The 57671-nt window shown below is 72.1% G+C and carries 46 protein-coding genes (1 of these 46 running past the window's edge); 23 read left to right on the forward strand and 23 right to left on the reverse strand.

Annotated elements, in window-relative coordinates:
• Positions 1-209 precede the first annotated feature (209 nt).
• A complete protein-coding gene (locus tag ABEA43_RS24810; protein ID WP_345565292.1) occupies positions 210-1259 on the forward strand; it encodes a HesA/MoeB/ThiF family protein in 1050 nt (349 codons plus the stop codon).
• Between the two features lie 43 nt (positions 1260-1302).
• Positions 1303-2481 carry a PqqD family protein gene (locus ABEA43_RS24815; protein ID WP_345565293.1) on the forward strand — a complete coding sequence of 393 codons (1179 nt, stop codon included), beginning with the start codon at positions 1303-1305 and terminating at the stop codon, positions 2479-2481.
• Here the strand turns inward: ABEA43_RS24815 and ABEA43_RS24820 are convergent.
• Entirely contained in the window at positions 2455-3267 is an 813-nt protein-coding gene (locus tag ABEA43_RS24820) for an alpha/beta fold hydrolase (protein WP_345565295.1), read from the reverse strand. The two genes, ABEA43_RS24815 and ABEA43_RS24820, sit on opposite strands and share 27 nt — an antisense overlap.
• A gap of 626 nt (positions 3268-3893) precedes the next feature.
• Here ABEA43_RS24820 and ABEA43_RS24825 point away from each other — a divergent pair.
• Positions 3894-7625, forward strand: a complete 3732-nt coding sequence (locus tag ABEA43_RS24825; RefSeq protein ID WP_345565297.1) for a S8 family peptidase — start codon at positions 3894-3896, stop codon at positions 7623-7625.
• Positions 7626-7688: 63 nt separating this feature from the next.
• On the opposite strand, the gene ABEA43_RS24830 is transcribed toward ABEA43_RS24825, so the two are convergent.
• From ABEA43_RS24830 to ABEA43_RS24885, 12 genes are read right to left on the reverse strand one after another with little or no spacing between them, the layout of a single operon-like run.
• Positions 7689-10943, reverse strand: a complete 3255-nt coding sequence (locus tag ABEA43_RS24830) for a helicase HerA domain-containing protein (RefSeq protein WP_345565299.1) — start codon at positions 10941-10943, stop codon at positions 7689-7691.
• Complete coding sequence (locus ABEA43_RS24835; RefSeq protein WP_345565300.1) at positions 10925-11608, reverse strand: hypothetical protein; 684 nt, start codon at positions 11606-11608, stop codon at positions 10925-10927. Before ABEA43_RS24835 ends, ABEA43_RS24830 begins: the two co-directional genes overlap by 19 nt.
• A 3-nt stretch (positions 11609-11611) precedes the next feature.
• The gene (locus tag ABEA43_RS24840; protein ID WP_345565301.1) at positions 11612-12751 is read right to left on the reverse strand and encodes an endonuclease domain-containing protein; all 1140 of its coding nucleotides are present in this window, start codon (positions 12749-12751) and stop codon (positions 11612-11614) included.
• 43 nt (positions 12752-12794) lie between these two features.
• Complete coding sequence (locus ABEA43_RS24845; RefSeq protein ID WP_345565302.1) at positions 12795-13562, reverse strand: carbon-nitrogen hydrolase family protein; 768 nt, start codon at positions 13560-13562, stop codon at positions 12795-12797.
• Positions 13559-13993 (reverse strand): winged helix-turn-helix transcriptional regulator, encoded by a 435-nt coding sequence (locus ABEA43_RS24850; RefSeq protein WP_345565303.1) that lies wholly within the window; start codon positions 13991-13993, stop codon positions 13559-13561. Before ABEA43_RS24850 ends, ABEA43_RS24845 begins: the two co-directional genes overlap by 4 nt.
• A 40-nt stretch (positions 13994-14033) precedes the next feature.
• On the reverse strand, positions 14034-15623 hold the full coding sequence (locus ABEA43_RS24855; protein ID WP_345565304.1) for an ABC transporter ATP-binding protein: 1590 nt from the start codon (positions 15621-15623) through the stop codon (positions 14034-14036).
• Positions 15620-16654, reverse strand: a complete 1035-nt coding sequence (locus ABEA43_RS24860) for a serine hydrolase domain-containing protein (RefSeq protein ID WP_345565305.1) — start codon at positions 16652-16654, stop codon at positions 15620-15622. Before ABEA43_RS24860 ends, ABEA43_RS24855 begins: the two co-directional genes overlap by 4 nt.
• A gap of 52 nt (positions 16655-16706) precedes the next feature.
• Entirely contained in the window at positions 16707-17867 is a 1161-nt protein-coding gene (locus ABEA43_RS24865; RefSeq protein ID WP_345565307.1) for an anhydro-N-acetylmuramic acid kinase, read from the reverse strand.
• A complete protein-coding gene (gene murQ / locus ABEA43_RS24870; RefSeq protein ID WP_345565309.1) occupies positions 17864-18763 on the reverse strand; it encodes an N-acetylmuramic acid 6-phosphate etherase in 900 nt (299 codons plus the stop codon). Before murQ ends, ABEA43_RS24865 begins: the two co-directional genes overlap by 4 nt.
• Positions 18760-19620 (reverse strand): ABC transporter permease, encoded by an 861-nt coding sequence (locus tag ABEA43_RS24875; protein WP_345565311.1) that lies wholly within the window; start codon positions 19618-19620, stop codon positions 18760-18762. The genes murQ and ABEA43_RS24875 overlap by 4 nt, the downstream gene beginning before the upstream one ends.
• Complete coding sequence (locus tag ABEA43_RS24880; RefSeq protein ID WP_345565313.1) at positions 19617-20585, reverse strand: ABC transporter permease; 969 nt, start codon at positions 20583-20585, stop codon at positions 19617-19619. Before ABEA43_RS24880 ends, ABEA43_RS24875 begins: the two co-directional genes overlap by 4 nt.
• Positions 20585-22126 (reverse strand): ABC transporter substrate-binding protein, encoded by a 1542-nt coding sequence (locus ABEA43_RS24885; RefSeq protein ID WP_345565315.1) that lies wholly within the window; start codon positions 22124-22126, stop codon positions 20585-20587. Before ABEA43_RS24885 ends, ABEA43_RS24880 begins: the two co-directional genes overlap by 1 nt.
• 86 nt (positions 22127-22212) lie before the next feature.
• On the opposite strand from ABEA43_RS24885, the gene ABEA43_RS24890 reads away from it, so the two are divergent.
• From ABEA43_RS24890 to ABEA43_RS24900, 3 genes are all read left to right on the forward strand, one after another.
• On the forward strand, positions 22213-23097 hold the full coding sequence (locus ABEA43_RS24890; RefSeq protein ID WP_345565316.1) for a MurR/RpiR family transcriptional regulator: 885 nt from the start codon (positions 22213-22215) through the stop codon (positions 23095-23097).
• A gap of 64 nt (positions 23098-23161) precedes the next feature.
• Positions 23162-24052, forward strand: coding sequence for a sulfotransferase family protein (locus ABEA43_RS24895; RefSeq protein ID WP_345565318.1), 891 nt, complete (start codon positions 23162-23164; stop codon positions 24050-24052).
• A 140-nt stretch (positions 24053-24192) separates the two neighbouring features.
• Entirely contained in the window at positions 24193-25833 is a 1641-nt protein-coding gene (locus ABEA43_RS24900) for an arylsulfatase (protein ID WP_345565320.1), read from the forward strand.
• A 101-nt stretch (positions 25834-25934) separates the two neighbouring features.
• On the opposite strand, the gene ABEA43_RS24905 is transcribed toward ABEA43_RS24900, so the two are convergent.
• The gene (locus tag ABEA43_RS24905) at positions 25935-26531 is read right to left on the reverse strand and encodes a TetR/AcrR family transcriptional regulator (protein WP_345565323.1); all 597 of its coding nucleotides are present in this window, start codon (positions 26529-26531) and stop codon (positions 25935-25937) included.
• A gap of 87 nt (positions 26532-26618) precedes the next feature.
• On the opposite strand from ABEA43_RS24905, the gene ABEA43_RS24910 reads away from it, so the two are divergent.
• The gene (locus ABEA43_RS24910) at positions 26619-27572 is read left to right on the forward strand and encodes an oxidoreductase (protein ID WP_345565325.1); all 954 of its coding nucleotides are present in this window, start codon (positions 26619-26621) and stop codon (positions 27570-27572) included.
• On the opposite strand, the gene ABEA43_RS24915 is transcribed toward ABEA43_RS24910, so the two are convergent.
• On the reverse strand, positions 27530-28096 hold the full coding sequence (locus tag ABEA43_RS24915; RefSeq protein WP_345565327.1) for an Ig-like domain-containing protein: 567 nt from the start codon (positions 28094-28096) through the stop codon (positions 27530-27532). The genes ABEA43_RS24910 and ABEA43_RS24915 overlap by 43 nt on opposite strands.
• A 184-nt stretch (positions 28097-28280) precedes the next feature.
• On the opposite strand from ABEA43_RS24915, the gene ABEA43_RS24920 reads away from it, so the two are divergent.
• Positions 28281-28799: a peptidoglycan recognition protein family protein gene (locus tag ABEA43_RS24920; protein WP_345565329.1), complete on the forward strand. Its 519-nt coding sequence runs from the start codon at positions 28281-28283 to the stop codon at positions 28797-28799.
• A gap of 7 nt (positions 28800-28806) precedes the next feature.
• On the opposite strand, the gene ABEA43_RS24925 is transcribed toward ABEA43_RS24920, so the two are convergent.
• The 7 genes from ABEA43_RS24925 to ABEA43_RS24955 form a co-directional block, all read right to left on the reverse strand.
• Positions 28807-29343, reverse strand: coding sequence for an NUDIX hydrolase family protein (locus ABEA43_RS24925; RefSeq protein ID WP_345565331.1), 537 nt, complete (start codon positions 29341-29343; stop codon positions 28807-28809).
• Between the two features lie 117 nt (positions 29344-29460).
• Positions 29461-29601, reverse strand: a complete 141-nt coding sequence (locus tag ABEA43_RS24930; RefSeq protein WP_345565333.1) for a hypothetical protein — start codon at positions 29599-29601, stop codon at positions 29461-29463.
• Positions 29598-30599 carry an NrfD/PsrC family molybdoenzyme membrane anchor subunit gene (gene nrfD, locus ABEA43_RS24935; RefSeq protein ID WP_345565335.1) on the reverse strand — a complete coding sequence of 334 codons (1002 nt, stop codon included), beginning with the start codon at positions 30597-30599 and terminating at the stop codon, positions 29598-29600. Before nrfD ends, ABEA43_RS24930 begins: the two co-directional genes overlap by 4 nt.
• Positions 30596-31414, reverse strand: coding sequence for a 4Fe-4S dicluster domain-containing protein (locus ABEA43_RS24940; RefSeq protein WP_345565337.1), 819 nt, complete (start codon positions 31412-31414; stop codon positions 30596-30598). The genes nrfD and ABEA43_RS24940 overlap by 4 nt, the downstream gene beginning before the upstream one ends.
• Positions 31415-31417: 3 nt before the next feature.
• Positions 31418-34642, reverse strand: a complete 3225-nt coding sequence (gene fdh / locus ABEA43_RS24945) for a formate dehydrogenase (RefSeq protein ID WP_345565338.1) — start codon at positions 34640-34642, stop codon at positions 31418-31420.
• Between the two features lie 78 nt (positions 34643-34720).
• Positions 34721-36133 (reverse strand): rhamnulokinase, encoded by a 1413-nt coding sequence (locus tag ABEA43_RS24950; RefSeq protein WP_345565339.1) that lies wholly within the window; start codon positions 36131-36133, stop codon positions 34721-34723.
• Positions 36130-37131, reverse strand: a complete 1002-nt coding sequence (locus tag ABEA43_RS24955; RefSeq protein ID WP_345565340.1) for a LacI family DNA-binding transcriptional regulator — start codon at positions 37129-37131, stop codon at positions 36130-36132. Before ABEA43_RS24955 ends, ABEA43_RS24950 begins: the two co-directional genes overlap by 4 nt.
• Positions 37132-37269: 138 nt before the next feature.
• Here ABEA43_RS24955 and ABEA43_RS24960 point away from each other — a divergent pair, with 138 nt between their 5' ends.
• The 7 genes from ABEA43_RS24960 to ABEA43_RS24990 all read left to right on the forward strand — a co-directional run bounded on the left by ABEA43_RS24960 (position 37270) and on the right by ABEA43_RS24990 (position 48588).
• Positions 37270-38331 (forward strand): Gfo/Idh/MocA family protein, encoded by a 1062-nt coding sequence (locus tag ABEA43_RS24960; protein ID WP_345565341.1) that lies wholly within the window; start codon positions 37270-37272, stop codon positions 38329-38331.
• A gap of 198 nt (positions 38332-38529) precedes the next feature.
• Complete coding sequence (locus ABEA43_RS24965; RefSeq protein ID WP_345565343.1) at positions 38530-40458, forward strand: beta-galactosidase; 1929 nt, start codon at positions 38530-38532, stop codon at positions 40456-40458.
• A gap of 204 nt (positions 40459-40662) precedes the next feature.
• Positions 40663-43371: an exo-rhamnogalacturonan lyase family protein gene (locus ABEA43_RS24970; RefSeq protein ID WP_345565345.1), complete on the forward strand. Its 2709-nt coding sequence runs from the start codon at positions 40663-40665 to the stop codon at positions 43369-43371.
• Positions 43372-43499: 128 nt separating this feature from the next.
• On the forward strand, positions 43500-43817 hold the full coding sequence (locus ABEA43_RS24975; RefSeq protein ID WP_345565347.1) for an L-rhamnose mutarotase: 318 nt from the start codon (positions 43500-43502) through the stop codon (positions 43815-43817).
• A gap of 10 nt (positions 43818-43827) precedes the next feature.
• On the forward strand, positions 43828-44985 hold the full coding sequence (gene rhaI, locus ABEA43_RS24980) for an L-rhamnose isomerase (RefSeq protein WP_345565348.1): 1158 nt from the start codon (positions 43828-43830) through the stop codon (positions 44983-44985).
• Positions 44986-44992: 7 nt separating this feature from the next.
• The gene (locus tag ABEA43_RS24985) at positions 44993-47041 is read left to right on the forward strand and encodes a bifunctional aldolase/short-chain dehydrogenase (protein WP_345565349.1); all 2049 of its coding nucleotides are present in this window, start codon (positions 44993-44995) and stop codon (positions 47039-47041) included.
• A gap of 155 nt (positions 47042-47196) precedes the next feature.
• Positions 47197-48588: an alkaline phosphatase PhoX gene (locus tag ABEA43_RS24990; RefSeq protein WP_345565351.1), complete on the forward strand. Its 1392-nt coding sequence runs from the start codon at positions 47197-47199 to the stop codon at positions 48586-48588.
• Between the two features lie 20 nt (positions 48589-48608).
• On the opposite strand, the gene ABEA43_RS24995 is transcribed toward ABEA43_RS24990, so the two are convergent.
• Positions 48609-49151 carry a hypothetical protein gene (locus tag ABEA43_RS24995; RefSeq protein ID WP_345565353.1) on the reverse strand — a complete coding sequence of 181 codons (543 nt, stop codon included), beginning with the start codon at positions 49149-49151 and terminating at the stop codon, positions 48609-48611.
• A gap of 187 nt (positions 49152-49338) precedes the next feature.
• Between ABEA43_RS24995 and argC the strand changes: the two genes are divergently transcribed.
• The 8 genes from argC to argH all read left to right on the forward strand — a co-directional run.
• Positions 49339-50361 carry an N-acetyl-gamma-glutamyl-phosphate reductase gene (gene argC, locus ABEA43_RS25000; RefSeq protein WP_345565355.1) on the forward strand — a complete coding sequence of 341 codons (1023 nt, stop codon included), beginning with the start codon at positions 49339-49341 and terminating at the stop codon, positions 50359-50361.
• 67 nt (positions 50362-50428) lie between these two features.
• Complete coding sequence (argJ, locus tag ABEA43_RS25005) at positions 50429-51580, forward strand: bifunctional glutamate N-acetyltransferase/amino-acid acetyltransferase ArgJ (protein ID WP_345565356.1); 1152 nt, start codon at positions 50429-50431, stop codon at positions 51578-51580.
• A complete protein-coding gene (gene argB / locus ABEA43_RS25010; RefSeq protein ID WP_345565358.1) occupies positions 51577-52449 on the forward strand; it encodes an acetylglutamate kinase in 873 nt (290 codons plus the stop codon). The genes argJ and argB overlap by 4 nt, the downstream gene beginning before the upstream one ends.
• Entirely contained in the window at positions 52449-53615 is a 1167-nt protein-coding gene (locus ABEA43_RS25015) for an acetylornithine transaminase (RefSeq protein WP_345565360.1), read from the forward strand. The genes argB and ABEA43_RS25015 overlap by 1 nt, the downstream gene beginning before the upstream one ends.
• Positions 53612-54535, forward strand: coding sequence for an ornithine carbamoyltransferase (argF, locus tag ABEA43_RS25020; RefSeq protein ID WP_345565362.1), 924 nt, complete (start codon positions 53612-53614; stop codon positions 54533-54535). Before ABEA43_RS25015 ends, argF begins: the two co-directional genes overlap by 4 nt.
• Positions 54532-55038 carry an arginine repressor gene (locus ABEA43_RS25025; protein ID WP_345565364.1) on the forward strand — a complete coding sequence of 169 codons (507 nt, stop codon included), beginning with the start codon at positions 54532-54534 and terminating at the stop codon, positions 55036-55038. The genes argF and ABEA43_RS25025 overlap by 4 nt, the downstream gene beginning before the upstream one ends.
• Positions 55039-55095: 57 nt before the next feature.
• Positions 55096-56295, forward strand: a complete 1200-nt coding sequence (locus ABEA43_RS25030) for an argininosuccinate synthase (protein WP_345565366.1) — start codon at positions 55096-55098, stop codon at positions 56293-56295.
• Between the two features lie 31 nt (positions 56296-56326).
• A protein-coding gene (gene argH / locus ABEA43_RS25035) for an argininosuccinate lyase (protein ID WP_345565369.1) crosses the window boundary here: on the forward strand, positions 56327-57671 show its 5' portion. The gene runs 77 nt beyond the window's last position; the window shows 1345 of its 1422 coding nt (coding positions 1-1345); its start codon is at positions 56327-56329; its stop codon lies off the right edge, out of view.

Consider the following 57671-nt stretch of genomic DNA (forward strand, 5'->3'; position numbering starts at 1 on the left):
TCATTGGGCCTCCCCTTTCTCTCATTTTATCTTTACGATCACAGCGGCCCATCAAGATCGACGAAAGGATCGCTCTATGACGATCGAGATCAAGACGGTCGAAGAAGTCGAGACCACCGGCAACAGCAACAGCTGCTGACCGCGTGCGGCCTCCTGCGGCACCCCCCGTCCGCAGGAGGCTCGCTCCGGACTTCCCGGGAGTCGATTTCATGCCGAGGATTCAGGTGAATCCGGCTTTTCCGCTATTCATCGATGACGAGGGCGAGCGCGTACGGCTCGGTGACTTCCCCCCGACCGGCCGCGTACTCGAACCCGCGCCGCAGCCCCTGCGCCGCCTGATCCGGCTGTGCGCGCAGGCACCCGTCGAGCTGAGCGACCTGTACGCGCTCATCGACGGCGTCGCGCCCCAGGAGATCGACGCGGCCGTCGAACGGCTGCTGGCCGAGCGGATCCTCGTCACCGACGCCGACCTGCACACGCTGGCGGCCGACGCCGGGCGGTCCAGGCTCGCGCTGTGGCTGTCCATGTTCCACCCGGCCGGGCAGGCCGTCGCCGCGCTCGCCGGCCTGGCGGGCAAGCACGTCGCGGTGCTCGGCGCGGGCGCGATCGGCGGCCAGGTCGCCCTGCACCTGGCCACCTCAGGCGTGGGCCGGCTCACCATCCTGGACGACGACCGGGTGGAGCTCAGCAACCTGCACCGCCAGCACCTCTACACGCCGCGCGACCTCGGCGAGCCCAAGACCGCCGCCGCCGCGCGCACGCTGCGCGAGCACTGCCCGGACGTCGAGGTCAGGCAGGCCGGGCGGCGCATCACCGGGCCATGGGACGTGGTCACGGACGCCGACCTGGTGGTCAACACCGTGGACACGCCGCAGCCGCACATCCGCCGCTGGGTCAACCTGGCCTGCGTCCGTGCGGGCACGCCGTTCGTGACCGGCGGCTTCAACCAGCACTTCGGGCTGCTCGGGCCGCTCGTCGTGCCCGGCAGGACCGGCTGCCTGGCCTGCCAGGAACGCAGCCTGGCCGAGCGGTACGGCGCCGCCGAGCTGCCGGTCAGCGACAACCCCGGGCGGACGATCCCGTCGTTCGGGCCCTTGTGCGGGATCGTGTCGGGGATGCTCGCCTCGGAGGTGATCCGCTACCTGACCGGCACCGGCGAGCCCGCGATCGAGGGCAGGAGCGTCTGGCTGGACCTCCTCACGCTCACCACGACCACCAGGGACTTCGACCGGCTGGCCGACTGCGAGGTCTGCGCATGAGAACCGGCGTGCGTGAGCTGAGCGGCCTGTGTGAGGCCGGCGGGTGAAGGCCGACCTGTCGTTTCTCAGTGTCGTCGCCGACGGGCCCGACGACTACGTGATCGGCAACGGCGAGAGGTTCGTCAACGTGCCGGGGGTGGCGGCGGCCGTGATCGCGGCGCTCGACGGCACCAGGACGCTCGCCGAGGCCCAGGCCCGGGTGCTGGCCGAGCAGGGGGTGGACGTGGACGTGGCCGCGTTCGTGACCGGACTCGAAGGCGCCGGCCTGCTCAGCCGTCCCGAGCGCCCGCCGAACCGGTGGGACCGGATCCGGCCGCACCACGTGGCCTGGCTCTTCTCCAGGCCCGCGCACGCCGTGCTGATCCTGCTGACCGTCTGCGCCGTGGCCGCCGCCGTCGCGGACCCCGGCGTCCTGCCCAGCCTGTCCGCGCTGGTGTGGTCCGACAGCCTCACGTTCACCGTCGCGTTCGCGGCGGGCTCGTGGATCCTCGTGCTGGTCCACGAGCTCGGCCACATCGCCGCCGCCCGGTCGCTGGGCGTGCGGGCGGAGCTGTCGCTCGGCACCCGGCTGCAGTTCCTCGTCGTGCAGACCAGGATCACCGGCATCTGGGGGGTGCCGAGGCGGGCGCGGTACCGGGCGTACCTGGCGGGGATGCGATCGGACTGGTTCCTGGTCTGCGCGGGGGCGTGCACGCTCTACGTCGCCGAGATCCCGCTCGTGCGGCTGGTCATGGTCATCTGCTTGTCACAGATCGCCTGGCAGTTCCTGTTCTTCATGCGCACCGACGTCTACTACGCCTTCGCCAACGCCAGTGGGAACAAGAACCTCATGGCGGACGCGCAGGCGTACCTGCGGGCGGCGCTCAAGGGCACTCCGGCCGTGCGGGACCGGCCCGGCCGGAGCGTGCGGGTGTACGCCTGGTTCCTGGCGGCGGGACGGGTGCTCGGGCTGGCCTTCTTCGCGCTCTACACGGTGCCGATCACGGCCGAGGTATGCCGCAGGTCCGTCGCCGAGCTGCCCGGCTGGCAGCCCGTGGCGGCGCTCACCCTGGTGGCCGCCGGCTGGCTGCTCTACCTGGGCCTGCTCGGCCGCCGCCTGCTGAGGTCGGGCCTGCTGAGGTCGGGCCTGCTGAGGTCGGGCACAGTCGGGTCGGGCACGGTCGGGTTGCGCCGGTTCGTTCCTGGCCCGCTCAGGTCACGGCTGCCCGGGTGGCGCCGCTAGCAGGGTGTGCAGCTCGGCGGCGTACTCGGCCGGGCTGCGCAGGTAGCCCACGTAGTCGCCGGGCAGCTCCACGGGGTCGAGGCCGAGATATCCGGCGACGGCGAGCGTGCACCGGTGCATCAGCATGCTGCGCGTCTGCACGCCGCTGGCCAGGGCGAGCGGGGCCGTGCGCAGCGCCGCCGCGTCCGGGACGTACCGGCAGAACGGCAGCATCTCGTACCGCAGGCTGGTCTCCATGTTGGCGTTCATCCTGGTCAGCATGTCCTTGACCCAGGCCGGCAGGTTCGGGTCGGGCTCAGGGGGAGCCGTCACGCCGGTCTCCTCCCCGAACTTGCGCATCGCCGGCCCGACCCCCTCCTCCAGGCAGAGCGCGACCGCCTCGCCCGCCAGCGCGAACCAGTGCGCCGCGTCGGGCAGCAGCGAGAACGCGGGCGGCTCATGCGCGACCAGCCGCCGCACCCGCTCCGGATGGCGGGCCAGCAGGTCGAGGGCGATCAGGGCGCCCGAGTGGGTGCCGAACACGTGGGCCGGCTCCTCCCCGACCGCGCTGAGCAGCCGGAGCGCGTCGTCGGCGTGCTCCTCGATGCCCTGCTCGTACGGCGGGCCGGTGAGCGGGCTGCGGGTGGCGCCGCGCCGGTCGTAGGTGATGACGGTGTAGCGGTCGGCGAGCGCGCCGGCCAGCGGCGCGGCCATCGCGGCGTCGCCGCCGCCGCCGAGGATCGTCAAAAGGACCGGTCCCGCGCCGCGCACCTCGAAATAGAGCCGTGCGCCTGGAACGTCGAGCATGCCAGAGTCCATGGTGCTGTCCATGGTCCGCCTTTCAAGAGTCCGCCTACTTTAGAGCGCCTGCGCCGGACCGCCAAGTCACGATATTTCCGGATTTGAGAGTCGTTCCTTCACCTTCCCCGGATGGCGATTCTCGTGCATGCCGCACACGGTCGTCACGGAGAAACGTACCGGGGCCGGAAAACGCCGGTCGGCGGGCCCCCGTACGCCGCCGGCGCGGCGCGGGTCATCTATTCGGCGAGCGGGCGGCGGGCGCATTTTCGGCCGGGCCGCAGCGGCCTTTCCCGGTGCCGCCAATTCGTCCGGCGGCACCGATCCCGCGGCGGCGACCGCGTACGCGGAATGGCCTTTTCCCGCGAATCCCCTTTCGGGAAGGAGCGGTTTCCGGTACGGCGCGGGGCCCGCCGGCGACCCCGGATCCGGGCCGCGCGGACCCCGCAGGCCGGTTGGCGGATTCACGACAAGTCGGGATCTAGCCACACCAACCTCATAGACAACAGCAGCTCAGATGACTAGGAATTCGGTAGTTGTGCTTACCAATTCTGGAGGTCGTCATGCTGGGGGAGTCAGGGCTGCGTGAGTTAGGACCGCGTGGATGGGGGCGAGCGGGACGATGGCGGCGAGGGATGGTGCCGGCCGTCGCCGTGGCCATGACCGCCTCGCTGCTCTCGATTCCCGGCGCGCACGCGAACACCGCGCCACCCGTGACGTTCACGAGCGGTCCGGAAAACGGCGCTGCGAGCGGTGAGATCACGTTGATCACCGGCGACCAGGTGCAGGTGCGAGCCGTGGACGGCGAGCACAGCGCGGTCACGGTCACCCCCGCGCCCCGGGCGGACGGCTCGGTGCCGACGTTCCAGGTGCTGGAGTCCGGCGGCGACGTGAGCGTGATCCCCGACGACGTCGCCACCCTGGTCCCCGAGCGGCTCGACAGCGCCCTGTTCAACGTGACGGCACTGGCCGGGCAGACGCGCGGCGCCGCGATCCCGCTCATCTTCACGTATGACGGCAACACCACGAAGGCCGCGATCCCGGCCGTCAAGCAGCTCCGCACCCTGGAGAGCATCGGCGGCGCGGGCGTCACGGTGAACGCGGCCGACGCGCCCGCGTTCGGCGCGGAGCTGGCCAAGCTGGCGACGACGGCCCCGCAGGCGCGCGCCGCCGGGCCGCTGGCCGGCGTGTCCAAGATCTGGCTCGACCGCAAGGTGAAGCCGGTGCTGCAGGAGAGCGTCCCGCAGATCGGCGCGCCCGAGGCGTGGGCCGCCGGGTACGACGGCGCCGGCACGACCGTCGCCGTCCTCGACACCGGCGTGGACGGCACGCACCCCGACCTCGCGGGCAAGGTCGCCGGCCAGCGCGACTTCACCGGCGAGAACGCGACGGGCGACCCCCACGGGCACGGCACCCACGTCGCCTCGACCATCGCGGGCGCCGGCTCCGAAGGCGGCGGCAAGGGCGTGGCGCCCGGCGCGAAGCTGCTCAACGGCCGCGTGCTGGACGCGGAGGGCTACGGCCAGCTCTCCTGGATCATCGACGGCATGGAGTGGGCGGCCGGCGAGCAGCACGCCGAGGTGGTGAACATGAGCCTCGGCTCGCCCGAGGCGGGCGGCCCGCTCACCGAGGCGGTCACGCAGCTCACCAAGCAGTACGGGACGCTGTTCGTGGTGGCGGCCGGCAACGACGGCTGCGACCAGTGCGTGGGCACCCCCGGCGACGCCCCGGAGGCGCTGACCGTGGGCGCGGTGGACAAGCAGGACAAGCTCGCGGTCTTCTCCAGCAGGGGCCCGATCGTGGCGGACGAGTCCGTCAAGCCCGACGTCACCGCCCCCGGCGTGAACATCAACGCCGCCAAGACCGGCGGCGGCCACGTCGCGATGTCCGGCACCTCCATGGCCACCCCGCACGTCGCGGGCGCGGCGGCGCTGCTGCGCCAGGCCCGCCCCGGCATCACCGGCGGCGAGCTGAAGTCGCTGCTCATGGCCAGCGCCAAGCCGGGCCAGGACATCGACGTGGACGCGCAGGGCGCGGGCCGGATCGACGTGGCCGCCGCGCTCAAGGGCACGGTCGTCGCCTCGCAGGGCTCGGCCGCCTTCGGCAAGCTCACCCTGGGCGAGGCCAAGAGCCTCACCGTCGGCTACCACAACCTCGGCCAGACGCCCGCCGAGCTGACGCTGACCACGGGCGACGGGTTCACCGTCGAGCCGGCCACGCTCACGGTGCCCGCCGCGGGGAAGGCCGAGGTCAAGGTCACCATCAAGGCGGACAAGCCGGGCCGGCTGCTCCAGGAGCTGACCGCCGCCGTCGCGGGCGGCGCGCCCGTACGCACCCTGCTGACCGGCACCGTGGACGAGAAGCGCGTCGAGCTGCGCGTACGCGGCATCGCCAGGGACGGCCGCACCGGCCGCGGCGGCTTCACCGTGCTGAACCTCGACGAGGGCACCCTGGTCGGGCGCGTCCTCCCGGGCAGCCCCGCCCAGCCGTGCAGCGACCAGAAGTACGGCTCGGGCACCTGCCTGCTCGTCAAGCCCGGCACCTACTCCGTGCTCGGCCACATCTTCACCATGCCGGCCACGCAGGACAGCACCACCTCCGGCAAGCCGCTCAACGAGAGCCTGCTCGGCGACCCCGAGATGGAGATCACCGGGAACACCGAGGTCGTACTCGACGCCCGCAAGGCCGTCGAGGTCAAGGTCGAGACCCCGGACCACAAGACCAAGCGGAACACGGGAGCCGCCGCGGCGCTCATGTGGTACCGCACAGGGGCGGAGGGCACCGCGCTGCGCGGCGGCACCACGATCTCGCCCGGCGGGCAGATCGAGGAGCGGCTGTTCGTCCAGCCCACCAGGAAGGTCACCAAGGGCAGGTTCACCGTCGCCACCCGCTGGCGGCTCAAGGCCCCCGAGATCGCCTTCTCCACGCTCGGCCTGGAGCTGGAGCCCGAATACGTGGACCCGGTCCAGTTCAGCGACTTCGCCACCGAGTACCCGCGCCTGGACGGCACCCAGCTCCTCATGGCGGTGGACGCGGGCAGAGGCAGCGCCGAGGAGATCAAGGCGCGTAACCTGCGCGGCAAGCTCGCCGTGATCCGCCGCACGGAGGGCGTGCCGGTCTCCACCCAGTCCAACGCGGCGGCGGCCGCCGGGGCGAAGATGGTGGCCGTCTACAGCGACCAGCCGGGCGCCGACGTCACCACCGGCGGCAACAAGGTCAAGCTCACGGTCCCGACCGTGCGCCTGACGCACGAGCAGGGGCTGAAGCTGGTCGAGCGGCTGCGCCGCCTGCCGGTGCCGATCGTGGCCAAGGGCATTGTGGCCAGCCCGTACCTCTACGACCTGTACCTGCGCGAGCAGGGCCGGGTCCGCGACTCGCTCACGTACGTGGTCCGCGCGAAGGCGCAGGCCAGGATCGAGACCGGCTTCCACAGCCAGCTCGCCGACGACGTGACCGTCAACGAGACCCGCTTCGTCTTCGAGCCGTGGGACACCGCCGTGGTCTCCACGAACCACCCCATGGCCAAGACCCCGCGCACCCGCGTCGACTACGTCACCCCCGACCCCGAGCTGCGGTGGAGCTCGTCGGCGGTCACGCCGGAGCGGCACTACAACGCCATGTGGCCGCACCCGGACACGCCGCGCATCGGGATGTCCTCGCCGGAGTTCCGCCCGTACAAGGTCGGTGAGAAGGTCGGCAGGACGGTGTTCAAGCAGCCGCTGCTGCCGGGCATCAACCCGCGCAACCCGATGCGCAGGGAGGGCGACCGGCTGCGCATCTCGATGCAGGGGTTCGTGGACGCCGACCAGAACTACGGCGACACCTACACCAGCATGTTCGAGCACGGCATGAAGACCGATTTCCGGCTCTACCAGGGCGACGCGCTGCTGTGGCAGACGGACTACCTGCCCGCGGCGTCGGGGACGCTCGTGCCGGAGAAGGCGGCGTACCGGATCGAGTACACGCTGAGCAACGAGGCCGAGTGGGCGAAGCTGTCCACCAGGACCAAGGGCGTGTGGACGTTCGGCTCCGAGCGGGCCGCGGAGACGACGGTGATCCCGCTGCTGCTGGCCACGTTCGACGCTCCGACGGACCTGAAGAACCAGGCGAGCTCCCGCAAGCTGGGGCTGTCGCTCTACCACCAGGAGGGCGCGGCGCAGAGCGCGATCAAGAACGTCGCGCTGGAGGTGTCCTACGACGACGGCGCCACGTGGAAGCCGGCCCGCCTGCGTGACAAGGGCGACCGCGCCTACGAGACCACGATCGACAGGTCGCCGTCGGGCTTCGTCTCGCTGCGGCTGAACGCCTCCGACGTCAACGGCAACACCCTGTCGCAGGAGGTGATCCGCGCCTACGCGGTGCGCTGAACGCCGTACCTGAGTCTGTGACCGCTGGGGGAGTGCCGTGCGCGGCACTCCCCCTCCGCGCGCTCACGCCAGGCGTGGCCCGCTGATCCCCGGCCGGCTCCGCTCGATGACCTCCTCCGTGGTCAGCGGCGACTTCGGATGGCTGGTGAGGCACATGGGGGCGCGTACCTTGACGAACGCCCCGCCCTCCAGCGCGACGTAGAACTCGCCCGCGCTCAGCCGTGACACGTCGGGCACGTCGCCGCCCTTGGCCCGCGCCATGTCCCGCGCGGCGGCGATCTGGATCGGGGCGTTCAGCAGGCCGAAGAACTGCGTGGCCGAGTTGCCGGGGACCTGGTTGTGCAGGCCCTTGGGGGCCTGGGTGGCGAAGACCAGGCCGAGGCCGTACTTGCGGGCCTGGGAGGCGAGCAGCACCGTGCTGCGGGTGGCGACCGAGCCGCCGGCGGCCGGCGCGAACGTCTGCGCCTCGTCCATCACCAGCAGCGCGCCCAGCGGCCGGTCCTGCGCCGGATGCCGCTTGAACCAGACGAACAGCTCCATCTGCAGCCGGCTCACGAAGCTCTGCCGCTGCTCCAGCCCGGGCAGCCCGACCAGGCTGATCACCGACACGCGGGCCCGCCGGCCTTCGGGCGGGCTCACCAGCATTCCGGGGTCCACCGGCTCCCCGGCCCCGCCGAACAGGGGGTCGTTGTCCATCGCCGCGGTCAGCGACTGGGCCAGATCGGCCGCGATGCGCGGGGCGCCGGCCAGCTCGCTCACGCCCTCCGGCAGGTCGGACAGCAGCGCGGCGAACCCCTTCAGGCTCGTCGCCCCCCTCAGGCCGTAGTACGCCAGCGCCTTCCTGAGCACGGCCTGCCCGAGTTGCGCCTTGCCCGTGTTGGCGTCGAGCCTGACGCGCGGCACGATGAACGCCACCGCCGCCTCCACCGCCTCGGCGAACTCGTCGGGATCGCCGGCCAGGCCCGCGAGGTCGGGCAGCGGCTGGAAGCTCAGCGGCCGCCCGCCCCTGCGCCCGGGGGTCCAGACGATCACGTCGGTGCCCGCCAGGTACTCCTCGGCCCTGCGCGCGTCGCCGTCCTCCCAGTGCGGAGGGGGCTCCGGCCACGGCTCGCCCAGCCTGGCCAGGTCGTTGTTGGGATCGAGCACGACGGCCGAGACGCCGAGCAGCGCGCACTCCTCGATCAGCCGCCGGATCAGCACGGTCTTGCCCGAGCCGGAGCCGGCGAAGATCGTGACGTGTTTCCTGAGCGCCTCCAGCGCCACGCTCACGGGCGCGCCGTCCGCGGCCCTCCTGCCGACGGACAGGTACGGCGCCCGCGTCGCGAACCCCGCGGACCCGCGATGATGCGCGCTCCACGCACCGCCCGCGGGCAGCGTCTGCGCACCCTCCGGACCACCCGGCACGCCGCCCTGCGCGCTGCCCGGGTGGCCCGGCGTGACCGCCTGCGCGCCCCCGGGGTGGCCCGGAGTGCCGGGAACGCTCCAGGCGGTGGCCAGGGCCTCGCGCAGGAACGTCACCTCCCCGGCAGGTCTGCGGGCGGCCAGCCAGGCGGCCAGGCCCGGCGGGTTGCCGGCGAGCAGCAGCTTGAGCGCCGCCAGCACCCGGAGATCCGCCTCGCTCACCCGCAGGGTCCGCCCGCCGGCCCGTTCGAACGCCGCGATGGCCGCCTGCGTCGCGTTCCCCTTCGACCACGGCAGGTTCCGCAGCAGGAACAGCCGCCGCTTGGGCACCTCCGCGTCCAGCCCGGCCGCGACCGACGCCTTGCGCACCCGGTTCAGCGCCGCGTTGCCGTGCTCGGCGGTGACCGCGCGGAAGGCCCAGTGGACCTCGTCCTCCCTGGCCTCGTCGAGCGTCCTGCGCAGGCGCGCGTGCAGCGGCGGCTTCGAGCTCGGCGGCGGGTCCACGCTGAACTCCAGCCCCGGCGCCCCCTGCTCGGCGATCCACGCCGACAGCCCGGCCGACAGCAGCGCGGGCATCTCCGCGTCCTCGGTGACCTGGTCGATCAGCGGCGCCCGCCCGCCGTCCCGCAGCTCCGCCCACCGCGCGTCGAGCTCGGCGAACCCGGCCGCCGTGTCAGACGCGGCGGCGGCCGGGGGTGCGACGGGGCCCGGCTCGGTGCGCGGCGTGCCGAACCCCCTCAGCTCCGTGACCTCACCGGCCGTCAGGCACGCGTGGACGTGCCGGTCGATCCGGATGAGGAGCTGACGCGGCGTGAACCCGGGCGCCTGCTCGAACGCCTCGGGCCGCACCGGCCACGTCGGGTACGGGGGCACGATCCCGGCGGCGCCGTACTGGACCTCGAAGCGCCTGGCGACCAGAGCCCGCGCTGTGTGCGCGTCCGGGATGGTCATGAGCTGGACCGCCTGCCTGAACCGGTCCTGCACCGTGTCCACCGCCACGTTCTCGATGAGCGTCCAGGTGTTCGGGATGCAGGTCACCACGGTCAGCGTCCGGCGGGTCACCTCGCGCAGGGCCATCAGCCCGCCGGCGATCCGCTCGATCATCAGCGCCTCACCCCGGTCGCGGACGGCGCCCTGGGTGGGGATCGAGGACTGGGCGATCAGCGGGTCGATCTGGTCCACGGCGATGACCGTGGGCCCGGTGAGCGCCAGCAGCCGCGAGATGTCCCTGACGATCTCCTGCGGCGTCCTGCCGACCTGGCGGACGCCCCATCGGGCGCGTTCGCCCGGCTCGCCCTCGGGCGCCGACGACAGGAACGCCTCGCCCACGTCCTGCAGGCCGAGATCGGGGCCGGCCAGCAGCACCAGCGCCCGCGCGGCGTCCTGGCTGTCCCTGCCGACCTGCCCGTCGTAGCGGCGCAGCGCCGCCACGAACGCGTCCAGCTCCTCCCGGGAGACGGCCTTCTTCCCGGTGATCGCCCGCCGGACCATCCGCGAGACGCCGACCTGCGAGGCCAGCCGGTCGAGGAAGACCGTGAGCTGGACCTGCCCGTCCTCGCGCCGGCGCCAGAGGCTGTCCAGCACGGAGACCACGGTGCTCTCCCAGAATCCCTTGGCGTCCAGGAGCCCGACGAGGACGAAGTAGCCGCCTTCGCGCTGGGCGCGCTCGCGTACCCAGCCGAGCAGGTGGGTCTTGCCCGTGCCGCGCTGGCCCTGCACGACCACGCCGATGGGGCTGGCGTCGTGCCCGCTCGCGGCCGCCGACAGCCCGTCGAGCAGGATCTTCGTGGACGCGCCGTGCAGGCCCTCCACGTGGTACGCCGAGCGGCGCCACACGTCGTCGGCGCCCTCGGTGTAGTTGAAGCTGAGCGCGGCCAGGTCCCGCGTCCCGCCGGCGCTCACGGTGTGCCGATCCACAGCAGGTGCTTGGCCTGCTCGCCGATGATCACCGCCGCCTCGCGGTCGCCGGGCGTGAGCGTCTTCTGGTTCGACTCGGGGACGAGGTTCACGTCGGGGAGGCGTTCCATCAGGATCAGCGCCTCGTCCACGCGGGCCCGCGGCACGTCGCCGAGCAGCGGGCGCAGGCCGGCCAGGCTCACCCACGCGCCCGGCTTGGCGGCCAGCCTGGCGTAGGCGTCCCGGATGCGCCCCTGCAACTCGCCGGCTTGCCGGCCGGACTCGTCGCCCGGCTGGGAGCCGGGCTGGGAGCCGGACTGGGAGTCGGGCTGGGGATCGGGCTGGAACACCTCGGCCAGCCGCTGGTCGGTGCGCCGCATGAACCGGGGCAGCCAGCCGAGCAGGGCCCGAGCGATCGCGCCCGACGAGCCGGTCTGCGGCGGGATCGTGCCCGTGCGCAGGTCCTCGGCCAGCCGGGCCCACCCGGCGTCCGTCAGCACGTGGACGAAGGCGCGTCCCGGCTTGCGGCTCTCGACCAGCTTCAGCTCGTTGAGCTTGCGCCGTCTTTCGCCGTCGATCGTCAGCTTGTGACGCTCCTTGAGCTCGGTGTTGGAGACCTCGCGCGCTTCGACGGCGAGCACCACCAGGGCGGAGAACTCGGGTAGCGACAGCCCGTTGTCTGGCATAGCTCATCCTTCCGTCCCGCGGCGGCCCCGCAGGAACTGCCCGATCTGGCGGATTACGGTGTCCATGTCAGTCAACACCTGGAAATCGGGGAAGCGCAGTACGGCGTAACCATCCAGTTGTAGCCGGACGTCCCGCTGCCGGTCGTCGGCGAACTTGGCGGCTCCCCGATGGTCGGGCCCGTCGATCTCCACCACGCACCGCTCCCGCTCCCACATCAGGTCCACCCGGATGGGGGCGGCCAGCGGGTGCGGGTGGTAGGTCTGGTTCCACGCCCGGCCCGCCGCCCACGCGTACGCGGTCAGTGCCGCCTCCAGGGCCTGCTCGCTGCGGCTCCCGGGATGCGGCCGCCCGGCGACGGCCGGATAGCCCACGGCGGGCGGGCGCGGGGCCGTCGCCCGCGTCAGCACCTCCCCACCACCAGGCTCCCCAACACCAGGCTCCCCACCACCTACGAGCCCGCCGCCCGCGTGACCGCTTCCTGCGTGGCCGCCGCTCGGCGGGTCCAGGTGCACCGATACCGTCGGTATGCGGTCGATCGCGTCCAGGGGTGCGCCGGTCAGCCAGACGCCGGCCGCGCTCCGCTGGGCCAGCCACTCGCACGCCCCGGCCAGCACCTCCTGCGCCCGAGGTCCCAGCCCGTCGGGGACGCGGACCAGGATCGCCGCCCGCCGCCTGCCGAAGCTGTCGGCCAGCACCCGGACCAGCCCGGCCGCCCGCACCTCAGGAGCGAAGACGCTCGCCGTGATCGGCCCCGCCCCACGCGCCTCCAGAGCAGCGGCCAGGGCCTGCGGAGGGGAGGTCAGCGATCGTTCCGCCAGTTCGGCCAGGAACGGGCCGAAGTGCTCGCTGGCCGCCGCCCGGCGCAGCGCCAGCGCGCGTACGGCGGGCAGGTTGACGCCGCCGGGCCCCTCGGTGCCCGCCGCCCCCGGCAGCCAGGCCGGGAACAGGGCGATGGCGGCCCGATCCAGCTCCCGCAGCACCGACTCGACCACCTCCCCGACCGAGGACGCCCCGGCCGCGAAGTAGGTGACGACGGCGGGCCCGCTCTCCGGGAGCGGGTCGACGGCCAGGGCGAGCGCGTCCGGGCCGGCGTCGAGCCGCACCACCCGCCCGACCGGCAGCTCCTCCGCCCACGACCGCACCGCGCACCACCCTCAGCGGACTGCCTGCGACGGTATAGGCCACCTACCCGGTTGTCAGCCCTCCGGAGAGCCCCTCGCGGAAGCCACGGTCCGTGCGGTCCTGCCGGAACGCGTCCAGCCGGCCGAAGTCGAGGTCGTGCGCAGAGACGGGCGCCTCGGGCGGCCCGGTGAAGAACCCCGTGCGGGTCTCCGGGCAGGGGTTCGCGAAGCCGGTGACCCCGGCGCACGGATGCCCGTGATACGTGCTCTCGTGATGCCAGTCGCTCACCGCCACGTACGTCATGAACTCGTACGCCCGCGCCACGCTCATGTGCTGCCACAGCTCGCGCGCCGGCGCGGGCCCGTCCCATCGGGTCACCGAGAAGGCGGGCACCAGGACCGCGTCGAGCCCGTCACGCCCGGCCAGGCTGGCCGAATACCACAGGTCGGCGCAGAGCAGCACGTGCAGCCGCCGCCCGCCCAGCTCGAACCCGTCGCCCGGCCGGCCGGGCCGCACGCCGGAGCGCAGCTCCAGACCGTAGGGGTGCACCTTGTCGTACTCCGAGAGCAGCTCGCCGTCCGCCCCGAACACCGCGCCCCGGTTGATCGCGCCGTCGTAGTGCGACCCGCCGACGACCGCCGCCCCGGCCCCCGTGGCGAGATCGCGCACCCTGGCCAGGTAGGCGTCACGGGGCAGGCTCGCGCCCGCCAGCTCGGGCAGGAGCAGCACGTCGCCCGTCCCGGGATGCTCGGCGACGAGCCGCTCGATCGCGTCGAAGTTCGCGTGGCCGTCGGGGGACCACCGCGGCGGCTGGACCAGTAAGATCCTCACCCGGCCTCCCGCTGAGCGGCGCTGACGAGCGTCATGTCCTCGGCGCGCGCGGGCTCACGGCAGCTCGCGCACACCGTGACCGGCTCCATGATCTCGCCGCAGCGGTGCCGCCACACGGTGGGCGGCGGGCCCTCGGTGACGTACCGGTCGCCCCAGGCCATGAGCGTGAGCAGCACGGTGTGCAGGGCCTGGCCGGCCTCGGTCAGCACGTACTCGTACCGGGGCGGGTGCTCCTCGTACAGCTCGCGGCGCAGCAGCCCGACCTCCTCCAGCTTGCGCAGCCTGACGGTCAGGACGTCGCGGCTGGCGCCGGTGTTGCGGGCGATCTGGTCGAAGCGCCGTACCCCGAGCAGGATCTCCCGCATGGCCAGCAGGCTCCACCGCTCGCCGACGACCCCGAGCGCGTTGGCGATCGAGCACTCCCTGGGCATGGCGGGCACCTCCGATGACCGGTAAGTCGGACATTCCAACTTACCCGCTGCCGGGGATGGCGGCGAGCAGCTCGCGGGTGTAGTCGTCGCCGGGATGGTCGAAGATCTCCTCCGCCGTGCCGCTCTCCACGATCCGCCCCGAGCGCATGACGTGCACCGCGTGCGAGATCATCCGTACCACGGCCAGGTCGTGACTGATGAACAGGTAGCTGAGCCCCAGCTCCCGCTGCAGCTCGGCGAGCAGCTCCAGGATCTGCGCCTGCACGAGCACGTCGAGCGCCGAGACGGCCTCGTCGAGCACGACCAGGTCGGGGGAGAGCGCCAGCGCCCTGGCGATCGCCACCCGCTGGCGCTGGCCGCCGGACAGCTCGTGCGGCAGCCGCTCGCCCATCGACGCCGGCAGCGACACCTTCTCCAGCAGCTCGGCCGCCGTCTTCTTGCGCTCGGCCGCCGTCCCGACGCGGTGCACGCGCAGCGGCTCGGCGATCGACTTCTCGACCGTGTAGCGGGGGTCGAGCGAGGCGTACGGGTTCTGGAAGACCGGCTGCACCCGGCGGCGGAACGCGAACAGCTCGCGCCGCCCGAGCCCCGTCATGTCGGTGCCGTCGAAGTGGATGCTGCCCGAGGTGAGGTCGTCGAGCCCGAGCAGCAGGTTCGCGGTCGTCGACTTGCCCGAGCCCGACTCGCCCACGATCGACACGGTACGGCCGCGCGGAATGCTGAACGAGACCGCGTCCACCGCGGTGAACTCCTCCGCGCTGCCCCTGATCGGGTACACCTTGCGCAGCCCCTCGACCACCACGAGGTCCTCGGCCGGCCGCGGCGGCTCGGCGACCCGTACCGACGACAGGCTCGGCACGGCCTTCAGCAGCCGCCTGGTGTACTCGTGCCCGGGCTCGGCCAGGATGCCGGCCGCCGGCCCGGTCTCGACGATCTCGCCCTGGTACATGACGGCCACCACGTCGGCCCGCTCGGCCGCCAGCGCCAGGTCGTGCGTGATGAGGAAGACGGCGGTGCCCATCTCGGCGGTCAGCTGTTCGAGCTGGTCCAGGATGCGCCGCTGCACGGTCACGTCGAGCGCGGAGGTGGGCTCGTCGGCGATGAGCAGCTTCGGCCGGCAGGCCAGTCCCATGGCGATCAGCGCGCGCTGCCGCATGCCGCCGGAGAACTCGTGCGGGTACTGCCCGGCGCGCCGTTCGGGGTCGGGGATGCCGACCATCTCCAGCAGCTCGGTCACCCGCGCCCGTGCCGCCTTGCCGGCGGCGACGCCGTGCACCTCCAGCGCCTCGGCGATCTGGTCGCCGATGCGCATGAGCGGGTTGAGGTTCGACATCGGGTCCTGCGGGACCAGCCCGATGCCCGCGCCGCGGATCGCGGTCATCTCGCGCGGGCTGGCCTTGGCCAGGTCGCGGCCGTCGAACAGGACCTGCCCGCCGGTGATGCGGCCGTTGTCGGGCAGCAGCCGGTTGACCGCGGCGGCCGTGGTCGACTTGCCCGACCCGGACTCGCCGACGACCGCGACGGTCTGGCCGGGCAGGATGCGCATGGAGACGTTCTTGACGGCGGTGACGTCCTGCCTGCGGGTGCGGAAGGCCACCGACAGGTCGCGGATCTCCAGGAGCGGGGTCATGCTGTCCTCGATCGTTGTGTGGTGGCCTGGAGCAGGCCCGTCCAGAGGTCGTCGGTCGGCGCCGGGGCGCCCTCGACGAGGAGGCGGTTGCTGGCCAGGGCCAGGGCGACGTCGCGGCCCGGCACGAACCCGACCGCGCAGCCCACGTAGCCGGTGTGGCCGAGCACCTTCACGCTCTCGCCGGCCAGGTCCAGCTCGTACCTGCGGAAGCCGAGCGCCTGCTCCGGGTCGGGGCCCGGGGCGAAGAACTCCCGGACGACCTCGGGCCGCCACAGGTCGTCGTGCTCCTCGTAGCGGGACAGCGCCATGCCGTACCGCAGCAGGTCGGGCACCGTCGAGAACAGCCCGGCATGCCCGGAGACCCCGTCGAAGGCGTGGCAGGCGTTGCCGTCGGCGACCTCCCCGATCACGGGCTCGTACCGCCAGTGCGCGAAGTCGGTGCTGCGGTAGGGGACGGGATAGGGCCGGCCGGTGTCGAGCATGGTCATCTCGACCCGGTCGTCCAGGGCGCTCATGGCCACCTCGGCGCCGGCCGGGCGCGCGTACGTGGTGGAGGTGAGGCCGAGCGGCCTGGTGACCAGCTCGGCCACGGCCCGCTCCAGCCGCAGCCCGGTGGCGGACTCGACGACCTGGCCGAGCAGGATGAAGCCGAGGTCGGAGTAGTGCCGCGCGCGGCCTGGACGGTAGCGCGGCGGCGGCAGCTGCCGCTGGATGTACAGCGGCCACCACTCCCACAGCCCGCCGCGGTGCAGCAGCAGGTCCCGCACGGTGATCGCCTCGTACGACCGCGGCAGGTACGCGCTCAGCGGCGCGTCCAGGTCGACCAGCCGGTCCGACACCAGGCGGATGAGCGCCGTCGTGGTGGCCAGGACCTTCGTCACCGAGGCGAGGTCGTGGTAGGTGTCCCAGGTCATCGGCTCCTCGCCGACGCGTTCGCCGTCCTCCCAGCGCACGGTCCTGTGCCCGGTGCACTCGTCGAGGTCGAACGACGGCGTGCGCGCGGCCATGACGACCCCGGCGGGCGCGTTCACGCGTGCGCCCGCACGGTGCGGCGCCGCCTCGCGTCAGCACCAGGGAGCCGCCTCATCGCGTCAGCACCAGGGACAGGGGCGCCTCCGCGAGCGGCGCGGGCAGGACGAGCGGGCCCGCTCCCGGCGTCAGCGTGCCGAGGACGCGTGCCGCGCGGGCGCCCGTCCCGCCCGGCACGGTGCCCGGCAGGCCGTGCGCGCTCAGCCAGCCGATCAGGGCGAACGCGATCGCCTCCTTGTCGTCGGAGGGCGCGCCGTAGTCGTCGGACGGCGCCACGTCCACGCCGGGCAGCGCGGCCCGCAGCCCGTCCATGATCACGGGGTTGCGGCAGCCGCCGCCCGAGACGACCAGCGCGCCGACGCCGGCGGCCCGCACGTCTCCGGCGACCGTGCGCACGGTCAGCTCCGTCAGCGTCGCGACGAGATCGGCGTCGCCGGCCGGGCCGGCCTTCGCCAGCGCCTGCTCCACATAGCCGAGGTGGAACAGCTCCTTGCCGGTGCTCTTCGGCGCGGGCAGCGCGTAGTACGGCTCGTGAAGCAGCACCTCCAGCAGCCCGGGCAGCACCCGGCCGGCGGCGGCGATCCGGCCGTCCTCGTCGAAGCCCCGCGCGTTCAGCCCCCGGCTCGTCACCACGGCGTCGATGAGCGCGTTGGCGGGCCCGATGTCGTAGGCGCGCAGCTCGTCACCGCGTACCACGGTCATGTTGGCGATGCCGCCCAGGTTGAGCGCGGCCGCTCCGCCCGCGCGCCCGCCGAGCAGCAGCCCGTCCAGCACCGACACCAGCGGCGCCCCGTGCCCGCCCGCCGTGATGTCCCTGATCCGCACGTCGGACAGCACGGGCACGCCCGTGCGCTCGGCGATCCAGGCCGGCTGGCCGATCTGCAGCGTGCCGAGCGCGTGCGCGTCGCGCACCCAGTGGAACACCGTCTGCCCGTGCGACACGATCAGATCGACGGGCCCGCCCGCGGCGATCGCGGCTGCGGCCGCGTCGGCGAAGCTCTGCCCGATGAGCGTGTCCAGCTCGCACACCTCGGCGAGCGTCGTCGGCGCGGGCGGCAGCGCCGCGATGAGCCTGGCCCGCAACTCCTCCGCGTACGGGGTGCTCGCCGTGTGGCCGACCGTGCCTTCGAGCACGCTCCCGGCCGGCTCGAAGTCCACCACCGCCACGTCGATCCCGTCGTGCGAGGTGCCGGAGATCATCCCGAGAACTCTCATACCTGCTCTCCCAAAGCCGCTCGCAGCCGTCCGCCCGATCGCGCCAGCCGCGCCGCGGCGTCCTGAGGGCTCAGGTCGAAGCGCGAGGCGACGACCGCCTGCTTGACGTTGAATCCGTTCCTGTCCAGCACCGCCAGCGCCTCGTCGCGCCCGGTCCCCGTGATCGTCCGTACGATGCGCACGGCGCGTTCGCGTAGCTTGCCGTTGGTGGCCTTCACGTCGACCATCAGGTTCCCGTACGTCTTGCCGAGCCGCACCATGACGATCGTCGAGAACATGTTGAGCACCAGCTTCTGCGCCGTGCCCGCCTTGAGCCTGGTGGAGCCGCTGACCACCTCGGGGCCGACGAGCACCTCGATCGCGTGCTCGGCCACGCCGCCCAGCGGGGTGCCCGCGTTGCACGCCAGCCCCACGGTCAGCGCGCCCAGCTCGCCGGCCCGCCGCACCGCGGCCACCACGTACGGGGTGCGCCCGCTCGACGCGACCCCCACCACGGTGTCCAGCGGCCCGATGCCGGCCGCCTCGATGGCGGCGACGCCGGCCGCCTCGTCGTCCTCCGCGCCCTCGCACGGGGACACGATCGCGCTCTCCCCGCCGGCGATGATCGCGAAGACCTGCTCGGGCGGGGTGCTGAACGTCGGCGGGCACTCCGAGGCGTCCAGCACGCCGAGCCGCCCGGGGGTGCCCGCGCCCACGTAGACCAGCCGGCCGCCCGCCTCCATGCGCTCGGCCGTGGCCTCGATCGCCGCGGTGATCCACGGCAGCGCCCTGGCCACCGCGCCGGGCACCGAGGCGTCGGCCGCGTTCATGGTCGCCGCCAGGTCGGCCACGCTCATGGTGTCGATGCCCGCGAAACGGGGATCGGCCGATTCCGTCGTCAGTTCTGAGAGATTCACCGCTTGCCTCGGTCTCGGGCGCCACGGGTTCCGGCGCCGCGGTTTCGGGGGTCGAGAGTGTCGCGCAGGCCGTCGCCCAGCAGGTTCAGGCCCACCACGAGCAGCACGACGACCGCGCCAGGCGCGATCAGCGTCCACGGGGCCACGAAGACCAGGCTGCGCGCCTCGAAGATCATCGAGCCGAGCGACGGCGCGGGCGGGGGAGTGCCCAGGCCGAGGAAGCTCAGCGACGCCTCGGTCAGCACCGCCCACGACAGGGACAGCGCCACCTGGATGACGACGATCGAGGTGATGTTCGGCAGCACGTGGCGGAGCATGATCTGCCAGCGGCTCTGCCCGGTGGACACGGCCGCGCGCACGTACTCGATCTCCCTGAGCGACAGCACGGGGCCGCGCGTGACGCGGATGAAGATGGGGACGTACACGATCGCGATCGCGACGGCGATCGTGAACCAGTTGCGGTCCAGCACCGACGCCAGCGACAGGGCCAGCAGCAGCGGCGGGAACGCGAACAGCACGTTCGTCACCCCGCCGATCGCGCCGTCGGCGAAGCCCCGGTAGAAGCCGGAGACGAGCCCGCCCAGCGTGCCCACCACGGTCGCGAACGCCACCGCGACGACCGCGATCAGCGCCGAGTTGCCCACGCCGGCCGCCACCCGGGAGAACACGTCCCTGCCGAACTGGTCGGTCCCGAACAGGTGCGCGCCCGACGGCGCGAGGAAGCGCGACGGCGGGTCCTGCGCGATCGGGTCGTACGGCAGCAGCCCGGAGAAGGACAGCAGCGCCAGAACGGCCAGCAGCACGAGGATGACGACGCCCGCCAGCCCGGCGGGACTGCGCCGCAGGAGGCCGCTCACGACGCCCTCACCCGCGGGTCGATCATCCGGTACAGCACGTCGGTCAGCAGGTTGACCAGCACGAACGCCAGCGCGATGACCAGCACGGTGCTCTGCACCACCGCGTACTCCTTCTGCTGGATGCCCAGCAGCACCTGCCTGCCGATGCCCGGCACGGAGAAGATCTGCTCCACCACGACCGCGCCGCCCAGCAGGTACCCGAACTGCAGTCCCGTCATGGTCACGATCGGCACGAGCGCGTTGCCGAGCACGTGCCTGACCTGCAGCCGCCGCTCCGGCACGCCCTTGGCGCGGGCGGTGCGGACGAAGTCGTTCGAGCGCACCTCCAGCACCGCCGTGCGGGTGGTGCGCAGGATCGGCGCGGCGATGCCGAAGCCCAGCACGAGCGCGGGCAGGAACATCTGCTGCAGGTTGAGCAGCGGGTCGTCCACCAGCGTCGCGAAGCCCTGCCCGTTGGGGTTGAACCCGAACGACGCCGCGAAGATCGACAGCAACGTGGTGGCCAGCAGGAACGCGGGGATCGACAGCCCCGCCAGGCTGACGACCTGGCCGGCGACGTCCCTGGGGGAGTTCGTCCTGGAGGCCGCCAGCATGCCGAGCGGCACCCCGATCAGCAGCGCCAGCACGATCGAGAACACCGCCAGCTCGAACGTCACCGGCAGCGAGTGCAGGGTCAGGTCGAGCACGCTCTGCTGCGAACGCGCCGAGTAGCCGAAGTTGCCGGTGAACATGTTGCCCAGCCACGAGAAGAACTGCGTGACCAGCGGCTGGTCCAGCCCGTAGTAACGCTCCAGCGCCTGCTGCTGCGCCGGCGTCAGCGCCGCGGCCTCGGTGCCGAGCCCGGCCGTGATCTGGTTGCCGGGGATGGCCCGGAGCATGACGAAGACGAACACGGCCACCCCGAACAGGGTGCCGATCGTCCCCGCCACGCGCCGGACCGCGCGGTTGCGTACGAGCCCGCGCATCAGCTGACGGACGTCGTACGCAGGTACTGCAGCGAGCCGCTGGCCATCGGGACGAAGCCCTGCACGTTCTGCGTCGTGGCGGTGTAGGTGTAGCCGGAGAACAGCCAGATCCAGGCGGCGTTGTCCTCCAGCTGGGCGCCGACCTGGTCGTAGATCGCCTTGCGGGCGGCCTGGTCGGTCGTCGCCTTGCCCTCGGCGAACAGCTTGTCCAGCTCGGGGGAGCTGTAGCCGGCGACCTTGTTCAGGTTGCCCTTGCTGGTGAAGTAGCGGCCGTAGGAGCCGTCGGGGTCGGGACGGCCGCCGTTCAGCGCGACCGCCGCGTCGAAGTCGGCCGCGACCCAGCGGTCCACGAACGCGCCCGACTCCAGCACCTCCAGGTCCAGGTTGATCTTGGCCTCGGCGAGCTGCGCCTTGAGGTTCTGGGCCTCGTTGACCGAGGTGGCGTACTCGCCCTGGGAGACGATGGTCTTGACGGTCACCCCGCCGGACTTGCCCGCCTTGCCGAGGTATTCCGCCGCCTTCGCGAGGTCACGAGCAGGGCAGGGGCGCTTGTTCGGGTCCGACTTGAAGGCGGGGGCGGTGATCGGCCCCGTCACCTCGCCCTCGCCGAGCGCGGCGGTGTCGAGCACCTGCTTGCGGTCGACGGCGCACTGGATCGCCAGCCGCACGTTGACGTCCTTGAGGTCGCCCTTCTGCGCGTTGAGCTGCAGCGCGTGGTAGTTGAGCTGCGGCGTCTTGGCGACGTTGATCGTGCCCTGCGCGGTCTGGGCCACCAGCGGGTCGTTGAAGACCGCGAGCTGCACGTTGCCCGACTGCATGGCCGAGACGATGGACGACTCGTCGGGGATCACCCGGAACTCGACGGTGCCCACCTTGGGCTTCTCGCCGCCCCAGTACTTGTCGTTCTTGGCGAGGGTGATCGACTGGCTGGCCACGCGCTTGCTCAGCGTGAACGGGCCCGTGCCGTTGGGGGTGGCGTTGAGCTTCTCCTCGGTGTCGTCGGAGGAGAGCATGGCCATGTTGACCGTGGCCAGGTTGGCGGGCAGCGCGGCGTCGGGGCCGGTCAGCTCCAGCACCACGGTGCTCGCGTCGGGCGCCGCCACGGACTTCACCGACGACAGCGAGGCCCTGGCCACGGCCGCCGTCTTCTCGTCCATGATCTTGTCCAGCGACGACTTGACGTCCTTGGAGTCGAACGCGCTCCCGTCGGCGAACGTCACGCCCTGCCGGAGCTTGAGCGTCAGCTTCTTGCCGTCGCCGGCGGCCTCCCACGACTCGGCCAGTCCCGGCACCACGTTGAGGTCCTTGTCGAACTCCGTGAGCGTGCCGTACAGGGCCTGCAGGACGTTGACCGCCTGGAACTGGGTGGCCTTCCAGGGGAAGAGGGTGTCGGGATCGGAGGTCACGCCGACCACGAGACTGCCTCCGGGCTGACCGGCGGCGCCGGTGCTGGTGGCGGGCCCGGAGGAGGACGAGCAGCTGGTGAGGGCGATGGACAGCGCGGCGGCGGCGCCGATCGCGGAGAATGAGCCACGGGGCATGTGGTCTCCTCAGGGCAGTAGGTCATAAAATTACGCAGACCCTACCATTAGGGTATTTTCTTTCCTTAACGGGGGGATGGACGACCATGGCCGAGGACGACGGGACCGTACTGATCCGCATCCGTGCCGCCATGCCCGCGCTGCGGCCGTCGGAGCGCCGGATCGCCGAGGAGTTCGCCGGCGACCCCGCCGCGGCCGCGAACCTGTCCATCGCGGAGCTGGCCGCGCGCTGCGGGACCTCGACGACCTCGGTGGTGCGCTTCTACCAGCGCATGGGCTACGCCCACTACAAGGACTTCAGGATCGACCTGACCAGGGCGGTGGCGCGGGAGGAGCTCACCAGGTCGAGCCTGCCCGAGGTGTCGGGCGACATCGGCCGCCACGACAGCCTGGAGGGGATCGTCTCCAAGGTGGCGATGAACGAGACCCTGTCCATCGCCGACACGGCCCGCGCGCTGGACATGGACGCGCTGGGCGAGGCGGTGGCGCTGCTGCTGTCGGCCCGCAGGATCGACAGCTTCGGCGTGGGCGCGAGCGCCCTGGTGGGGCTCGACCTGCAGCAGAAGCTGTCGCGCATCGGGCGTACCGCGATCAACTGGCACGACTCGCACTCCGCCTGGACCTCGGCGGCCACGCTCGACGGCGCGTGCGTGGCGGTGGCCGTCTCGCACACGGGGGCCACTGTGGACACCGTCGAGTTCCTCTCGATCGCCCGCAAGTCGGGGGCCGCCACGGTCGCCATCACGAACTTCCGCGACTCGCCGCTGGCCGCCGCGGCCGACGTGACGCTGACGACGGCCGCCCGCGAGACCAAGTTCCGCTCCGGGGCACTGGGCAGCCGCATCGCCCAGCTCATGGTGGTCGACTGCCTCTTCACGGGGGTCGCGCAGGCCTCCTACGACGAGTCGATGGCGGCGCTGCGCAACACGTACGCGGTGGTGCACGATCGGGTCGTGCACAAGCGGACCTAGGCGGCGACATGTTCACAGGCCGGATTCACCTGGGGTTCACTGGCTGCCTCTACCTTCTAGGCCCATGAGCTGGAGGTATCGAGCGAACGCGACACTCGAAGGACTGACGGGATACACGCTGACGCGCGGGCTGCGCAGGGAGCCGCCGAAGCCGCCCCCGCCGCCGGTCCCCCTGGAGCTGCAGCGGCTGCCGGGCGACGTGGTCCGGCCGCCCGTGGACCCGGCGCGCGACCGGCTGCTGCGCGAGCCCGTGTTCCTGCTGTCCTCGGTACGGTCCGGCTCCACGCTGCTGCGCGTCATGCTCAACAGCCATTCGCGGGTGCACTCGCCGATCGAGACGCACTTCAGGCGGATGACCGTGGGCCTCGGCACCGATCCCGTGCGGCAGGCCATGGAGCTGCTCGGCCACACCCACAGCGACATCGAGCACCTCGTCTGGGACCGGCTGCTGCACCGCGAGCTGAGCCGCAGCGGCAAGCCGATCCTGGCGGAGAAGACGCCGAGCAACGTGTTCGCCTGGCGGCGCATCGCCACCTGCTGGCCGGACGCGCGCTTCGTCTTCCTGCTGCGCCACCCCATGTCCATCGTGCAGTCCTGGCACGAGGCCGACCCGGTCAAGCGGCCGATGGAGGAGGCGGTGCCGCGCACGCTCAGCTACATGACCTACCTGGAGGAGGCCCGTACCCATCTGGAGGGCCTGACCGTGCGCTACGAGGCGCTGGTCGCCGACCCCGAGGCCGAGCTGCGGCGGCTCTGCCTGTTCCTGGGCGTCGAATGGGAGCCGGCCATGCTGGACTACGGGGCGCAGGACCACGGCGGCTTCGTCAAGGGGATCGGCGACTGGCGGGACAAGATCCGCACCGGCACCGTGGTGGCGGGCCGCCCGCTGCCGTCGCCCGGCGAGGTGCCCGGCGAGCTGCGCGAGATCTGCCGCGCGTGGGACTACGACTGCTGACCGGCGGCGGGCCGGCCCCGGTCGCGGGCTGCTCCGGTCGCAGGCGGTCAGGTCGCCTGGGCTGTGACGTCACAGGGCTGTGACAGAGTTCGCCCGGGATTTGCCCGCTATTCGCCTGGGCCTCCGATATGTTGCCCTTCGTGATCAACGCGCCTTCGCGCCGCGCCTTCTTCGCCGGAACCCTCGCCGGAAGTCTCGCCGGCGTCGCCCTGCCCTCGGCCGCCCTCGCCTCGGACGCCGAGTCGGCGGCCCTGCCCTCGCGGCCCAACATCGTCGTCATCCTGGCCGACGACCTGGGGTGGGGTGAGATCGGCAGCCAGGGGCAGCGGCTGATCAGCACGCCGAACCTGGACCGGCTGGCGGCCGAGGGCGTCCGGTTCGAGACCGCGTACTCGGGGGCGCCGCTCTGCGCGCCGTCCCGCTGCGCGCTGCTCACCGGCCTGCACGCGGGCCACGGCACCGTACGGGAGAACCCCGAGGGCGGGCCGCAGCACTCGCTCACCGAGGCCGACCTCACCTTCGCCGAGCTGCTGCAGCTGTCCGGCTACCGGACGGCCTGCATCGGCAAGTGGGGCTTCGGCCCCGAGCAGCCCGATCAGGCCTCCCACCCGAACCTGCGCGGCTTCGACGAGTTCTACGGCTACATCGGCCACGTCCACGCCCATCAGTACTTCCCCACGTACCTGTGGCACAACGGCGCCAAGGTGCGCCTGGACGGCAAGACGTACGCGCCGCACCTGTTCCGCGAGCGGGCCGTCGCGTTCATGCGCAAGGGCGGCGACGACCCCTTCCTGCTCTACTTCGCCACGAACCTGCCGCATTCGCCGAGCGTGATCGCGGGCGACGCCGGCCGGTACGAGAGCCGCCCCTGGAGCGGCCCGAACCGCCGCCACGCGGCGCAGGTGGCCCGGCTGGACACCGACGTCGCCGCGCTCGTCAGGGCCTTACGCGAGACCGGCCTGGCCGAGCGCACGCTCGTGCTGTTCACCAGCGACAACGGGCCGCACAGCGAGAAGGGCGTGACGCCGGAGCTGTTCGACTCCAACGGCCCCTTCCGGGGCGACAAGCGCGACGTGTACGAGGGCGGCATCCGCGTGCCCATGATCGCCTGGTCACCCGGCCTGCGCCCCCGCGTGGTCAAGCAGCCGGTCGCGGCGTGGGACGTGCTGCCGACGCTCGCCGACCTGGCCGGGGTGCCGGTGCCCGCGCGGCTCGACGGCCACTCCTTCCGCGGCCTGCTCACCGGCGCGGGGGCGCCCAAGCACGACCACCTGGTGTGGAACCGGCCGCGCAAGGCCCAGGCCATCCGCCGCGGCCGGTGGAAGGCCGTCAGGTTCGCGCCGCACATCTCCGGGGCGGGGCCGGAGGGCCGCGTCGAGCTGTACGACCTGGCCGCCGACCCGGGGGAGCGCCGCGACCTCGCCGCCGCCCGGCCGGAGCTGGCCGGGGACCTCCTGGACCGGCTCGACCGGTCGATCGGCGAGGACCCGCGGGTGCCGTACGGGCTGAGGTCGGAGATCGCGGACGGCCAGATCGTCGTGACCCTGCACAACGGGTCGTCGGTGCCGTGGCGCTCGGTCCGGCTCGGCCTTGACGGCCCCCGCGAGCTGCGGTCGCATGCCGTGGAACGCGTGGACCCGGGGACGGCGATCGCGGTCGGCTTCCCCCTGCCCGCCGCGGGCCGCGCCCGGATCACGGTCCGGGCCGACTTCGACGCGAACGGCCGGTCACACGCCTTCCGCCGCCGCCACCACAGCACCGCCGCCGAACCCACCCTCTGACCTCCCGGCCCCCGCCGAACCCTCTCCGGCCCCTAGTCCCCGCCCAACCCTCTCCGGCCTTCCGGCCCTCCCAGCCCTTGCGGGGAAGGCTGGACAGGTCGTCAGCGGGGGCGGAGCGCGCCGGCGCGGGCGGCGGCCAGCGTGACGCGGACGGCCTGGTCGGCGGTGCCCTCGTCCACCGGCTCGCCCGTCAGCAGCAGCCGGAAGTAGATCGGCGAGATCATCGTCTTGAGCAGCTCGGCCGGATCGGTGCCCGCGGGCAGCTCCCCCCGCTCGACCGCCCGCGCGACCACCGGCTCCGCCCGCCGGAACCGCTCCTCGAACACCAGCCGCCGCGCCGCCGCCACCTCCGGCAGGTGCGCGGCCCCCGTGAACATCGCCGCCAGCACCGCAGCCTGCCCCGTCGGGCTCGTGTGCGAGACCACCAGCGCCCGCGCGAGCGCCCGCAGGTCGTCCTCGACCGCACCGGTGTCCGGGATCGGCACGTCGGCCGCGATGTGCTCGGCCAGCGCGTCCACCAGCAGCGCCTCGAGATCCTGCCAGCGCCGGTAGACGGTCGTCTTGTGCACCCCGGCGCGCTGGGCCACGCCGTCCACGCTCAGCGCCGCGTATCCCTTCTCCACCAGCTCGGCGAGCAGGGCGGCGTGGACCGCGGCCCGCACCTTCGCGCCGCGTCCGACCGGCTGGCGACGATCCATTGCAACTCCAAGTTGCGTTACAGGGGACAGAATGGCACGATCACTCTATCGCAACTTCAAGTTGCGATACCCGCAAAGGAGATCATCGTGCCCGGCATCTGGACCTTCGCCGACATCCCCGACCAGTCCGGCCGCGTGGCGGTCGTGACCGGCGCCAACAGCGGCATCGGCTACGTCACCGCCCGCGAGCTGGCCCGCCGCGGCGCCCTGGTCGTGCTGGCCTGCCGCAGCCCCGAACGCGGCCGGGCGGCCCTCGACCGGCTGCGCGCCGAGATCCCCGGCGCGCGCGCCGAGCTGGGCACCGTGGACCTCGCCAGCCTGGCGTCCATCGCGAAGTTCGCCGCCGAGCTCGCGCACCCTCGCCTCGACCTGCTGGTCAACAACGCCGGGGTGGCGATGGTGCCGTTCGCGCGGACCGCCGACGGGTTCGAGTCGCAGTTCGGGATCAACCACCTGGGCACGTACGCGCTCACCGGGCTGCTCATGCCCCGCCTGCTGGCCGCGCCCGAGCCGCGCGTGGTCACCGTCTCCAGCGAGGGCCACCGCTACGCCCGCTTCGACCTCGAAGCCGTGCACGCGGGACACCGCTACTCCGCGCCGTTCGCCTACCTGCGGAGCAAGCGGGCCAACCTGTACTTCGCCGTCGAGCTGCACCGCCGCGCCGCCGCCGCGGGCCTGCCGCTGCGCGGCCTCGCCGTCGCCCCCGGCCTGACCCGCACGAACGTCCTCACCGGCGGCGCGAACGCCGGCCGCGGCCGGCTCTACCGGGCGCTGCTGCCGCTGCTGGTCCGCACCCTGTTCAGGCCCACCCAGGAAGGCGCCAAGACCTCCCTGTACGCCGCCACGCTCCCCGGCCTGCCCGGCGGCGGCTACATCGCGCCCGGCGGATTCCTGGAGCTGCGCGGCGAGCCCGCCATCAGGAACGGCCATCCCGCGCTCCGCGACACCGACACCGCCCGCCGGCTGTGGGAGCTCTCGGAAGACCTCACCGGCGTCCGCTACGACCTGCCCGTGCGCGCTCCCGGCGGCCTGCCCGCATGAACGCCCGGGGTCACCCCAGGGCGTTCTTGCGCCACTGCTTCCAGCTCAACTGCCAGAAGCCCCACCCGTTGTCCCACCCCGACCGTCTCGCCGCGCCCCGGCGTCACGCTCGCGATCCCCAGCGTCCTGGCGGGCTTCAACGTCGTGAACCGGCTCGTGGCGGCCGCATCCGCACTGCCCCTGGCAGTGGCGGTGACGGTGAACGACCTGGCGGGTGCGAGGGCGCGATCGGACGTCCACTCCGTACGCGCCGCGTTGAACCGTCCCCTCACGCCCCCGGCCGTGACGCCGGTGAGGGTCCCGCCCGACACCCGCACGGTGATCCCGCGCTCGGGACGCACGTTCCTGCCGCCGTCGGCGGGCGTGATCCGGATGACCGGCGCGCTCCCGGGCGGTGTCACGACTGGTGTCACGGCGGGTGCCGACCGTGGCGGGCCCGGCCGTTCGAGGGCCAGGAGGATCGCCAGGGTCACCAGCACCACGGCGGTAAGTATCACGAAATATCGAAGCAACCGGCGGCTCATGGGCTGAGCCTCCCGATCATGGTGTTTCCCCGGCGTTAGCCGTCCCCGAAACCGTGATCAGCCAGGTCACCTGGCATGGAACCGTTACCAGAACGGCACCCCACTCTAGTGACAAAGAGTGATGACATGGCTACCTATTGTTGACATTCTAGTGGTCAAGGCATTCCGTTCACGAGAGGAACACATGAATCTGATCACCCGTCCCGAGTGGCACGCGAAGAAGCCCAGCGCCGGTTACACGCGCCTGTCCTCCACCCAAGGCGTCAAGATCCACTACACCGGCGGCAAGGTCCCCGCCGACCTCGCGGACTCCGGCAACCATGACCGCTGTGTCGACCTGGTCAGGGACATCCAGCGCATGCACATGTCGGGCGGACGCGGCGAGACGTACATCGACGTGGGCTACAACATGGTCTGCTGCCCGCACGGGCGGACGTTCATGGGCCGGGGCCCGCACGCGCTCCCGGCGGCCAACGGCGCCGGCCTCAACTCCGACCACTACGCGGTGCTCGCCCTCATCGGCAGCTCCGGATTCACCGACCCCAACGACGACCTGCTCAACGCGCTCGTCGACGCGATCGAATACCTGCGCGAGCACGGCGACGCCGGGCGCGAGGTGAAGGGCCACCGGGATGGCTACGACACCTCGTGCCCGGGCGATCCGCTCTATCGCTGGGTGCGCAAGGGCGCCGAACGCCCCTGACCCGCGCTCAGGTGAGGCGGCCGACGTGGGCGAGCGCCTGCTTCAGCAGCACTCCCTGCCCGCCCGTCATCTCCTGCTGCACCACCGGGGACGCCGCCTCCTCGGGTGTGAACCACACCAGGTCGAGGGCGTCCTGCCGGGGCCGGCAGTCGCCCGCGACGGGCACGATGTAGGCCAGCGAGACGGCGTGCTGGCGCGGGTCGTGATACGGGGTGACGCCCGGCGTGGGGAAATACTCGGCCACGGTGAACGGCTGCGGGGAGAGGGGGATGTTCGGAAGCGCCACCGGACCGAGGTCCTTCTCCAGGTGGCGCAGGAGCGCGTCGCGGACCCGCTCGTGGTGCAGCACCCGTCCCGACACCAGCGCCCGGCTGACCGTCCCGTCTGATGCGATGCGCAGCAGCGTGCCGACGCGGGTGACCACGCCGGTCTCGTCGACCCGCACCGGTACGGCGTCGACGTAAAGGATCGGCAGCCGGCCGCGCACCGATTCGAGTTCTTCGGGTGCAAGCCAGCCGGTCGCGGTTTCGGTCTTTTCGGTCATCTGCTGATCGTACGTCCCTGCCTGACCCCCGGAAGAGACGCCCCACCGGAGATCTCCCGGCCGACGACGGTGACGGAGCCGGCCGGCAGGTTGCCGGTGTACGGCGTCATCACCACGTCACCCGGACGCGGCTGGAAGCCGGGGACGCCGGCTGACCGGCTCGGGCGCGGGCATGGTCCGGCCCGCCAGCCAGGACGTGGTGCAGATGACGAGCACGATGCCCATGAACGGCAGGTATTCGATGACTTTTCGTTTCATGTTAGGTCACGCTCAGCTTTCGCCTTGGCCAGCCGCCTGCGTTGCGGCTGGACGGTGTACTTCGGATCGCGGGCCGATTCCAGCCCCGCCCGGAAGATCCCGAACCGGGTGCACGCCGACCCCGCGAGCAGCGCCGCCCCCGCCGCCATGGCCGCGATCCTGCTGCGACGGCCGGCGGTGATCCCGGTCAGCGCGCCGGCCAGCGTCAGCATCTCGCCCGCGCGCAGCAGCCTGCTCCGCTTCAGCGGCTCGGCCACCGCGCCGAGCCGCCGCTCCATCCGCGCGGCGGCGACGCACTCGACGGCCGCCCCCAGCAGCGCCGCCCGGCGAGCCGGACCCGCCTCCGACAGCGGCGCGGCCAGCATGCCCAGCCCGCCGGCCGCCGCCGTGGCCGAGCCGGCGAACAGGAACGGCATCTCGCGGAACCCGCCGTGCCAGGCGGGGACGGCGGTGTCGCAGATCAGCGCGGCGGTGTAGGTGGCGACCGCGGGCCCGGCCAGCCCGGCGCCGACGGTCGCGGCCCGGCCCAGCAGAGGAAAGCGCCCGGTCAGATCCGTCACCGCCGCGCACCCGGCCTGCGGGCCGTAGACGCTGAGGATCCAGGTGCCGACGCTCATCGGCGAGGTCACCTTGAACACCCGCAGCATGTTGACGAAACGCTCCGGCCGCCCCAGGTCGTGGATCAGCGCGTAGAGCGAGCCGCCCAGCGCGCCCGCGGCCGCGACCTTGCTCACCCTGGCCAGCCGGTGGCTGCCGGTCAGCTCGGCGGCGGCGGCCAAGGTCGAGGACGCCCCGGCCAGGCCCCCGAGGAACAGGTAGCCGGCGATGTCCTGCGCCTGCCAGGTCGGCTCGTTCAGCACCGGCCGCCCGTAGTAGGAGTCGAAGTCCGCCTTGGGCACCATCAGCCGCTCGCGCCTGCGGCCCGCCGAGCCGGGCGTGGCCTCCCGCTCGGTACGCAGGCCGGGCGAGCCGTCCAGCCGGACGTCGGTCTGGCTCATGAGCGTCTCCTCCAAGCCGTCGCCGCCACGCCCGCGATGAGGGCGAGGGCCGCGACCCCGGCGTGCCGCCACATCGACGGCAGGTCTCTGGTGGTCACCACGGGATCCGGCGGCAGGCCGTACACCTCGGGCTCGTCGAGCAGCAGGAAGAACGCCCCCGTGCCGCCCACGCCGTCGCCCGGGTCGTGGCCGTACAGGCGGGCGGACGTCACGCCCGCCTCGCGCACCTGCTCCAGGCGTTGCGCGGCCCGCTCGCGCAGCTCTTCCAGGTTCCCGAACTGGATGGAGTCGGTCGGGCAGGTCTTGGCGCAGGCGGGCTCCTCGCCGGCGCCCAGCCGGTCGTAGCACATCGTGCACTTGGCCGCCGTGCCGCTGCTCTCCCGCTTGCCGATCACCCCGAACGGGCAGGCCGGCACGCAGTAGCCGCAGCCGTTGCAGATGTCCTCCTGCACCACGACGGTGCCGAACTCGGTGCGGAACAGCGAGCCCGTCGGGCACACGTCCAGGCAGGCGGCGTGCGTGCAGTGCTTGCACACGTCGGAGGCCATCAGCCAGCGGAAGTCGATGTCGCCGACCCCCGGCTCCTGGTGGCCGAGCGGGCGCCGCTGCTCGATGAAGGCGACATGCCGCCAGGTGTCCGCGCCGAGCCCGACGGTGTTGTCGTAGGACATGCCGGTGAAGGTCAGACCGTCCTCGGGGACGGCGTTCCACTCCTTGCAGGCCACCTCGCACGCCTTGCAGCCGATGCAGATGCTGGTGTCGGTGAAGAACCCCATCCGCCCGTCGCCGAGCTTCTCGTCCAGGTCGAAGGCCATGGCTCAGACCTCCGTTCCGGTGCCGCCGCGGACGCCCGCCCGCTCCTGGTACGACCTGACCAGCTCGGGCAGCGCCGGCCCCCGTGGCCGCCGCCCCGGTCTGATGTCCGCCGACAGGGCCTTGACCTCCTGGATGTGGGAGTTGGGGTCCAGCGCGATCGCCGACAGCTCGTTGGCCGCGTCGCCCCTGGCCAGGCCGTTCGGCCCGAAGTGGAACGGCAGCCCGATCTGGTGCACGACCTGCCCGTCGAGGTGCAGCGGCGCGATCCTGTCGGTGACCAGCACCCTGGCCTCGATGGCGTTGCGCGCGGTGACGACGGTCGCCCAGTCGCCGTGCACGAGCCCGCGCTCGGCGGCCAGCTCCGGCGAGACCTCGCAGAACATCTCCGGCTGCAGCTCGGCCAGGTACGGCGTGTGCCGGCTCATCCCGCCCGCGGTGAAGTGCTCGGTCAACCGGTAGGTCGTGACCACGTACGGATAGACCGACGCGCCCGGCTCGTTCCCGCTCGGGTGGTAGCGGTTGTCCTCGTGCGGATAGAGCTTGCGGGCCGGGTTGCGCTGGTGGCCGTACAACGGGTTGGCGACCGGCGAGTCCTGCGGCTCGTAGTGCGTGGGCAGCGGCCCGTCCACCACTCCCGAAGGCGCGAACAGCCAGCCCTTCCCGTCGCCCTGCATGATGAACGGGTCGATCCCGGACAGCGCCGCCACGCCCTGCGCGTCCGGCGCCGGCCGGTAACCGGGGCTCTTGCCCGCCTCGAAGTCGGGCACGTCGAAGCCGGTCCACTCGCCGGCGCCGGCGTCCCACCAGACCAGCTTCTTGCGCTCGCTCCACGGACTGCCGTCCGGCCTGGCCGAGGCCCGGTTGTAGAGCACCCGGCGGTTGGCCGGCCAGGCCCACGCCCATTCGGCGGCGATCCAGTCCTGCTCGGCGGCCGGTTTGCGGCGGGCGGCCTGGTTGACGCCGCCGGCGTACACGCCGCAGTAGATCCAGCAGCCGCAGGTGGTGGAGCCGTCGGCCTTGAGCTCCTGATAGCCGCTCAGCGGCCGGCCGTCGGCGTCCGAGCCGTTGATCTCGGCGAGCACGGCCTGCGCGTCGGGCTCGGCGGTGTCGCCTTCGACGGGATAGTCCCAGGTCAGGCTGAGCACCGGCGCGTCCATCGGGTCCGTGGAGCCAGCCAGCTTCGCCCTGATGATCCGCCCCAGGTGGTACATGAACCACAGGTCGCTGCGGGCGTCGCCGGCCGGTTCGACGGCCCGGTGGTGCCACTGGAGCCACCGGTTGGTGTTGGTGAAGCTGCCGTTCTTCTCGGTGTGCGTGGCCGCGGGGAAGAAGAACACCTCCGTGCCGATGCCGGCGGTCTTCAGCTCGCCGGTCTCGATCTCCGGGCCGTCCTGCCACCAGGTGGCGCTCTCGATCAGGTTGAGGTCGCGCACCACCAGCCAGTCGAGGTTGGCCATGCCCAGGCGCTGCATCCTGGCGTTGGCCGAGCCGACCGCCGGGTTCTCGCCGAGCAGCAGATAGCCCTTGCAGGTGCCGTCGAGCTGCGCCAGCACGGTGTCGTACGTGCTGTGCGACCCCGTCAGCCTGGGCAGGTAGTCGAAGTGGAAGTCGTTGTCCGGCTGCGCCGACTCTCCCCACCACGCCTTGAGCAGGCTCACCAGGTAGGAGGGCATGTTCGCCCAGAAGCCCTTGTGCGGCGCGTCGGCCCGCAGGAAGTCGCGCAGCCCCTCGTGCTCGTGCGCGTGGGGCATCGGGATGTAGCCGGGCAGCAGGTTGAACAGCGTCGGGATGTCGCTGGAGCCCTGGATGCTGGCGTGCCCGCGCAGCGCCTGGATGCCGCCGCCGGGCCGGCCCATGTTGCCCAGCAGCAGTTGCAGGATGCTCGCCGCCCGGATGAACTGCGAGCCGTCGCTGTGCTGCGTCCAGCCGACCGCGTACACGAACTCGGCGGTCCGCTCCGGTCCTGAGTTCTCCGTCAGATGCCGGCAGACCTGTGCGAACAGCTCCTTCGGCACCCCGCACACCCGCTCGACCATCTCCGGGGTGTAGCGGGCGTAGTGGCGGCGCAGCACCTGCATGACGCAGCGCGGGTGCCGCAGCGTCTCGTCGCGGTGCGCGGTGCCCTCCATCGGCAGCCCGGTGGCCCCGGGGACCTCGCTGCGGCCCGGCGGGGCCGCGCCGTCCTCGCCGTAGCCCGCGTCGCGGTCGCCCGAGGCGGCGGCGACCCTGGCGCCCTCGTACTGCCAGGAGTCGTCGTCGTAGACGCGTTTGTCCGCGTCGAAGCCGGAGAAGACGCCGTCCAGGTCCTCGGCGTCGCGGTAGTCCTCGCGCAGGATGGTGGCCGCGTTGGTGTAGTCGACCACGTACTCGTGGAAGTACAGGTCGTTCTCCAGCACGTGGTTGATGATCGCGCCGAGGAAGGCCACGTCGGAGCCGGCGCGGATGGGCACGTGCAGGTCGGCCAGCGCGCTGGTGCGGGTGAAGCGCGGGTCGATGTGGATGATCACCGCGCCGCGCGCCTTGGCCTCCATCACCCACTGGAAGCCGACCGGGTGCGCCTCGGCGAAGTTCGAGCCCTGGATGACCACGCAGTCGGAGTGCTGCAGGTCCTGCAGGAACGTGGTCGCGCCGCCCCTGCCGAACGACGTGCCGAGCCCGACCACGGTCGAGCTGTGGCACACGCGGGCCTGGTTCTCGATCTGGACCACGCCGAGCGACGTCAGCAGCTTCTTGATGAGGTAGTTCTCCTCGTTGTCCAGCGTGGCGCCGCCCAGGCTCGCGATGCCCATGGTCCGCGCGGTGCGCCTGCCGTCCTTCTCCCACTCCCAGGTCGCGCGCCGGGTGGCGATGATCCGGTCGGCCACCATGTCCATGGCGGTGTCCAGGTCGATCTCCTGCCAGTCCGCCGCGCCCGGCGGCCGGTAGAGCGTCTTGTACCGGCGGCCCGAGGCCGTGGTGAGCTGGAGCGAGGCCGCGCCCTTCGGGCACAGCCGTCCTCTGCTGACGGGGGAGTCGGGGTCGCCCTCGATCTGGACGACGCGCTCGTCGCGGACGTACACGTTCTGGGCGCAGCCCACCGCGCAGTACGGGCACACCGACTTGACGACGCGGTCGGCCTCGGTCGTACGGGCGCGCAGCGCCGCGGTCTTGGCCGACTTCACCGCCTGCCCCCGCCCCAGACGGTCCTTGCCGGTCAGCTGCCGCAGCAGCGGCCATGCGAAATCCATGAAGCCCCCCGATGTCCCCGGACCGACTCCTGCCCTGGTCAGAGCGGTGGAAAACCGGAGGGAGCAGTCCAGAGGGGGTCAGGAGATGCGGGCGGCGGCCTCGTCCCACGCGTGGGCGTCACCCGACGGCTCGTAGCGGCGCAGCGGCTGGGACGCGGCGATCAGCGAGCGCATCTCCGCCAGGTCGGCGACCAGCCCGGCCGAGCGCGCCTGGACGAGCACGTTGCCGAACGTGGTCGCCTCCGCCGGGCCCGCCACCACCGGCAGCCCGCAGGCGTCGGCGGTCAGCCGGCACAGCAGCTCGTTGCGCGACCCGCCGCCCACCAGGTGGACGACCTCGACGTCGCGCCCCGACAGCTCCATGGCCTGCCGCACCGCCAGCCGGTGCCCGAGCGCCAGGCTCTCCAGCACGCACCGCACGAACGCGGCGGGCGTGGCCGGCGGCTTCTGCCCGGTACGGCGGCACTCGGCGGCGATCCTGGCCGGCATGTCGCCCGGCGGCAGGAAGCCCGGCTCGTCCGGGTTCACCACGGCGGCGAAAGGCCGCTCGCTCGCCGCGGTGGCCAGCAGGTCGCCCAGGTCGGCGCCGGGCCAGGCGCGCAGGCACTCCTGCAGCAGCCACAGGCCCATGACGTTGCGCAGGTAGCGGACGGTGCCGTCGATGCCCGCCTCGTTGGTGAAGTTCGCGGCGCGGCTCTCCGGCGTGAGCACCGGTCCGGGCAGCTCCACCCCGGCCAGCGACCAGGTGCCGCAGGAGACGTAGGCGAAGGCGGGCCCGGTGGCGGGCACCGCGGCCACGGCCGAGGCCGTGTCGTGCGAGGCCACCGACCTGACGGGCGCCGACCAGCCGATCTCCGCGGCCACGTCGCGCCGCAGGCCGCCGACCGCCTCGCCGGGCTGCCGCAGCGGCGGGAACAGCCCGGCGGGCAGGCCGAGCTGCTTGATCAGAGGTGACGCCCACGACCTCGTGCGTACGTCGAGCAGCCCCGTCGTCGAGGCGTTGGTCACCTCGGCGCCGAGCTCGCCGGTCAGCCAGTAGCCGATCAGGTCGGGGATCAGCAGCATCGTCGCGGCCCCGTCGAGCCGGTCGGCCAGCAACTGGTAGATCGTGTTGAACGGCAGCACCTGCAGCCCGGACGTCTCGTACAGCGTGGCGGCCCCGGCAGTCTCGGCCACGTGCTCGGCCACGCCGCGGGTGCGGTCGTCGCGGTAGTGCACCGGGTTGCCCAGCAGCGCGCCGGACTCGTCGAGCAGCCCGTAGTCGACCGCCCACGAGTCCACGCCGATCGAGGAGACGGGCCCCGCGTTGCGCAGGCCGGTCAGGATCTCGCGGTAGAGGCCGAGGATGTCCCAGTAGAGGCGGCCCGCCACGCGCACGGGGCCGTTGGGGAAGCGGTGCGCCTCGGTCAGCCGCAGCCCGTCGGACAGGTCGGCCAGCATCACCCGGCCACTGGACGCGCCGAGGTCGACGGCGGCGAAACGGCGGCTCATTGCGTCGACTCCCTGGCGATCAGCTCCGGCTGGAACATGATGTGCTGATGTGCGTGCGTCTCGGGGTTGTCGCACTCGTCGAGCAGCAGCTCGGTGGCGATGCGGCCGAGCTGGTAGGTCGGCTGGCGCATCGAGCTGAGCGACACGGTCGAGGCGGCGGCGAAGTCGATGTCGTCGTAGCCCATCAGCGCCACGTCCTCGGGCACCCGCACCCCCGACCGCAGCAGCGCGCGCAGCACACCGAGCGCGAGCAGGTCGTTGGCGCAGAACACGGCCTCGGGCAGGCCACGCGCGAGCAGGTCGGCGGCCGCCTTCTCGCCGCCGCGGGCGGTCATCGTCGCCGCCTCCGCGACCTGGAGGTCGCCCGGGTCGAGCCCGGCGGCCCGCATCGCGGCCTTGGCGCCCTCGCACCGCTCCACGCACTGCCTGATCGTCATCGGTCCCGTGACGTAGCCCATCGTCCGCGCGCCCCTGGCCAGCAGGTGGGCCACGGCGGCCCGGCCGCCCGCGACGTCGTCCACGGCGACCGCGCACTGGTCGGGGCGGTGCGCCGGATGGTCGACGAGCACCACGCTGATGTCGCGGTCGCGCAGCCGCTCAAGCCGGCTCGGGTCCTCGCCGGAGGGGGTGATCAGCACGCCGCGCACCCGGTGCTCGGCCAGCACGCGCAGGTTGCGCTCCTCCTTGTCCAGCGAGCCCGCCGAGTTGCCCAGGATGACCGCGTAGCCCAGCTCGCTGGCCACGTCCTCGACCCCGGCCGCGACCTCGGTGAAGAACGGGTTGCCTATGTCGATCACGCTCAGGCCGATCGTCCTGCTGTGGCCGGCGCGCAGCGTCGAGGCGGAGCCGTGGCGGACGAACCCCAGCTCGTTGATGGCCGCCTCCACGCGCTCCCGTGTGGAGGGGGCGACTTTGCCGGGCCGGTTCAGTACGTTGGAGACCGTGCCTGGGGAGACGCCGGCGTGGGCGGCGACGTCCTTGATGCTGACCATGGCCATGGAGCCCAATTAAAACGTACTAACGAACTGCGCGCCAGTCGCGGCACCGGTGGGAACGCGGATTCGCGTTGACATCACGCGACGGAGGACCCTAACGTCGCGCGCCAGAAGTAAAACGTTTCTATAGGGGGAGCATTCGTGATCCGGGCTGCCATCGTAGGCGCCGGCGCCATCGCCGCACACAGTCACGTCCCCGCCGTCAGGGCTCACCGCGACCGGGTGGAGCTGGTCGCCGTCGCGGACGTGGACGAGGCCAGGGCGGCGTCGTTCGCCGCCGAGCACGGGATCCCCTCGGCGTACCCGGATCTGGGGGACCTGCTCGACGCCGAGCGGCCCGACCTGGTCATGGTGTGCACGCCGCCCCACGTGCACGTCGAGCAGGTGCTCGCGGCGCTGGGCGCGGGGGCGTGGGTGTGGTGCGAGAAGCCCGCCACGCTGTCGCTGGCCGAGTTCGACAGGATCCAGGCCGCCGAGGGCGACGGCGGCCCCTACATGACGGTGGTCTACCAGCAGCGCTTCGGCTCCGGCGCCGAGCACCTGCGCGAGCTGGGCGACGCGCTCGGCCGGCCGCTGGTCGCGCTCTGCCAGACGACCTGGCACCGCGGCGACGACTACTACGCCGTCCCCTACCGCGGCAAGTGGGCCACCGAGGGCGGCGGCACCACCGTGCTGCACGGCGTGCACCAGATGGACCTCATGCTGTCGGTGTTCGGCGACTGGGCCGAGATCCGCGCCATGGCCGGCACGCTCGACCGGCCGATCGAGACCGAGGACGTGTCGATGGCCATGGTCAGGTTCGACAACGGCGCGATGGCCTCCGTCGTCACCAGCGTGCTGTCGCCGCGCGAGGAGAGCTACCTGCGCTTCGACTTCGCCCAGGCGACCGTCGAGCTGCGCCACCTGTACGGCTACCGCAACGCGGACTGGACCTCCACCTCGCCGCTCTGGAACCCGCCGCGCGACCTGCCCAGCAGCCACGCCACCCAGCTCGGCCTGCTGCTCGACGCCTACGAGCGCGGCGTGCGCCCGCCCGCGAGCGGCGCGGACGGTCGGCGGGCGATGGAGTTCGTCACCGGCCTGTACGCCTCCGCCTTCACCGGCCGTCCCGTGCGCCGCGCGGAGATCACGCCGGACAGCCCGTTCTACCACCGGCTCGACGGCGGCATTGAAACGTTCTTCACCAGCACCGCCACTTCATAACGTTCAGATAACTACGAGGGGAAAGGCCTGTCGGCGAACTCGCCGGTGGTCCTGCGATTTCACCCCCGCTGACCAGGCCGGACCCGCTCACCGAGGGAGTCCGGGTCTTGTGCGGCCCGACAGGGAAACGTTTTAATCCCCCGTAAACGCTGGCGTAACAAGCTGTGAGCGCTAACAGTAATTCGAAAGGCAGGCTTCATGCCGGATGTCATCGCCTACGGCGGGGACTGGAATCCCGAGCAGTGGCCCGAGGAGACGTGGGAGCAGGACGTCGCGCTGATGCGCGAGGCCGGCGTCAACAGGGTCAGCGTCGGCATCTTCTCCTGGTCGTTGCTGGAGCCGGTGGAGGGCGTGTTCGACTTCGACTGGTTCGACCGCGTGATGGACCTGCTGGCGGCGAACGGGATCGGGGCCAACCTGGCCACGCCGTCGGCCTCCCCGCCGCCCTGGTTCGGCGAGGCCTACCCCGAGGCGTTGCCGGTCGACGCCGACGGGCGGCGGCTGTACCACGGCAGCAGGCAGGGCTTCTGCCCCAGCTCGCCGATCTACCGTGAGAAGGCGCTGCGCATCGCCGAGCAGGTGGCCCTCCGCTACCGGGACCATCCGGCGCTGGTCATGTGGCACATCCACAACGAGTACGGCTGCCACAACGCCCGCTGCTTCTGCGACACCTCGGCGGCGGCCTTCCGTGCCTGGCTGCGTACGCACCACTCCTCGCTCGACGCGCTCAACGACGCGTGGGGCACCGCGTTCTGGTCCCAGCGCTACAGCGACTGGTCGCAGATCCTGCCACCGCGCGCCACCCCCAGCTTCACCAATCCGGGCCAGCAGCTCGACTTCCGCAGGTTCAGCTCGGACGCGCTCGTGGAGCTCTACATCGCGGAGCGCGACCTGCTCAAGCGGCTCACCCCCGATGTGCCCGCGACCACCAACCTCATGGCCGGCGCGCACTGGGACATGGACTGCTGGGCCTTCGCCGCCGAGCTGGACGTGGTCTCCACCGACCACTACCTCATCGGGGCCCGCCCCGAGCCGCACATCGACCTGGCCTTCGCCGCCGACTACGCGCGCTCGCTGAACGGCGGCCGCCCCTGGCTGCTGATGGAGCACTCGACCAGCGCCGTCAACTGGCAGCCGCGCAACCTCGCCAAGACCCCGGGCGAGCTGCGCCGCAACTCGCTGGCCCATCTGGCCAGGGGAGCGGACGGCATCATGTTCTTCCAGTGGCGGGCCTCGCGCGCCGGGGCCGAGAAGTGGCACTCGGCGATGCTGCCGCACGCGGGCACCGGCACCAAGATCTGGCGCGAGGTGCGCGCGCTCGGCGCGGAGCTGGGCGAGCTCGCGCACGTGGCGGGCAGCACGGTTACGGCCGACGTCGCCATCCTGATCGACCACGCCAGCGTGTGGGCCCAGGACCACCCCGCCCAGCCGGTCGCCGATCTGGACCCGGTGGAGGAGACCAAGCGGTGGCACGCCGCGTTCTGGCGAGCCGGCGTCACCTGCGACCTGGCGCACCCGGAGGGCGACCTGACCGGCTACCGCCTGGTCCTGGTGCCCGCGCTCTACCTGGTGAGCGACGCGGGGGCGGCCAATCTGCGCGAGTTCGCCCGGCGGGGCGGGGTCGTGCTGGTGGGGCCGTACAGCGGGATCGTCGACGAGCACGACCGGGTGCGCCTGGGCGGCTACCCCGGCGCGTGGCGCGACCTGCTCGGGGTGAGCGTCGAGGAGTTCTTCCCGCTGGAGCGGGCCATCCTGCTCGGCTCCGGTGCGACCGGGAGCGTCTGGAGCGAGGTGGCGCACGTCGCCGGGGCGAAGGTCCTGGACGCGTACGTCACCGGCGAGCCCGCCTGGACCCGCAACGAGTGGGGCGAGGGGGCCGCGCACTACCTGACCACCCGGCTCGACGACGACGCCTTCGCCGAGGTCGTCGCCACGGTCTGCGCCGAGGCGGGCGTCGAGCCGGCCGCCGAGGTCCCGCCGGGCGTGGAGGTGGTACGGCGCTCGCACGCCGACGGCCGCTCCTACCTGTTCGTGATCAACCACACGGAGGAGGACGCGGTCGTGAAGACCCCCGCCGGTGAGGCGGTCACCGTCCCCGCCGGCGACGCCCACGTCATCCCCGTCTGACCCGTAAGGGTCCCAGCCCCATCCGGGCGCGCGCCCGGCCCGATCGCACCGCAGCCCGAACCCGCCCCGGCACCCCCGGGGCGGGTGCAGGATCCAGCGGTTACCCGTACCCGTTGGGAAAGCGCTTCCCGAGCCCGGCCGCACGCCGGTCCCGGTCACCCCCCAGGGCGCCGCCGAGGCGCCCCTTCCCGTACGGAGGTGCACATGTCCGAAATTTCGCGACGAAACGCTCTCAAGGGAATGGCCGCGGCCGGAGCCGCCGTTCCGCTGGCCTCGATGCTGGAGTCGCCCGCTTTAGCCGCCCTGTCCATCCCCGACGCCATCCCCGACGTCACGCTGAGCTGGCTGGAGGACAAGCCGGCCGAGGCCCCGGGCACCACCTGGGGCGTCCCGTGGCCGAAGGGCGCGGTGGCCAAGGAGCAGGCGTTCGCGCTCACGGCCGCCGGCGGGGCCGCCGTGCCCCTGCAGACCTGGCCGCTCGCCTACTGGCCGGACGGGACGCTGAAGTGGACCGCCCACGCGATCGGCCCCGACGCGCCGGTGGCGGAGACGTACACGCTGCGGCCTGGCACCGCCGCCGCGCCCGCGAAGCCGGTCACGGTCGAGGACAAGAAGCAGTACGTGGACGTGGACACCGGCGTGATCCGCGCCCGCGTGCGCAAGAGCGGCAGCGAGCTGATCAGTCAGATCTGGCGCGGCGAGACGGAGATCGCCCGCAAGGGCCAGCTCGTCAGCCTCAGGCAGGCCAGGATCGAGGACGGCGACGACCGGACGGTCGAGGTCGACTCCTACCTCAGCGACATCGCCAAGGTGGTGGTCGAGCAGTCGGGCCCGGTCCGCGCGGTCGTCCGGATCGAGGGCCGCCACACCTCGAAGAAGGGCAGGTCGTGGCTGCCGTTCACGATCAGGCTCTATTTCTACGCCGGCGGGGAGAGCGTGCGGATGACGCACACCTTCGTGTTCGACCGGGACGGGCAGCACGACTTCGTCGCCGGGCTCGGCGTGCGCTTCCGCGTCCCGATGCGCGACGAGGCGTACGACCGGCACGTCAGGTTCGTCGGTGACGGGCACGGGCTGCTCACCGAGGCGGTCAAGGGCATCACCGGGCTGCGCCGCGATCCCGGCCTGGCCGTGCGCCAGGCGCAGGTGGCCGGCACGAAGCTGCCCGCCCTCGCCACCTGGGACACCCGCGTCAGCAGCCGGATCCACCTGATCCCCGACTGGGGCGACTACACGCTCGCCCAGCTCTCCTCCGAGGGCTTCACCCTCAAGAAGCGCACCAAGAAGGGGTACGGCTGGGTCGCCGTCGACCAGGGTAAGCGGGCCTCGGGATTCGGCTACGTGGGCGGGACGAGCGGCGGGCTCGCGTTCGGCATGCGCGACTTCTGGCAGCGCCACCCCACGCAGCTCGACATCCGCGGGGCCGCCACCGGCGAGGCCGAGGCCACCGTCTGGCTCTGGTCGCCGGAGGCCGGGCCGATGGACACCCGCTTCTACCACGACGGGCTCGGCCAGGACACCTACCCGGAGCAGATCGAGGGCCTCAACATCACCTACGAGGACTACGAGCCGGGCTTCGGCACGCCGCTGGGCATCGCGCGCACCACGGAGCTCACGTTCTGGGCCGTGGCCGCCACGCCCGGCGCGGCCAGGCTGGCCGCGATGGCCGACGCCGTGCGGACGCCGCCGCTGATCGTCGCGCCGCCCGCGCACCTGGCGGCGGCCAAGGTGTTCGGCGGCCTGTTCAGCCCGGTGGACAGGTCCACGCCGGAGAGGAAGACCATCGAGGACCGGCTCGACTTCCTCTTCGACTACTACCGCAAGCAGGTCGAACAGCGTCACTGGTACGGCTTCTGGGACTACGGCGACATCATGCACACCTTCGACGAGGACCGGCACGTGTGGCGCTACGACGTCGGCGGCTACGCCTGGGACAACTCGGAGCTCTCGCCCGACCTCTGGCTCTGGTACGCCTACCTGCGCTCGGGCCGGTCCGACGTGTTCAGGTTCGCCGAGGCGATGACCAGGCACACCGGCGAGGTGGACGTCTACCACCTCGGCCCGTGGGCCGGGCTCGGCACCAGGCACAACGTCCAGCACTGGGGCTGCAGCGCCAAGCAGCAGCGCATCTCGACGGCCGCCTACCGGCGGATCTTCTACTACCTGACCGCCGACGAGCGCACCGGCGACCTGATGCGCTCGCTGGTCGACTCCGACAAGACGTTCCTGGCGATCGACCCGCTGCGCAAGATCCGTACGGAGCCGTACACGCCGGATCCGCAGGCCCTGGCCATCGGCCTGGGCACCGACTGGAGCGGCCTGGCCGCGGCCTGGCTCACCGAGTGGGAGCGCGGCGGCGACCCGGTCGCGCAGCAGAAGCTCATGTCCACCATGCGCACGATCGCGGCCATGCCCAACGGGTTCGTGACCGGTGAGGGCCTGTACAACCTCAGCACCGGCGAGTTCGCGCCCGCGGCCAGGAAAGTGGCCGTGTCGCACCTGTCGGCGATGTTCGGGCAGGTCGAGATCTGCGCCGAGCTGATCGACCTGATCGACATGCCGGACTTCGAGCGGGCGTGGCTGCAGTACTGCCGGCTGTTCAACGCCACCAAGGCCGAGCAGGCGGCCGAGACGGGCGCGGACTTCGGCAACCTCATACTCAAGCAGGGCCACTCCAGGCTCACGGCGTACGCGTCGGTCCGGCTGCGGCGCGCCGACCTGGCCGCCAGGGCCTGGACGGAGTTCGCCACCGGCGACGGCTACGCCCCGACCCTGCCGTGGAAGTCGGAGAAGGTGGCCACCACCCTCACCCCGACCGACGAGGCGGCCTGGGTCTCCACCAACACCACCGCGCTCTACGGACTGGCCGCCATCCAGAACCTGGCCCTCGTGGGCGACCAGCTCAACGGCTGATGGATTAAAACGTGTCACCGCCCCCGAGCGTGCTCTCCACCGCATCGGGGGCGGGGATCGCATTGACACAGCGCACCAGGAATCATAGTTTCCTCGCGAAGGATTAAAACGTTTTGAAGGGAGTGTCCGTGCAACGCGTCTGCTTCCTGCTGAAAGTCCGCCCAGAGCGGCTCGCGGAGTACCGCGACCGCCATCGGGAGGTCTGGCCGGAGATGCGAGATGCGCTCGCGCGCACCGGCTGGCACAACTACTCGCTCTTCCTCAAGGACGACGGCCTGCTCGTGGGCTACCTGGAGACCGAGGACTTCGAGGCAGCGAAGAAGGCCATGGCGGAGACCGAGGTCAACGCCCGCTGGCAGGCCGAGATGGCGCCGTTCTTCGAGAGTCTCGACGGGCGGCCCGACGAGGGCATGCACCCGCTGGACGAAGTGTTCCACCTGGATTGATCGGGGAGTAATGACTGACATCAAGGCCGCGCTGAGGGCCCAGCACATCGAGACGCCGTCCTGGGCGTACGGCAACAGCGGCACCCGGTTCAAGGTGTTCGCGCAGAAGGGGGTGCCGCGCGATCCGTACGAGAAGCTGGCCGACGCCGCCCAAGTGCACGCCTACACCGGGATCGCGCCCACGGTCGCCCTGCACATCCCGTGGGACAAGGTGGACGACTACGCCGAGCTGGCCAGGCACGCCCGTGAGCTGGGCGTCGGCATCGGAGCGATCAACTCCAACGTCTTCCAGGACGACGACTACATGCTCGGCAGCGTGACCCACCCCTCGGCCGGGGTCCGGCGCAAGGCGACGGACCACCTGCTGGAGTGCGTGGACATCATGGACGCCACCGGCTCCGACACGCTCAAGCTGTGGTTCTCCGACGGCATCAACTACCCGGGGCAGGACGACATCAGGTCCCGGCAGGACCGCCTGGCCGACTCCCTCGCGGAGGTCTACGACCGGCTCGGCGAGGGCCAGCGCTTCCTGCTGGAGTACAAGCTGTTCGAGCCCGCCTTCTACGCCACCGACGTGCCCGACTGGGGCACCGCGTACGCCCACTGCGTCAAGCTCGGCCCCAAGGCGCAGGTCGTCGTGGACACCGGCCACCACGCGCCGGGCACGAACATCGAGTTCATCGTGGCGTTCCTGCTGCGTGAGGGGAAGCTCGGCGGCTTCGACTTCAACTCCCGCTTCTACGCCGACGACGACCTGATGGTGGGGGCGGCGGACCCGTTCCAGCTCTTCCGCATCATGTACGAGGTCGTCAGGGGCGGCGGGTTCGACCCGGCGAACGGGGTCGCGTTCATGCTCGACCAGTGCCACAACATCGAGCCCAAGATCCCGGGCCAGATCCGCTCGGTCATGAACGTCCAGGAGGCCACCGCCAAGGCGCTGCTGGTGGACGCCGAGGCGCTGGCCGCGGCCCAGGCCGAGGGTGACGTGCTGGGCGCGAACGCCGTCTTCATGGACGCCTACAACACCGACGTGCGGCCGCTGCTGGCCGAGCTGCGCGAGGAGTCGGGCCTGGCGCCCGACCCGATGGCCGCGTACGCCAAGTCCGGATACTTCGACAAGATCGCCGCCGAGCGAGTCGGCGGCCAGCAGGCCGGCTGGGGGGCCTAGCAACACCATGGATGCTGCCAACACCGTCAACGAACTGCTCGAACGCTCTCATCGCCTGGGCGCCGACCCGCGCAACACCAACTACGCGGGCGGCAACACCTCGGCCAAGGGCGCCGCTCCCGACCCCGTCACCGGCCAGGAGGTCGAGCTCCTCTGGGTCAAGGGCTCGGGCGGAGACCTCGGCACGCTCAAGGAGTCCGGCCTGGCCGTGCTCCGCCTCGACCGGCTGCGCGCGCTCACCGGCGTCTACCCGGGCGTGGAGCGCGAGGACGAGATGGTCGCCGCGTTCGACTACTGCCTGCACGGCAAGGGCGGTGCGGCCCCGTCGATCGACACCGCCATGCACGGGCTCGTCGAGGCCGCGCACGTGGACCACCTGCACCCCGACGCCGGCATCGCCATCGCCACCGCGGCCGACGGCGAGGAGCTGACCGGCCGCGTCTTCGGCGACCGGGTCGTGTGGGTGCCGTGGCGGCGGCCGGGCTTCCAGCTCGGCCTCGACATCGCCGCCATCAAGGAGGCGAACCCGCAGGCGATCGGCTGCGTGCTCGGCGGCCACGGCATCACCGCCTGGGGCGCCACCTCGGAGGAGTGCGAGTCCCGCTCGCTGGAGATCATCCGCACCGCGGAGGCGTACCTGGCCGAGCACGGCCGCCCCGACCCGTTCGGCGCGGCGGTGCACGAGACGCTGCCGGAGGCCGAGCGGCACGCCCGCGCCGCCGAGCTGTTCCCGCTGATCCGCGGCCTGGCCTCCACCGACGTCCGCACGGTCGGCCACTTCACCGACACCCCCGAGGTGCTGGACTTCGTCTCCCGCGCCGAGCACCCGCGCCTGGCCGCGCTGGGCACGTCCTGCCCCGACCACTTCCTGCGCACCAAGGTCGCGCCGCTGGTGCTGGACCTGCCGCCGGACGCGCCGCTGGAGCGGGCGGCGGAGCGGCTGCGCGAGCTGCACGCCGCCTACCGGGCCGACTACACCGCCTACTACGAGCGGCACGCCACGCCCGCCTCGCCGCCCATCCGCGGCGCGGACCCGGCGATCGTGCTGGTGCCCGGCGTCGGCATGTTCTCCTTCGGCAAGGACAAGCAGACCGCCAGGGTGGCCGGCGAGTTCTACGTCAACGCCATCAACGTCATGCGCGGCGCCGAGTCCGTCTCCACGTACGCCCCCATTCCCGAGTCGGAGAAGTTCCGCATCGAGTACTGGGACCTGGAGGAGGCCAAGCTCCGCCGCATGCCCAAGCCCAAGCCGCTGGCCACGCGCGTCGCGCTCGTCACCGGCGGCGGCTCGGGCATCGGCGCGGCCACCGCGCGCCGCCTGGCCGCCGAGGGCGCGTGCGTGATCGTCGCCGACCGCGACGTGGCCGCCGCGGAGAAGGTGGCCGCCGAGCTCGGCGCGGCCGCCTACCGCGTCTCCGACGTCGCCGTGGCGGTCGGGGTGGACGTCACGTCGGAGGAGCAGATCGGCGCGGCCGTCCGCGTCGGCGTGCTGGCCTTCGGCGGCGTGGACCTCGTGGTCAACAACGCCGGCCTGTCGCTGTCCCGCTCGCTGCTGGAGACGACGCTGGCGGACTGGGACCTGCAGCACGACGTCATGGCGCGGGGCTCGTTCCTGGTCTCCCGCGAGACCGCCAAGGTCATGATCGACCAGGCCATGGGCGGCGACATCGTCTACATCTCCTCCAAGAACGCCGTCTTCGCCGGCCCGAACAACGTCGCCTACGGCGCGGCCAAGGCCGACCAGGCCCACCAGGTCCGGCTGCTGGCGGCCGAGCTCGGCGCGCACGGCGTCCGGGTCAACGGCATCAACCCCGACGGCGTGGTACGCGGGTCCGGGATCTTCTCCTCCGGCTGGGGCGCCAACCGGGCGGCCGTGTACGGGGTCGAGGAGGAGAAGCTCGGCGAGTTCTACGCCCAGCGGACGCTGCTGAAGCGGGAGGTGCTGCCCGAGCACGTGGCCGCGGCCGTCTTCGCCCTCACCGGCAGCGACCTCACCCACACCACCGGCCTGCACGTGCCGGTGGACGCGGGCGTGGCGGCGGCCTTCCTCCGCTGACCAAACGGGCCGCCGCCTTCGCCGCGGCGGCCCGTCCGAGGGAACCGTCTTCCGCAACGGGAAATGCCGATATCCCGTTCATCGCGCATTCACCGGGTGTTTACGTGGAAGATCTGGAAGGAGCCGGCACCCCTCAAAGCTGGAGGCGATGTCCCGTGTCCGCACCGGTGTCCCGTCGTTCGTTCATCAGTCACAGTACGGCCGGAGGTCTCGGCATCGTCCTCGCGGGCAGCGTCGAGGCCATCGCCGGCCCCGGCGCCGCCCGGGCCGCCACCCGCTCGCCCGCGGGGTACGGGCCGCTCCTCCCGGACCCGGCGGGGCTGCTCGCCCTGCCCGCCGGATTCTCCTACCGGATCGTCGCGGAGACGGGCGTCACGGCGCTGGAGAGCGGCGAGCCCACGCCGAGCGACCCCGACGGCATGGCCTGCTTCACCACCCGGTCGGGGTCGACGCTGGTCTGCAACCACGAGGTCAGCGGCAGCGAGCCCTTCCACGTGCCCACCCTGCCGGGCGTGACCTACGACCCGGCCGCGGGCGGCGGCACCACGACCATCGTCACGGGCCGGGACGGCGGGCGCCGCGCCGAGTACGTCAGCCTGGCCGGCACCCACACCAACTGCGCGGGCGGCCCGACGCCCTGGAACTCGTGGCTGACCTGTGAGGAGACCGAGCAGCGCGCCGACGCCGTCTACCAGCGCGACCACGGCTACGTCTTCGAGGTGCACGCCTTCGACCGGCGGGCCAACGTCGAGCCGGTGCCGCTGAAGTTCCTGGGCCGCTACGCGCACGAGGCGGTGGCCGTCGATCCACGCACCTCGGCGATCTACCTGACCGAGGACGCCACCGCGCCGCACGGGCTGTACTTCCGCTGGCTGCCGCCCAAGGGCTTCCGCGGGCGTAAGGGGGCGCTGCGCGAGCTGGCGCTCTCGACCGGCGGGGACACGGCGGGCCGGTTACAGGCGATGACCTGCTTCCGGGGCTCGCAGCACATCGCCGACCTGTCGGAGGCCACCGCGCCGGGCACCAGGTACCGGGTGCGCTGGGTGGACGTCCCCGACCGCGACGCCCGCACGGTCTCGGTACGCGCCCAGTTCGCCGATGACCAGGTGACCAGGTCGCGCAAGCTGGAAGGGGCGTACTGGGGCGACGGGGGAGCGTACTTCGTGGCCAGCTTCGCCCGCGCCTCCGACGGCAGCGTCAACGAGCACGACGGCCAGGTGTGGTTCTACGACCCGGCCGGCCAGACGATCACCCTCAAGACCATCTTCGGCGTCAACCCCGACCCGGGCCAGGACACGCACTTCGACGGTCCTGACAACATCTCGCTCTCGCCGTACGGCGGGGTGATCCTGGCCGAGGACGGCGAGGGGCTCAGCCACCTGGTGGGCGTCACCCGGCGCGGCGAGTCCTACGCGCTGGCCCGCAACGAGCTGAACCAGGGCGAGTTCGCCGGTCCCACCTTCAACGCCGACGGCTCGATCATGTTCGCGAACATCCAGTCGCCCGGCCACGTCCTGGCCATCACCGGCCCCTGGCGCCGCCCCTGAAAATGAACACGTGAGAAAGATCACGAATACGCCGCCACCATGCCCGCGATCACCAGCACGCCCCCGGCGGCCGTGACCAGTACGCCCCCCGCCACGGCGAGCCGGCGCCCGCGCCGCACCCCGCCCCAGTACATCAGCACGTAAGGGAGGAACCCGAGCCCGCCCAGCCCGACGGCGGGCAGCGCCAGGGCGGCCAGCAGCCCTTTGGTCCCGGCCGGCACGGCGCGGTCCCCGCCGGGCGTGAGCTGCGCCCGGAGCACCTTCCCCACGGCCGAGTCCGGCGAGGCGTCCACCGTCACGACCGCCCCGCCGGAGTCGGGGCTGAAGGTCCCCTTGCAGTCGTATCGTCCCTTGCCGAGCGCCTCGCAGGACAGGACGCGCAGCGTGCCAGGAGTCCCCGTCCGCCCGGTGGCCAGCTCGACATCCGGCACCGCGAACACCAGCGGCAGCACCCCAATCGCCACCCAGAGCAGCACCAGCACGATGCGCCCCACGGGCCCCGGCCCGCCCTTGCCGTGACTCGTAGGGGTGACAAACTGGACATCGGGTAATAACTCGCTCATGTATCGATCATCTATGCCACCACTTGGGTTTTACCTGCAGAGGACTGGACGCGCCCGCTCGGGGGAATCGATCTCACCATATGGTCGTCTCTGTTGTGCGAGCTTGCATATTCATCCCCTGGAGTGCATCATCTTCACAAGCAAGCAAGGTCATGAGCAAGCATGCATGATTATGCAGGAGGGTTGAATGAGGGCAGCGATCGCGGGAGCCAGCGGCTACGCGGGAGGTGAGCTGCTCCGGCTCCTGCTCGGTCATCCCGGGTTCGAGATCGGCGCGCTGACCGCGGCCTCCAGCGCGGGCGGGCGGCTCGGCACGCACCAGCCCCACCTGCCGCAGCTGGCGGAGCGCGTCATCGAGGAGACCACCGCCGACACCCTGGCCGGGCACGACGTGGTCTTCCTGGCCCTGCCGCACGGGCACTCGGCCGCCGTGGCCGCCCAGCTCGGGGAGGAGACGATCGTCGTCGACTGCGGCGCCGACCACCGGCTCGCCGACCCGGCCGCCTGGCAGGAGTTCTACGGCGGAGAGCACGCCGGCACCTGGCCCTACGGCCTGCCCGAGCTGCCCGGCCAGCGCGAGATCCTGCGCAAGGCGACGCGCATCGCGGTCCCCGGCTGCTATCCCACCTCGGTGCTGCTCGCCCTGTCCCCGGCGTTCGCCGCGGGGCTGGCCGCGCCCGACGTGGTCGTGGTGGCCGCCAGCGGCACCAGCGGAGCCGGCAAGTCGCTCAAGCCGAACCTGCTCGGCAGCGAGGTCATGGGCTCCGTCAGCGCCTACGGCGTGGGCGGCGGCCACCGGCACACCCCCGAGATGGAGCAGGGCCTGTCCACCGTCGCGGGCCAGCCCGTACGCGTCTCCTTCACCCCGACGCTGGCCCCCATGAGCCGCGGCATCCTCGCCACCTGCTCCGCGCCCGCCGCGCCCGGCGTCACCAAGGAGTCGCTGCGGACCGCGTACGAGGTCGCGCTGAAGGGCGAGCCCTTCGTCCGGCTGCTCCCCGAGGGCACCTGGCCGGCCACCGCCATGACCTACGGCGCCAACACCGCCGCCCTGCAGGTGACGCTCGACGAGCGCGCGGGCCGCGTGGTCGCCGTCATCGCCATCGACAACCTCACCAAGGGCACGGCCGGCGGCGCGATCCAGAGCGTCAACCTCGCCCTCGGCCTGCCGGAAGAGCTCGGCCTCCCCCTGACAGGAGTTGCTCCGTGAGAGAGCGCAGCGAACGAACCGACGAGCACGGGTGCCCGGCACTCATGCGGCCGGCGAAGGAGACCGCATGAGTGTCACCGCCCCCCTGGGGTTCAGAGCCGCAGGCGTGGCCGCGGGAATCAAGTCCGGCGGCTCCCGCGACCTGGCCCTGGTCGTCAACGACGGGCCCAGCCGCGCCGCCGCGGGCGTCTTCACCGCCAACCGGGTGAAGGCCGCCCCCGTGCTGTGGTCCCAGCAGGTCCTCGCGGGCGGCCGGCTGCGCGCGGTGGTGCTCAACTCCGGCGGCGCGAACGCCTGCACCGGCCCCGAGGGTTTCCAGGACACGCACGCCACCGCCGAGAAGGCGGCCGGGGTCCTGGAGGACTCGGCGGGCGAGATCGCCGTCTGCTCCACCGGCCTGATCGGCGAGCGGCTGCCGATGGAGGAGCTGCTGTCCGGCGTGGAGGGCGCCGCCGCCCAGCTCTCCCGTGACGGCGGCCTGGCCGCCGCCGACGCCATCCGGACCACCGACACCGTCTCCAAGATCTCCTTCCGCCGGGCCGAGGGCTACACCGTCGGCGGGATGGCGAAGGGCGCGGGCATGCTCGCGCCCGGCCTGGCCACCATGCTCTGCGTGATCACCACCGACGCCGACCTGACCAGCGAGGAGCTCGACGCCACGCTGCGCAGGGCCACGTCCACGACGTTCGACCGGCTCGACACCGACGGCTGCATGTCCACCAACGACACCGTGCTCCTGCTGGCCAGCGGCGCCTCCGGGGTGCGGCCGGACCTGGCGGAGTTCGAGCAGAAGGTCACGGAGGTCTGCGCCGACCTGGCCAGGCAGCTCCTGGTCGACGCCGAGGGCGCCTCCAAGGCGATCGCCATCGAGGTGGTCGGCGCCGCCTCCGAGGACGACGCGGTCACGGTCGGCCGGGCGGTCTCCCGTTCCAACCTGCTCAAGTGCGCCATCCACGGCGAGGACCCCAACTGGGGCCGCGTCCTGGCCGCCGTCGGCACCACCGACGCGGCGTTCGAGCCCGACCGGCTCAACGTGGCCATCAACGGCATCTGGATCTGCCGGGGCGGCGCGGTCGGCGACGACCGCTCCAAGGTGGACATGCGCCCCAGGGACGTGACGATCACCATCGACCTGTCGGCGGGCCCCCACACCGCGACCGTCCACACCACGGACCTGACGGCCGACTACGTCCACGAGAACTCGGCGTACTCCTCATGAGGCTCACCACCGCCCAGACCAAGGCGGAGGCGCTGATCGAGGCGCTGCCCTGGCTGACCCGCTTCCACGGCGCGACCGTCGTCATCAAGTACGGCGGCAACGCGATGACCGACGAGGCGCTCAAGGAGGGCTTCGCGAAGGACGTCGTCTTCCTGCACCAGGCCGGGCTGCGCCCGGTGGTCGTGCACGGCGGCGGCCCGCAGATCAGCGAGGCGCTGGACAAGGCGGGCATCGAGTCGACGTTCACCGCCGGTCTGCGGGTCACGACGCCCGAGGCCATGCAGATCGTCAGGATGGTCCTCACCGGCCAGGTCAACCGCGACATCGTGGGCCTGGTCAACCGGCACGGCCCGTTCGCCGTCGGCATGTCGGGCGAGGACGCCCACCTGTTCACGGCCGAGCGCAAGCACGCCCTCGTGGACGGCGTGGCCGTGGACATCGGCCAGGTAGGCGAGATCATCAAGGTCGATCCCGGCGCGGTGCACGCGCTGATCGAGAACGGCCGCATCCCCGTCATCTCCAGCGTCGCCAGGGGAGAGGACGGCCAGATCTACAACGTCAACGCCGACACCGCCGCGGCCGCCCTGGCCGTGGCGCTGCAGGCGCACAAGCTCATCGTCCTCACCGACGTCGAAGGCCTGTACGCGAACTGGCCGGACGACACGGACGTGATCGACCTGCTCACCTCCGACGAGCTTGAGACGATGATGCCCACGCTGTCGAGCGGCATGGTCCCCAAGATGGAGGCCTGCCTCACGGCGGTCCAGGGCGGCGTCCCGCAGGCCCACGTGCTCGACGGACGCGTGTCCCACTCACTGCTGCTGGAAATCTTCACCAATGAGGGAATCGGAACGATGGTGATGCCCTGATGAGCCTGTACGAGAGGTTCGATAAGGCCTTCATGCCCAACTACGGCGTCCCCCCGGTCGCCCTGGCGCGCGGCGAGGGCAGCCGTGTGTGGGACGTGGACGGCAAGGAATACCTCGACTTCATCGGCGGCATCGCGACCAGCTCGCTCGGCCATGCCCACCCCGCCCTCGTCGAGGCCGTCTCCACGCAGGTCGCCACGCTCGCGCACACCAGCAACCTGTTCCTGCACGAGCCCGAGGTCCTGCTCGCCGAGAAGCTCCTCGACCTGCTGAACGCCCCGGCCAGGATCTTCTTCGCCAACTCCGGCACCGAGGCGAACGAGGCCGCCTACAAGCTCGCGCTCAAGTACGGCAGGCGTGAGGGCCGCTCCTACTTCGTCGCCGCCGAGAACGGCTTCCACGGCCGGACGATCGGCGCCCTGTCGCTGACCGGCAAGCCGGCCATCCGCGACCAGTTCGGCCCGTTCCCGGTGGACGTCCGTTTCGTCCCCTACGGCGACGCCGACGCGCTCAAGGAGGCCGTGTCCGGCGACTGCATCGCGGTCTTCCTGGAGCCCACCCAGGGCGAGGCCGGCGTCGTCCCGCCCCCGGCGGGCTACTTCGAGGCCGCCCGCGAGATCTGCGACTCCACCGGCGCCCTGCTGGTGGCCGACGAGATCCAGTCCGCCATCGGCCGCACCGGGCACTGGTTCGCCCACCAGGCCGACGGCGTCACCCCCGACATCCTGACCCTGGCCAAGGGCCTGGGAGGCGGGCTGCCGATCGGCGCGTGCATCGGGTTCGGCGACGCGGGCACCCTGTTCGGCAAGGGCGACCACGGCTCCACCTTCGGCGGCAACCCGGTCTCGTGCGCCGCGGCCCTGGCCGTGCTCGGCACCGTCGACCTCGACCACGTCAAGTCGATCGCCGCGCGGCTGCGCACCGGCCTGGAGGAGCTCGACCACCCGCTGCTGAAGGGCGTGCGCGGGCGCGGCCTGTGGCTGGCCACCGTGCTGCGCGAGCCGCGCTCCGCCCAGGTGCAGCAGGCCGCCGCGAACGCCGGTTTCCTGGTCAACGCGCTCCAGCCCGACGCCGTACGCCTCGCGCCGCCGCTGATCGTGACCGCCGACGAGGTGGACGCCTTCGTGGCCGCCTACCCCGCGATCCTCACGGAGGCGGCGAAATGACGACCAGGCACTTCCTGCGCGACGACGACCTGGCGCCCGCCGAGCAGGCCGAGGTGCTCGAACTCGCCGCCGCCATGAAGAAGGACCGCTTCGGCTACCGCCCCTTCGAGGGCCCGCAGACCGTCGCGGTCCTGTTCGACAAGCCGTCGGCCAGGACCAGGATCTCCTTCCACACCGGCATCGGCGAGCTCGGCGGCCTGCCGCTCGTCGTGGACAACGTCTCGGTGCTGATGGGCCGCGGCGAGCCGACCGGCGACATCGCCAGGGTGCTCGACCGGCAGGTGTCCGCCATCGTCTGGCGGACCGCCGGCCAGGAGCTCATCGACGAGATGGCCGCCCACTCGCGGGTGCCGGTCGTCAACGCGCTCACCGACGAGTTCCACCCCTGCCAGATCCTCGCCGACCTGCAGACCGTCCAGGAACGGCTGGGCGGCACCGCCGGGACCACACTCACGTACGTGGGCGACGGCGCCAACAACATGGCCCACTCCTACCTGCTCGGCGGCGCCACCGCGGGCATGCACGTGCGGATCGCGGCCCCCGCCGACTACCAGCCGGACGCGGTCATCCTCGACCGGGCCGCGACCATCGCGGCCCGCACCGGCGGCTCGGTGATCGCGTTGTCCGACCCGGTGGCGGCCGCCCAGGGCGCGCACGTGATCGCCACCGACACCTGGGTTTCGATGGGCCAGGACGGTAAGGAGGAGCGGGTGGCCGCCCTCATGCCGTACCAGGTGAACTCCGAGCTGCTGGAGCACGCCGCGCCCGACGCGATCGTGCTGCACTGCCTGCCCGCCTACCGCGGCCACGAGATCACCGCCGACGTCCTCGACGGCCCGCGGAGCGCGGTCTGGGACCAGGCCGAGAACCGGCTGCACGCCCAGAAGGCCCTCCTCCACTGGCTGGTCACACACGCATGACGATCCCGATGACCAAGGCCGCGCGGCAGGCGAAGATCACCGACCTGCTGCTGCGCGAGGCCGTGCGCTCCCAGCCCGAGCTGGCCAAGCTGCTCGCCGAGAGCGGCGTCGAGGTCACCCAGGCCACGCTCTCGCGTGACCTCGACGAGCTCGGCGCGCTCAAGCTGCGCGCCGAGGACGGCTCGCTGGTGTACGCGCTGCCCGGCGAGGGCGGCGGGCGCATCCCGCTGGCCCGGCTGGGCACCGGCGAGTCCCCGGTCGCGCGGCTGCACCGCATCGCGGAGGAGCTGCTCGTCGGCGCCGAGGCCTCGGCCAACCTGGTCATCGTCCGTACGCCTCCCGGCGCCGCCCAGTTCCTGGCCTCCGCCATCGACCACGCCGACTGGAAGTCGATACTCGGCACGGTGGCGGGCGACGACACGATCCTGGTCATCAGCCGCGACCCGGCGGGCGGGCAGGCCGTCGCCGACGCGCTGCTGAAGCTGACCGAGCGACGTAGTTAGCCCACCTCCGGGTGGGCTTCCCGATCGTCACGAGACTTTGAACCTGGAGTTTGGAAAATGCCGGAAAGAGTAGTACTCGCTTATTCAGGGGGGCTGGACACCTCCGTCGCCATCCCGTACCTCGCCGAGAAGATGGACGCCGAGGTGATCTGCGTCGCCGTGGACCTCGGCCAGGGCGGCGAGGACATGGAGATCATCCAGAAGCGCGCCATGGACTGCGGCGCCGCCGAGTCGGTCGTGGTGGACGCCAAGGAGGAGTTCGCCGCCGACTTCTGCGTGCCCGCCCTGCAGGCCAACGCCCTCTACATGGACCGCTACCCGCTGGTCTCGTCCCTGTCGCGCCCGCTCATCGTCAAGCACCTGGTGTCGGCGGCCAAGCAGTTCGGCGGCACGGTCGTCTCCCACGGCTGCACCGGCAAGGGCAACGACCAGGTCCGCTTCGAGGCCGGCCTGGCCGCCCTCGCCCCCGACCTGCAGGTCATCGCGCCCGCCCGCGACTTCGCCTGGACGCGCGACAAGGCCATCGAGTACGCCGAGGCCAGGGGCCTGCCCATCGAGACCTCGAAGAAGAACCCGTTCTCCATCGACCAGAACCTCTGGGGCCGCGCCGTCGAGACCGGCTTCCTGGAGAACATCTGGAACGGCCCCACCGAGGAGGTCTACTCCTACACCGCCGACCCGGCGCAGCCGCGCCCGGCCGACGAGGTGGTCATCACCTTCGAGCAGGGCGTCCCCGTCAAGCTCGACGGCAGGGAGCTGACCGCGTTCCAGATCGTCGAGGAGCTCAACACGCGAGCGGGCGCCCAGGGCGTCGGCCGGATCGACATGGTCGAGGACCGGCTGGTCGGGATCAAGTCCCGCGAGGTGTACGAGGCGCCCGGCGCGATCGCCCTCATCACCGCGCACATGGAGCTGGAGAACGTCACCGTCGAGCGCGACCTCGCCCGCTTCAAGCGCGGCGTGGACCAGCGCTGGAGCGAGCTCGTCTACGACGGCCTGTGGTTCTCGCCACTGAAGACCGCCCTGGACGCCCTCATCGCCGAGGCGCAGAAGCACGTCACCGGCGAGATCAGGATGACGCTGCACGCGGGCAACGCCACCGTCACCGGCCGTCGCTCCGAGCAGTCCCTGTACGACTTCTCGCTCGCCACCTACGACACCGGCGACACCTTCGACCAGTCCCTCGCCAAGGGCTTCGTCCAGCTGTTCTCGCTCCCGGCCAAGATCGCGGCCGCGCGTGACGCCAAGAAAGGCTGAATGCACTATGGTCGCGGGGGAAACGGAGGGGATGACGGTGAGTGATGGCAAGCCGATGCGGCTCTGGGGCGGGCGTTTCGAAGGGGGCCCGGCCGATGCGCTGACCCGGCTGTCGGTGAGTGTGCACTTCGACTGGCGGCTGGTGCCCTACGACCTGGCCGCGTCCAGGGCGCACGCCCGCGTGCTGCACAAGGCGGGGCTGCTGAGCGTGGAAGAGCTCGAGCGCATGATCGGCGCGCTCGACGACCTGGAGCGGGCCTGCAAGGAGGGCGAGTTCCGGCCGACGGTCGCCGACGAGGACGTGCACACCGCGCTGGAGCGCGGCCTGCTGGAGCGGCTCGGCTCGCTCGGCGGCAAGCTGCGCGCCGGTCGTTCGCGTAACGACCAGATCGCCACCGACCTGCGCCTCTACCTGCGAGACCACGCCCGCACGATCGTCTCGCGCCTGGTCGAGCTGGAGACGGCGCTGATGACCCAGGCCGCCGAGCACGCCGAGACGGCCGCGCCCGGCATGACACACCTGCAGCACGCGCAGCCGGTCTCGTTCGGCCACCAGCTGCTGGCGCACGTGCACGCCTTCGCCCGCGACATCGACCGGATCAGAGACTGGGACAAGCGCGCCGCGGTCTCCCCGCTCGGGGCCGGCGCGCTGGCGGGCTCCTCGCTGCCGCTCGACCCGCAGGCCGTGGCCCAGGAGCTGGGCTTCGACTCGGCGGCCCCCAACTCGATGGACGCCGTCTCCGACCGGGACTTCGCGGCGGAGTTCCTGTTCGACGCCGCCATGATCGGCGTGCACCTGTCGCGGCTGGGCGAGGAGATCGTCCTGTGGGCCTCGCAGGAGTTCCGCTGGATCGAGATGGACGACGCCTACTCCACCGGCTCGTCGATCATGCCCCAGAAGAAGAACCCCGACGTGGCCGAGCTGGCCCGCGGCAAGTCCGGCCGGCTCATCGGCAACCTGATGGCGCTGCTGACCACGCTCAAGGGCCTGCCGCTGACCTACAACCGCGATCTTCAGGAGGACAAGGAGCCGGTGTTCGACGCGGTCGACACGCTGCTGCTGGTCCTGCCCGCGGTGGCCGGGCTCGTCGCCACCATGCGGGTCAACACCGCCCGCATGGAGGCCTCGGCCCCCGACGGGTTCGCGCTGGCCACCGACCTCGCCGAGCTGCTCGTCCGCCGCGGGGTCCCGTTCCGCGACGCGCACGAGGCCGTCGGCCACCTCGTCGTGTGGTGCCAGGTCAACGACAAGGACCTCGGCGACCTCACCGACGACGAGCTGAGTAAGGTGTCGCCGCACCTGACGCCCGACGTGCGCGACGTGCTCAACGTGCCCGGCGCGCTGGCCGCGCGCAAGGCCCACGGCGGCACCGCGC

Origin of the sequence: Nonomuraea rosea, assembly GCF_039539705.1 — a bacterium.
Lineage (GTDB): Bacteria > Actinomycetota > Actinomycetes > Streptosporangiales > Streptosporangiaceae > Nonomuraea > Nonomuraea rosea.

What these genes read in the sequence shown, in the direction of transcription:
- ABEA43_RS24895 (WP_345565318.1), top strand. Translation starts at nt 23,162, where the DNA reads ATGAGCTGGAGGTATCGAGCGAACGCGACACTCGAAGGACTGACGGGA.
- ABEA43_RS24820 (WP_345565295.1), bottom strand. Translation starts at nt 3,267, where the DNA reads ATGCTCGACGTTCCAGGCGCACGGCTCTATTTCGAGGTGCGCGGCGCG.
- ABEA43_RS24985 (WP_345565349.1), top strand. Translation starts at nt 44,993, where the DNA reads ATGGATGCTGCCAACACCGTCAACGAACTGCTCGAACGCTCTCATCGC.
- ABEA43_RS24930 (WP_345565333.1), bottom strand. Translation starts at nt 29,601, where the DNA reads ATGAAACGAAAAGTCATCGAATACCTGCCGTTCATGGGCATCGTGCTC.
- ABEA43_RS24965 (WP_345565343.1), top strand. Translation starts at nt 38,530, where the DNA reads ATGCCGGATGTCATCGCCTACGGCGGGGACTGGAATCCCGAGCAGTGG.
- ABEA43_RS24885 (WP_345565315.1), bottom strand. Translation starts at nt 22,126, where the DNA reads ATGCCCCGTGGCTCATTCTCCGCGATCGGCGCCGCCGCCGCGCTGTCC.
- ABEA43_RS24880 (WP_345565313.1), bottom strand. Translation starts at nt 20,585, where the DNA reads ATGCGCGGGCTCGTACGCAACCGCGCGGTCCGGCGCGTGGCGGGGACG.
- argC (WP_345565355.1), top strand. Translation starts at nt 49,339, where the DNA reads ATGAGGGCAGCGATCGCGGGAGCCAGCGGCTACGCGGGAGGTGAGCTG.
- rhaI (WP_345565348.1), top strand. Translation starts at nt 43,828, where the DNA reads ATGACTGACATCAAGGCCGCGCTGAGGGCCCAGCACATCGAGACGCCG.
- ABEA43_RS24825 (WP_345565297.1), top strand. Translation starts at nt 3,894, where the DNA reads ATGGTGCCGGCCGTCGCCGTGGCCATGACCGCCTCGCTGCTCTCGATT.
- ABEA43_RS24925 (WP_345565331.1), bottom strand. Translation starts at nt 29,343, where the DNA reads ATGACCGAAAAGACCGAAACCGCGACCGGCTGGCTTGCACCCGAAGAA.
- ABEA43_RS24950 (WP_345565339.1), bottom strand. Translation starts at nt 36,133, where the DNA reads ATGAGCCGCCGTTTCGCCGCCGTCGACCTCGGCGCGTCCAGTGGCCGG.
- ABEA43_RS24850 (WP_345565303.1), bottom strand. Translation starts at nt 13,993, where the DNA reads ATGCCCAGGGAGTGCTCGATCGCCAACGCGCTCGGGGTCGTCGGCGAG.
- nrfD (WP_345565335.1), bottom strand. Translation starts at nt 30,599, where the DNA reads ATGAGCCAGACCGACGTCCGGCTGGACGGCTCGCCCGGCCTGCGTACC.
- ABEA43_RS24890 (WP_345565316.1), top strand. Translation starts at nt 22,213, where the DNA reads ATGGCCGAGGACGACGGGACCGTACTGATCCGCATCCGTGCCGCCATG.
- ABEA43_RS25030 (WP_345565366.1), top strand. Translation starts at nt 55,096, where the DNA reads ATGCCGGAAAGAGTAGTACTCGCTTATTCAGGGGGGCTGGACACCTCC.
- argB (WP_345565358.1), top strand. Translation starts at nt 51,577, where the DNA reads ATGAGGCTCACCACCGCCCAGACCAAGGCGGAGGCGCTGATCGAGGCG.
- ABEA43_RS24995 (WP_345565353.1), bottom strand. Translation starts at nt 49,151, where the DNA reads ATGAGCGAGTTATTACCCGATGTCCAGTTTGTCACCCCTACGAGTCAC.
- ABEA43_RS25015 (WP_345565360.1), top strand. Translation starts at nt 52,449, where the DNA reads ATGAGCCTGTACGAGAGGTTCGATAAGGCCTTCATGCCCAACTACGGC.
- ABEA43_RS24855 (WP_345565304.1), bottom strand. Translation starts at nt 15,623, where the DNA reads ATGACCCCGCTCCTGGAGATCCGCGACCTGTCGGTGGCCTTCCGCACC.
- ABEA43_RS24905 (WP_345565323.1), bottom strand. Translation starts at nt 26,531, where the DNA reads ATGGATCGTCGCCAGCCGGTCGGACGCGGCGCGAAGGTGCGGGCCGCG.
- argJ (WP_345565356.1), top strand. Translation starts at nt 50,429, where the DNA reads ATGAGTGTCACCGCCCCCCTGGGGTTCAGAGCCGCAGGCGTGGCCGCG.
- ABEA43_RS24865 (WP_345565307.1), bottom strand. Translation starts at nt 17,867, where the DNA reads ATGAGAGTTCTCGGGATGATCTCCGGCACCTCGCACGACGGGATCGAC.
- ABEA43_RS24970 (WP_345565345.1), top strand. Translation starts at nt 40,663, where the DNA reads ATGTCCGAAATTTCGCGACGAAACGCTCTCAAGGGAATGGCCGCGGCC.
- ABEA43_RS25025 (WP_345565364.1), top strand. Translation starts at nt 54,532, where the DNA reads ATGACGATCCCGATGACCAAGGCCGCGCGGCAGGCGAAGATCACCGAC.
- ABEA43_RS24915 (WP_345565327.1), bottom strand. Translation starts at nt 28,096, where the DNA reads ATGAGCCGCCGGTTGCTTCGATATTTCGTGATACTTACCGCCGTGGTG.
- argF (WP_345565362.1), top strand. Translation starts at nt 53,612, where the DNA reads ATGACGACCAGGCACTTCCTGCGCGACGACGACCTGGCGCCCGCCGAG.
- ABEA43_RS24835 (WP_345565300.1), bottom strand. Translation starts at nt 11,608, where the DNA reads ATGCCAGACAACGGGCTGTCGCTACCCGAGTTCTCCGCCCTGGTGGTG.
- ABEA43_RS24955 (WP_345565340.1), bottom strand. Translation starts at nt 37,131, where the DNA reads ATGGCCATGGTCAGCATCAAGGACGTCGCCGCCCACGCCGGCGTCTCC.
- ABEA43_RS24920 (WP_345565329.1), top strand. Translation starts at nt 28,281, where the DNA reads ATGAATCTGATCACCCGTCCCGAGTGGCACGCGAAGAAGCCCAGCGCC.
- ABEA43_RS24810 (WP_345565292.1), top strand. Translation starts at nt 210, where the DNA reads ATGCCGAGGATTCAGGTGAATCCGGCTTTTCCGCTATTCATCGATGAC.
- fdh (WP_345565338.1), bottom strand. Translation starts at nt 34,642, where the DNA reads ATGGATTTCGCATGGCCGCTGCTGCGGCAGCTGACCGGCAAGGACCGT.
- ABEA43_RS24940 (WP_345565337.1), bottom strand. Translation starts at nt 31,414, where the DNA reads ATGGCCTTCGACCTGGACGAGAAGCTCGGCGACGGGCGGATGGGGTTC.